The organism is Dolichospermum sp. FACHB-1250, from assembly GCF_014696335.1.
GTDB lineage: Bacteria > Cyanobacteriota > Cyanobacteriia > Cyanobacteriales > Nostocaceae > Dolichospermum > Dolichospermum planctonicum.
In genome coordinates, this window is sequence record NZ_JACJPZ010000018.1 from 1 (window position 1) to 57,671 (window position 57,671).

56 protein-coding genes, 1 tRNA gene and 1 pseudogene (1 of these 58 running past the window's edge) are annotated in these 57,671 nt (G+C 39.6%); 25 read left to right on the top strand and 33 right to left on the bottom strand.

The window, feature by feature from the left end; translation table 11 throughout:
* The 7 genes from H6F39_RS08230 to H6F39_RS08260 all read left to right on the top strand — a co-directional run.
* A partial coding sequence (locus H6F39_RS08230; RefSeq protein ID WP_190396526.1) for a photosystem II D2 protein (photosystem q(a) protein) occupies nt 1–705 on the top strand: 705 nt, incomplete at its 5' end.
* 1,090 nt (nt 706–1,795) lie between these two features.
* Nucleotides 1,796–3,544 carry an iron uptake porin gene (locus H6F39_RS08235; protein ID WP_190396527.1) on the top strand — a complete coding sequence of 583 codons (1,749 nt, stop codon included), beginning with the start codon at nt 1,796–1,798 and terminating at the stop codon, nt 3,542–3,544.
* Between the two features lie 106 nt (nt 3,545–3,650).
* Nucleotides 3,651–3,851, top strand: a complete 201-nt coding sequence (locus H6F39_RS08240) for a hypothetical protein (protein ID WP_137908467.1) — start codon at nt 3,651–3,653, stop codon at nt 3,849–3,851.
* Nucleotides 3,835–4,272 (top strand): Rrf2 family transcriptional regulator, encoded by a 438-nt coding sequence (locus H6F39_RS08245; protein WP_168359254.1) that lies wholly within the window; start codon nt 3,835–3,837, stop codon nt 4,270–4,272. The genes H6F39_RS08240 and H6F39_RS08245 overlap by 17 nt, the downstream gene beginning before the upstream one ends.
* Before the next feature lie 17 nt (nt 4,273–4,289).
* On the top strand, nt 4,290–5,237 hold the full coding sequence (gene cysK, locus H6F39_RS08250) for a cysteine synthase A (RefSeq protein ID WP_137908465.1): 948 nt from the start codon (nt 4,290–4,292) through the stop codon (nt 5,235–5,237).
* Between the two features lie 25 nt (nt 5,238–5,262).
* Nucleotides 5,263–5,952: a J domain-containing protein gene (locus tag H6F39_RS08255; protein WP_028082390.1), complete on the top strand. Its 690-nt coding sequence runs from the start codon at nt 5,263–5,265 to the stop codon at nt 5,950–5,952.
* 158 nt (nt 5,953–6,110) lie between these two features.
* Nucleotides 6,111–8,714, top strand: coding sequence for a COR domain-containing protein (locus H6F39_RS08260; RefSeq protein ID WP_190396528.1), 2,604 nt, complete (start codon nt 6,111–6,113; stop codon nt 8,712–8,714).
* 39 nt (nt 8,715–8,753) lie between these two features.
* Here H6F39_RS08260 and H6F39_RS20975 read toward each other — a convergent pair whose 3' ends face one another.
* Nucleotides 8,754–8,882 carry a hypothetical protein gene (locus tag H6F39_RS20975; RefSeq protein ID WP_255501570.1) on the bottom strand — a complete coding sequence of 43 codons (129 nt, stop codon included), beginning with the start codon at nt 8,880–8,882 and terminating at the stop codon, nt 8,754–8,756.
* A gap of 188 nt (nt 8,883–9,070) precedes the next feature.
* On the opposite strand from H6F39_RS20975, the gene H6F39_RS08270 reads away from it, so the two are divergent.
* The gene (locus H6F39_RS08270; RefSeq protein WP_028082389.1) at nt 9,071–9,271 is read left to right on the top strand and encodes a hypothetical protein; all 201 of its coding nucleotides are present in this window, start codon (nt 9,071–9,073) and stop codon (nt 9,269–9,271) included.
* Nucleotides 9,272–9,409: 138 nt separating this feature from the next.
* Nucleotides 9,410–9,586, top strand: a complete 177-nt coding sequence (locus tag H6F39_RS08275) for an addiction module antidote protein (RefSeq protein ID WP_190396529.1) — start codon at nt 9,410–9,412, stop codon at nt 9,584–9,586.
* On the opposite strand, the gene H6F39_RS08280 is transcribed toward H6F39_RS08275, so the two are convergent.
* Nucleotides 9,583–10,191 carry a hypothetical protein gene (locus H6F39_RS08280; protein ID WP_190396530.1) on the bottom strand — a complete coding sequence of 203 codons (609 nt, stop codon included), beginning with the start codon at nt 10,189–10,191 and terminating at the stop codon, nt 9,583–9,585. The two genes, H6F39_RS08275 and H6F39_RS08280, sit on opposite strands and share 4 nt — an antisense overlap.
* Before the next feature lie 465 nt (nt 10,192–10,656).
* Nucleotides 10,657–13,107 (bottom strand): ATP-dependent Clp protease ATP-binding subunit, encoded by a 2,451-nt coding sequence (locus H6F39_RS08285; RefSeq protein WP_190396551.1) that lies wholly within the window; start codon nt 13,105–13,107, stop codon nt 10,657–10,659.
* Between the two features lie 243 nt (nt 13,108–13,350).
* Here H6F39_RS08285 and H6F39_RS08290 point away from each other — a divergent pair, with 243 nt between their 5' ends.
* On the top strand, nt 13,351–13,647 hold the full coding sequence (locus tag H6F39_RS08290) for a DUF3288 family protein (RefSeq protein WP_190396531.1): 297 nt from the start codon (nt 13,351–13,353) through the stop codon (nt 13,645–13,647).
* A gap of 7 nt (nt 13,648–13,654) precedes the next feature.
* On the opposite strand, the gene H6F39_RS08295 is transcribed toward H6F39_RS08290, so the two are convergent.
* On the bottom strand, nt 13,655–15,073 hold the full coding sequence (locus tag H6F39_RS08295; RefSeq protein ID WP_190396532.1) for an MlaD family protein: 1,419 nt from the start codon (nt 15,071–15,073) through the stop codon (nt 13,655–13,657).
* 51 nt (nt 15,074–15,124) lie between these two features.
* Nucleotides 15,125–15,907, bottom strand: coding sequence for an ABC transporter ATP-binding protein (locus H6F39_RS08300; protein ID WP_137908455.1), 783 nt, complete (start codon nt 15,905–15,907; stop codon nt 15,125–15,127).
* A gap of 360 nt (nt 15,908–16,267) precedes the next feature.
* Here H6F39_RS08300 and H6F39_RS08305 point away from each other — a divergent pair, with 360 nt between their 5' ends.
* Nucleotides 16,268–16,657, top strand: a complete 390-nt coding sequence (locus tag H6F39_RS08305; RefSeq protein ID WP_137908454.1) for an MAPEG family protein — start codon at nt 16,268–16,270, stop codon at nt 16,655–16,657.
* Between the two features lie 232 nt (nt 16,658–16,889).
* Here H6F39_RS08305 and ald read toward each other — a convergent pair whose 3' ends face one another.
* Nucleotides 16,890–17,981 carry an alanine dehydrogenase gene (ald, locus tag H6F39_RS08310; RefSeq protein WP_137908453.1) on the bottom strand — a complete coding sequence of 364 codons (1,092 nt, stop codon included), beginning with the start codon at nt 17,979–17,981 and terminating at the stop codon, nt 16,890–16,892.
* A 242-nt stretch (nt 17,982–18,223) separates the two neighbouring features.
* Here ald and H6F39_RS08315 point away from each other — a divergent pair, with 242 nt between their 5' ends.
* Entirely contained in the window at nt 18,224–18,391 is a 168-nt protein-coding gene (locus tag H6F39_RS08315; RefSeq protein ID WP_137908452.1) for a chlorophyll a/b-binding protein, read from the top strand.
* 247 nt (nt 18,392–18,638) lie between these two features.
* Here H6F39_RS08315 and H6F39_RS08320 read toward each other — a convergent pair whose 3' ends face one another.
* The 11 genes from H6F39_RS08320 to H6F39_RS08370 form a co-directional block, all read right to left on the bottom strand.
* Nucleotides 18,639–19,400, bottom strand: a complete 762-nt coding sequence (locus tag H6F39_RS08320) for a phycobilisome rod-core linker polypeptide (RefSeq protein ID WP_137908451.1) — start codon at nt 19,398–19,400, stop codon at nt 18,639–18,641.
* 121 nt (nt 19,401–19,521) lie between these two features.
* The gene (locus H6F39_RS08325; RefSeq protein WP_137908450.1) at nt 19,522–20,247 is read right to left on the bottom strand and encodes a phycobilisome rod-core linker polypeptide; all 726 of its coding nucleotides are present in this window, start codon (nt 20,245–20,247) and stop codon (nt 19,522–19,524) included.
* Between the two features lie 140 nt (nt 20,248–20,387).
* A complete protein-coding gene (locus tag H6F39_RS08330) occupies nt 20,388–21,131 on the bottom strand; it encodes a phycobilisome rod-core linker polypeptide (RefSeq protein ID WP_137908449.1) in 744 nt (247 codons plus the stop codon).
* An 87-nt stretch (nt 21,132–21,218) separates the two neighbouring features.
* Complete coding sequence (locus tag H6F39_RS08335; protein ID WP_137908448.1) at nt 21,219–22,058, bottom strand: phycobilisome rod-core linker polypeptide; 840 nt, start codon at nt 22,056–22,058, stop codon at nt 21,219–21,221.
* A gap of 37 nt (nt 22,059–22,095) precedes the next feature.
* Complete coding sequence (locus H6F39_RS08340) at nt 22,096–22,692, bottom strand: HEAT repeat domain-containing protein (RefSeq protein WP_190396533.1); 597 nt, start codon at nt 22,690–22,692, stop codon at nt 22,096–22,098.
* Nucleotides 22,693–22,759: 67 nt separating this feature from the next.
* Nucleotides 22,760–23,590, bottom strand: a complete 831-nt coding sequence (locus tag H6F39_RS08345; protein WP_137908446.1) for a HEAT repeat domain-containing protein — start codon at nt 23,588–23,590, stop codon at nt 22,760–22,762.
* A gap of 16 nt (nt 23,591–23,606) precedes the next feature.
* The gene (locus H6F39_RS08350) at nt 23,607–23,846 is read right to left on the bottom strand and encodes a phycobilisome linker polypeptide (RefSeq protein WP_137908445.1); all 240 of its coding nucleotides are present in this window, start codon (nt 23,844–23,846) and stop codon (nt 23,607–23,609) included.
* A gap of 42 nt (nt 23,847–23,888) precedes the next feature.
* Nucleotides 23,889–24,749 carry a phycobilisome linker polypeptide gene (locus tag H6F39_RS08355; RefSeq protein ID WP_028084586.1) on the bottom strand — a complete coding sequence of 287 codons (861 nt, stop codon included), beginning with the start codon at nt 24,747–24,749 and terminating at the stop codon, nt 23,889–23,891.
* A gap of 302 nt (nt 24,750–25,051) precedes the next feature.
* Nucleotides 25,052–25,540: a phycocyanin subunit alpha gene (cpcA, locus tag H6F39_RS08360; protein WP_028084587.1), complete on the bottom strand. Its 489-nt coding sequence runs from the start codon at nt 25,538–25,540 to the stop codon at nt 25,052–25,054.
* 99 nt (nt 25,541–25,639) lie between these two features.
* Complete coding sequence (locus H6F39_RS08365) at nt 25,640–26,161, bottom strand: phycocyanin subunit beta (protein ID WP_028084588.1); 522 nt, start codon at nt 26,159–26,161, stop codon at nt 25,640–25,642.
* A gap of 615 nt (nt 26,162–26,776) precedes the next feature.
* Complete coding sequence (locus tag H6F39_RS08370) at nt 26,777–27,709, bottom strand: RluA family pseudouridine synthase (protein ID WP_190396534.1); 933 nt, start codon at nt 27,707–27,709, stop codon at nt 26,777–26,779.
* A 232-nt stretch (nt 27,710–27,941) separates the two neighbouring features.
* Here H6F39_RS08370 and H6F39_RS08375 point away from each other — a divergent pair, with 232 nt between their 5' ends.
* A complete protein-coding gene (locus tag H6F39_RS08375; RefSeq protein WP_190396552.1) occupies nt 27,942–28,982 on the top strand; it encodes a response regulator in 1,041 nt (346 codons plus the stop codon).
* 213 nt (nt 28,983–29,195) lie between these two features.
* On the opposite strand, the gene H6F39_RS08380 is transcribed toward H6F39_RS08375, so the two are convergent.
* From H6F39_RS08380 to H6F39_RS08390, 3 genes are all read right to left on the bottom strand, one after another.
* On the bottom strand, nt 29,196–29,483 hold the full coding sequence (locus H6F39_RS08380; protein ID WP_190396535.1) for a type II toxin-antitoxin system RelE/ParE family toxin: 288 nt from the start codon (nt 29,481–29,483) through the stop codon (nt 29,196–29,198).
* 3 nt (nt 29,484–29,486) lie between these two features.
* Nucleotides 29,487–29,717: an addiction module protein gene (locus H6F39_RS08385; RefSeq protein ID WP_137908442.1), complete on the bottom strand. Its 231-nt coding sequence runs from the start codon at nt 29,715–29,717 to the stop codon at nt 29,487–29,489.
* 123 nt (nt 29,718–29,840) lie between these two features.
* Nucleotides 29,841–30,119, bottom strand: coding sequence for a hypothetical protein (locus H6F39_RS08390; RefSeq protein WP_137908441.1), 279 nt, complete (start codon nt 30,117–30,119; stop codon nt 29,841–29,843).
* A gap of 76 nt (nt 30,120–30,195) precedes the next feature.
* Between H6F39_RS08390 and H6F39_RS08395 the strand changes: the two genes are divergently transcribed.
* Both H6F39_RS08395 and H6F39_RS08400 read left to right on the top strand, forming a co-directional pair.
* Nucleotides 30,196–30,777 carry a Uma2 family endonuclease gene (locus tag H6F39_RS08395; protein ID WP_137908440.1) on the top strand — a complete coding sequence of 194 codons (582 nt, stop codon included), beginning with the start codon at nt 30,196–30,198 and terminating at the stop codon, nt 30,775–30,777.
* A gap of 287 nt (nt 30,778–31,064) precedes the next feature.
* Nucleotides 31,065–31,869, top strand: a pseudogene (locus tag H6F39_RS08400) (Rpn family recombination-promoting nuclease/putative transposase).
* A 39-nt stretch (nt 31,870–31,908) separates the two neighbouring features.
* Here the strand turns inward: H6F39_RS08400 and cobA are convergent.
* From cobA to H6F39_RS08415, 3 genes are read right to left on the bottom strand one after another with little or no spacing between them, the layout of a single operon-like run.
* On the bottom strand, nt 31,909–32,661 hold the full coding sequence (gene cobA, locus H6F39_RS08405; protein ID WP_190396536.1) for a uroporphyrinogen-III C-methyltransferase: 753 nt from the start codon (nt 32,659–32,661) through the stop codon (nt 31,909–31,911).
* A complete protein-coding gene (locus H6F39_RS08410) occupies nt 32,654–33,388 on the bottom strand; it encodes a sirohydrochlorin chelatase (RefSeq protein ID WP_190396537.1) in 735 nt (244 codons plus the stop codon). The genes cobA and H6F39_RS08410 overlap by 8 nt, the downstream gene beginning before the upstream one ends.
* A 36-nt stretch (nt 33,389–33,424) precedes the next feature.
* A complete protein-coding gene (locus tag H6F39_RS08415; protein ID WP_190372555.1) occupies nt 33,425–33,805 on the bottom strand; it encodes a DUF4359 domain-containing protein in 381 nt (126 codons plus the stop codon).
* A 124-nt stretch (nt 33,806–33,929) separates the two neighbouring features.
* Between H6F39_RS08415 and H6F39_RS08420 the strand changes: the two genes are divergently transcribed.
* The 3 genes from H6F39_RS08420 (at nt 33,930) to H6F39_RS08430 (ending at nt 36,247) form a co-directional block, all read left to right on the top strand.
* Nucleotides 33,930–34,002 (top strand) — tRNA-His (locus H6F39_RS08420).
* A 195-nt stretch (nt 34,003–34,197) separates the two neighbouring features.
* On the top strand, nt 34,198–35,640 hold the full coding sequence (gene gltX / locus H6F39_RS08425; protein WP_190396538.1) for a glutamate--tRNA ligase: 1,443 nt from the start codon (nt 34,198–34,200) through the stop codon (nt 35,638–35,640).
* A 130-nt stretch (nt 35,641–35,770) separates the two neighbouring features.
* Nucleotides 35,771–36,247, top strand: a complete 477-nt coding sequence (locus H6F39_RS08430; RefSeq protein ID WP_190372553.1) for a hypothetical protein — start codon at nt 35,771–35,773, stop codon at nt 36,245–36,247.
* Nucleotides 36,248–36,377: 130 nt separating this feature from the next.
* On the opposite strand, the gene H6F39_RS21140 is transcribed toward H6F39_RS08430, so the two are convergent.
* Complete coding sequence (locus tag H6F39_RS21140) at nt 36,378–36,476, bottom strand: hypothetical protein (RefSeq protein WP_322745923.1); 99 nt, start codon at nt 36,474–36,476, stop codon at nt 36,378–36,380.
* A 77-nt stretch (nt 36,477–36,553) separates the two neighbouring features.
* Nucleotides 36,554–36,772, bottom strand: coding sequence for a type II toxin-antitoxin system HicB family antitoxin (locus H6F39_RS08435; protein WP_137908434.1), 219 nt, complete (start codon nt 36,770–36,772; stop codon nt 36,554–36,556).
* Nucleotides 36,773–37,282: 510 nt separating this feature from the next.
* On the opposite strand from H6F39_RS08435, the gene ftsH2 reads away from it, so the two are divergent.
* A complete protein-coding gene (ftsH2, locus tag H6F39_RS08440; RefSeq protein ID WP_137908433.1) occupies nt 37,283–39,169 on the top strand; it encodes an ATP-dependent zinc metalloprotease FtsH2 in 1,887 nt (628 codons plus the stop codon).
* A gap of 2,270 nt (nt 39,170–41,439) precedes the next feature.
* Here ftsH2 and H6F39_RS08445 read toward each other — a convergent pair.
* A complete protein-coding gene (locus tag H6F39_RS08445) occupies nt 41,440–45,255 on the bottom strand; it encodes a DUF4347 domain-containing protein (protein ID WP_190396539.1) in 3,816 nt (1,271 codons plus the stop codon).
* Nucleotides 45,256–46,013: 758 nt separating this feature from the next.
* On the opposite strand from H6F39_RS08445, the gene H6F39_RS08450 reads away from it, so the two are divergent.
* The 5 genes from H6F39_RS08450 (at nt 46,014) to opcA (ending at nt 51,792) form a co-directional block, all read left to right on the top strand.
* Nucleotides 46,014–46,766 (top strand): class I SAM-dependent methyltransferase, encoded by a 753-nt coding sequence (locus H6F39_RS08450; protein ID WP_190396540.1) that lies wholly within the window; start codon nt 46,014–46,016, stop codon nt 46,764–46,766.
* A gap of 57 nt (nt 46,767–46,823) precedes the next feature.
* Nucleotides 46,824–47,051, top strand: a complete 228-nt coding sequence (locus tag H6F39_RS08455; protein ID WP_137907982.1) for a hypothetical protein — start codon at nt 46,824–46,826, stop codon at nt 47,049–47,051.
* A gap of 187 nt (nt 47,052–47,238) precedes the next feature.
* Nucleotides 47,239–48,276, top strand: coding sequence for a class 1 fructose-bisphosphatase (fbp, locus tag H6F39_RS08460; RefSeq protein ID WP_137907981.1), 1,038 nt, complete (start codon nt 47,239–47,241; stop codon nt 48,274–48,276).
* 526 nt (nt 48,277–48,802) lie between these two features.
* Nucleotides 48,803–50,332 carry a glucose-6-phosphate dehydrogenase gene (gene zwf, locus H6F39_RS08465; RefSeq protein ID WP_137907980.1) on the top strand — a complete coding sequence of 510 codons (1,530 nt, stop codon included), beginning with the start codon at nt 48,803–48,805 and terminating at the stop codon, nt 50,330–50,332.
* 83 nt (nt 50,333–50,415) lie between these two features.
* Complete coding sequence (opcA, locus tag H6F39_RS08470; protein ID WP_190396541.1) at nt 50,416–51,792, top strand: glucose-6-phosphate dehydrogenase assembly protein OpcA; 1,377 nt, start codon at nt 50,416–50,418, stop codon at nt 51,790–51,792.
* 196 nt (nt 51,793–51,988) lie between these two features.
* Here the strand turns inward: opcA and H6F39_RS08475 are convergent, their stop codons facing one another.
* The 6 genes from H6F39_RS08475 to H6F39_RS08500 all read right to left on the bottom strand — a co-directional run bounded on the left by H6F39_RS08475 (nt 51,989) and on the right by H6F39_RS08500 (nt 56,231).
* The gene (locus H6F39_RS08475; protein ID WP_190396542.1) at nt 51,989–52,417 is read right to left on the bottom strand and encodes a hypothetical protein; all 429 of its coding nucleotides are present in this window, start codon (nt 52,415–52,417) and stop codon (nt 51,989–51,991) included.
* 124 nt (nt 52,418–52,541) lie between these two features.
* Complete coding sequence (locus H6F39_RS08480; RefSeq protein ID WP_190396543.1) at nt 52,542–52,916, bottom strand: hypothetical protein; 375 nt, start codon at nt 52,914–52,916, stop codon at nt 52,542–52,544.
* A gap of 35 nt (nt 52,917–52,951) precedes the next feature.
* Nucleotides 52,952–53,329, bottom strand: coding sequence for a hypothetical protein (locus H6F39_RS08485; protein WP_190396544.1), 378 nt, complete (start codon nt 53,327–53,329; stop codon nt 52,952–52,954).
* Nucleotides 53,330–53,434: 105 nt separating this feature from the next.
* Nucleotides 53,435–53,761: a hypothetical protein gene (locus tag H6F39_RS08490; protein ID WP_190396545.1), complete on the bottom strand. Its 327-nt coding sequence runs from the start codon at nt 53,759–53,761 to the stop codon at nt 53,435–53,437.
* Between the two features lie 413 nt (nt 53,762–54,174).
* A complete protein-coding gene (gene mreC, locus H6F39_RS08495) occupies nt 54,175–54,963 on the bottom strand; it encodes a rod shape-determining protein MreC (protein WP_137907973.1) in 789 nt (262 codons plus the stop codon).
* Between the two features lie 260 nt (nt 54,964–55,223).
* Nucleotides 55,224–56,231 carry a rod shape-determining protein gene (locus H6F39_RS08500; protein ID WP_137907972.1) on the bottom strand — a complete coding sequence of 336 codons (1,008 nt, stop codon included), beginning with the start codon at nt 56,229–56,231 and terminating at the stop codon, nt 55,224–55,226.
* Between the two features lie 582 nt (nt 56,232–56,813).
* On the opposite strand from H6F39_RS08500, the gene H6F39_RS08505 reads away from it, so the two are divergent.
* Nucleotides 56,814–57,176: a single-stranded DNA-binding protein gene (locus tag H6F39_RS08505; RefSeq protein WP_137907971.1), complete on the top strand. Its 363-nt coding sequence runs from the start codon at nt 56,814–56,816 to the stop codon at nt 57,174–57,176.
* A 272-nt stretch (nt 57,177–57,448) separates the two neighbouring features.
* Here H6F39_RS08505 and H6F39_RS08510 read toward each other — a convergent pair whose 3' ends face one another.
* Nucleotides 57,449–57,671, bottom strand: partial view of a hypothetical protein gene (locus H6F39_RS08510; RefSeq protein ID WP_190396546.1) — the end only. 593 nt of this gene lie beyond the right edge of the window; only the last 223 of its 816 coding nucleotides appear in the window; its start codon lies off the right edge, out of view; its stop codon occupies nt 57,449–57,451.

Here is a 57,671-nt window from a genome sequence, read left to right on the forward strand (position 1 = left end):
GCTTTTGCTCTCATTGGCTTCATGTTACGTCAATTTGAAATTGCCCGTCTCGTAGGTCTTCGTCCCTATAACGCCCTAGCTTTCTCCGGCCCTATCGCCGTATTCGTCAGCGTGTTCCTGATGTATCCTTTAGGACAATCTAGCTGGTTCTTTGCCCCCAGCTTCGGAGTAGCAGCAATCTTCCGTTTCCTCCTATTTCTCCAAGGTTTCCACAACTGGACCCTCAACCCCTTCCACATGATGGGCGTAGCAGGTATCTTAGGTGGAGCTTTACTTTGTGCCATTCACGGTGCAACAGTAGAAAACACCTTATTTGAAGACGGTGAAGGCTCAAACACCTTCCGCGCCTTTAATCCTACCCAAGCTGAAGAAACCTACTCCATGGTGACAGCAAACCGCTTCTGGTCACAGATTTTCGGGATTGCTTTCTCCAACAAACGTTGGTTACACTTCTTCATGTTGTTTGTACCAGTTACAGGCTTGTGGATGAGTGCTGTTGGTATTGTGGGTTTAGCATTAAACTTGCGGGCTTATGACTTCGTTTCCCAAGAATTACGGGCAGCAGAAGACCCAGAGTTTGAAACTTTCTATACCAAAAATATTTTGTTGAACGAGGGTATCCGGGCTTGGATGGCTCCTCAAGATCAACCCCACGAACAATTTGTATTCCCTGAAGAAGTGCTACCTCGCGGTAACGCTTTATAAAATCCATCTTTAATTAATTGTTTTTCCTTAACCCTGCCTTGAGGTAGGGTTTTTTTATGACATTATTTTTACAATATAATTTTCAGTATTGCAAATTTTTGTAGTTGTGTTATAGTGATTTCAGGTAAAAAACCCAAAGCTTTTTGCTTTGCCTTTTGAGACTAAGACCGTTTAGGCAATAAGGAGGTGATGCCCATGATAGAAAGTAGTATAACCATGGGTCATCAAGTTGCAGTTAGCCGGCTGTGCGCCGGGGCTGTTCTCTAAAAGTTAGCCTTAGTTTTCTTGAGAACTAAGTAAGCTCAACTAGCTAGGCTAAAGGTCGGAGTCCCTTCCGGCAGTCTGGTTGCAACTTGAAGACCCGCTAGACCGCCCTGACTTAGATTTTCTAATCTAAATCAGGGCGGATAGTTTTTCTGGGTAGTTTTTCTTTGCATAAAAATAATTTAGTTCTTGCCGGAAGTAAACAAGAAATAACGTTTATTTTTTTTGTCAGGTTAGGCAATTTTTTCACTTAACTAAATAGTGATTTTTAAGCAACCAGTGATTAGATGTTAATTGGCCGATTCTAACATCGTCGCGGAACATTTGCAGACAATAAACCATCATCCACAGATATAGGCTTCGACAGATAAAACAAAACAATCATCACGAAAAATCAGGGATGATGTAGAAAACTTATGATTAAAAGTACGTTTAAAAACTCATCTACGGTTTTTAGTGCCAGAGCTTATTTAGTGAGGTTTGTTGATAAGAATGCTTTGATGTGAGTGTAAAAAGTGCGAGTTTGATTTTTCAAGGTAACTACACTAGTTTACTAGAAAAATTTACAGTCACTTCATCATAAATTCTTATTTTAATCATTAGGAATAGTTATAATATAACCATATCCTATGATTATAAGTTTTTGTATAAGTTAATTGCATGAAAATTTAACGATTTGTTAATCAATTATTAGTCTTTTGAAAACTAGAATTGTGGTACTGGCAGCCATGCCCAATACACAGGTTTCAACAAGATGTCCCATTTCTAAGCAATTAGCTACAGATAACTTCATTTATTCATGTAAGGTGTGAGGAGAAAAGGAAAGATGTCTAATATCTTGTGGAAATCCCTGGTGGTTAGCCCAGCAGCTTTGGGAGCAGCGTTGTTATTATCTTCAACAGCGATAGCTGCGACCACAACCACCACGGAAACATCATCAATAGAAACTTCCTCTGCAACAGAAGTTTCTCAAAAGCCAGAAGTATTGGTGGAAGAAACCAAAGCAGCCCAATTTTTAGCTCAAGCTAAAGTCAACCCCTTCAGTAACGAAAACAATAATTCCCAGTCTCAGGTAACATCAGTTTCGCAGTTTTCTGACGTACAACCTACAGATTGGGCGTTTCAAGCCTTACAGTCCTTGGTTGAGCGCTACGGTTGTATTGCTGGTTATCCCAGTGGGACATTTCGCGGTAATCGCTCTTTAAGTCGTTATGAATTTGCTGCTGGTTTAAATTCATGTTTGGATCGTGTAAATGAATTAATTGCCACAGCAACGGCTGATCTAGTTACCAAACAGGATTTGGCAACATTACAGCGATTGCAAGAAGAGTTTTCTGCCGAACTAGCAACTTTACGCGGTCGAGTGGACGCTTTAGAAGGACGCACTGCTGAATTAGAAGCAAATCAATTCTCCACTACCACTAAATTAAAAGGTGAAGCTATTTTTGCTTCTACCGATACTTTTGGTAATGAGACGGGTAAAGCAAACCGCGCAGTTTTGCAAAACAGAGTGCGTTTAGGCTTGGAAACCAGCTTTACCGGTAGGGATATGTTAACAACCCGGTTGTCCGCTGGTAATGCTACAGCCTTTGATTTCCGAGATAATGCAAATGCTCCTGTTAGTGGTTCTAAAACTGCTGCTATCAATCCTGGTTCTAATGCAGTCGGCAAGCAAATCTTTGAAGTTGGTAGCACCAATAATAACAGCGTAAAAATTGACAAGCTAACTTATGAAGCTCCTGTAGGTCCAGCGAGGGTTTATCTAGCGGCTAGTGGTGGACAACATAGCGATTATGCGGCTGTTAATAATCCTTACTTCTTTGATAAAACAGATGGTGGTAAGGGTGCTTTAACCACCTTTGCGTCTGAAAATCCGATTTATCGCATTGGTGGTGGTTCGGGTATTGCGTTGAGTGTACCCTTTGGGAAAGGTGATAGTTCCTTAAAACCAAGCTCCTTAACATTAGGTTACTTAGCTTCCAATGCTAATGATCCTACTCCTAGTAATGGCTTGTTTGATGGTAACTATGCGGCCTTAGGTCAGTTAAACTTTAATGTTGGTAATCGTGTTGCGTTGGCTGCTACCTATGTCCATGGTTATCAAAAAGCAGGTAGCACCTTATTTGATTCAGCGCTTGATGGTGGTAAAGCTTTAGTAGGTACTGCACAAGCTAATACTCCAACTGTAGCAGGTTCTAGCTCTAGCAACTCCTATGGTGTTTCTGCTGCTATCAAGCCTAGCCGGAAATTGTCTCTAAGTGGTTTCGTTTCCTACCATGATGTGATTCCCGAAGGTGCTGGTGTTAGTAGAGAAGCTTGGAGTTATGGAGCGGGTTTAGCTTTACCTGATTTTGGTAAGAAGGGTAACGTCTTGGGGATTTTTGGTGGCGCTCAACCTTACTCACTCAGAGCAGGTGCTAGTCAGACACCATACCAAGTTGAAGGCTTTTACAAGTATCAGGTTTCAGACAATATTTCTGTAACTCCTGGTGTGATTTGGGTAACATCTCCGGGACAGGCTACTAATAGCAATGATGCTTTTATCGGTACGCTGAGAACAACTTTCAGTTTCTAGACTGTTAAAAGTCTGCTGATAACTTGAAAAATTAGGCGTTGGTCAACAAAAATATGAATTTGTCTGACGCTAAGGCGCAAAGACGCGAAAAATAAGAGTTTGAGAAATGAAAGTTTTGATTTTCATAGCTCAATATGTCTACGCCCAAATTATTTTACCCTGCCATGAGGCGGGGGTTTTTTTTACGGGCAATAAAAACCCCAGTGGAGAACGGGAGTATACTGGAAAAGAGGGGAACTGTTGGATTTTGTTCATCTTCATGCTTCAACTTTCATCTTGGATTACTGCTTGTGGAACTATCATGTAAATCTGAATACGCAATTTTGGCGTTATTAGAAATGGCTACTCATTACGAAAACGGTGAACCGATGCAAATTCGGCAAATCGCTATGCAACAAAAGATACCTGATCGTTATTTAGAACAACTGTTAGCAAGTTTGCGGCGTGGGGGTATAGTGAAAAGTCAACGGGGTTCAAAGGGCGGTTATTTCTTAGCGCGAGAACCTCGGAAAATTAGTATCTTTGATATTTTAGAATGTTTGGAAGGTTTAGATGTGCAGACAAGTGATCAGGATTCTCACCGCACAAGTTTAGATCATACTGTGGTGACGGAAATTTGGCAAGAAGCACGTCAAGCGGCAAATTCAGTGTTACAAAACTATTCACTTCAGGATCTTTGTGAAAAACGAGATTCCCGAAAGCAGTTGGATATCATGTACTACATTTAAGGACGTAAAAACTTATCATGGCTATTGTCAAAAATATTACGGAATTGGTGGGACGGACACCTTTAGTACAGTTAAACCGGATTCCCCAAGAGTTGGGTTGTGTGGCGAGAATTGTGGTGAAATTGGAAAGTATGAACCCCTCTGCATCAGTAAAAGACCGGATTGGGGTAAGTATGATTGATGCTGCGGAGAAAGAAGGATTAATCGCGCCGGGGAAGACGATTTTAGTAGAGCCAACATCGGGAAATACGGGTATTGCTTTGGCGATGGCGGCGGCAGCTATGGGGTATAAATTAATTTTAACCATGCCGGAAACTATGAGCGCGGAACGGCGAGCAATGTTAAGGGCTTATGGGGCAGAATTGGAACTCACGCCGGGAATTGCGGGGATGAGTGGGGCGATTCGTCGGGCCCAGGAGATAGTGGATAGAACACCCTATTCTTATATGTTACAGCAATTTCGTAACCCGGCTAATGCCCAAATTCACCGGGAAACTACGGCGGAGGAAATTTGGTCAGATACCGATGGTCAGGTAGATATAATTGTGGCGGGAGTGGGGACTGGTGGTACTATTACTGGGGTGTCGGAAGTCATTAAAAAACGGAAGCCGAGTTTTACCAGTGTAGCGGTAGAACCAGCTAATAGCCCTATATTATCTGGTGGTAAACCTGGTCCTCACAAAATTCAAGGGATTGGGGCGGGTTTTATTCCTCAGGTATTAAAAGTAGAATTAATTGATGAGGTGATTACGGTTACTGATGAGGAGGCGATCGCCTATAGTCGTAAATTAGCAAGGGAAGAAGGATTATTATCGGGAATTTCCACTGGTGCGGCCCTTTGTGCAGCCATTCGTGTAGGCCAACGTCCAGAAAATCGAGAGCGGTTAATTGTGATGATTCAGCCTAGTTTCGGTGAGAGATACTTAAGTACACCTTTATTCCAAGATCTAGAAAACAGTAACTAATGTCAATTAACAACCTATTGGATTCATGTCCGATTTTAACCATTACGATACCTTAAAAGTCAGTAATAATGCCAGCCAAGCGGAGATCAAACAAGCCTATCGCCGCTTGGTCAAGATTTTACATCCTGATATTAATCAAGAAATAACAGATAATGAAGGAATTATTCGGGTTAATGCTGCTTATGAAGTTTTAAGTGACAGCAAAAGTCGTCTTAATTATGATCAAGAACTGCGCTATAGTCAGAAAAATTCCCATTATACTCGCCAAAAACGCTCAGAATCTGCCCAAGAGCATTATAAAGCGACTAGAAAAGTTAGAAAAGATGTTGATGAGAACATTGAAGAATGGTTAAAACTAGTTTATAAACCGGTAAACCGGATACTTGGAACAATTCTCAATTCTTTAAAAGAACAAATTGAGGAATTAGCCGCAGATCCCTTTGATGATGTTCTTTTAGACGAATTTCAAGATTATTTAGAATCCTGTAGAGAAGACTTAAAAGACGCTCAAATCAGGTTTCGTTCTTTACCAAATCCTGTTAATTTTGCGGCAGCAGCAGCACACATTTACTACTGTATGAGTCAAATAGGGGAGGGAATTGAAGAGTTAGCTTATTTCCCATTAAGCTATGACGAACGTTATTTACACACAGGCCAGGAATTATTTCGGATCGCTAAAAGATTGTATCGGGAAGCGCAAGAGTCGGTTAGTTGATGAGATGATCGTAAGAGTCATTTAATTACTATATATTAAACCGAAAATAATTAAACGCAGATGGACGCGGATAAACACAGATAATTTTGTAGTTCATTAGACTAGGAAATGCTATATGATTCATACTAGTCTTTTTTCTTCTGAGTTGGTGACTAGCCATGACTGATCAAGAACTGCTGCAAATCATCGAAAAAGCTGCTAGGAACAAAGAAACTACATTAAACCTCAGTAACAATCAACTGACAACATTGCCAGAAGCCATTGCCCAACTCTCCAATCTGACGGTGCTTTACCTCAGTGACAATCAACTGACAAGATTGCCAGAAGCCATTGCCCAACTCTCCAATCTGACGGGGCTTGACCTCAGTAACAATCAACTGACAAGATTGCCAGAAGCCATTGCCCAACTCTCCAATCTGACGGGGCTTTACCTCATTAACAATCAACTGACAAGATTGCCAGAAGCCATTGCCCAACTCTCCAATCTGACGGGGCTTTACCTCAGTAACAATCAACTGACAACATTGCCAGAAGCCATTGCCCAACTCTCCAATCTGACGGGGCTTGACCTCAGTAACAATCAACTGACAACATTGCCAGAAGCCATTGCCCAACTCTCCAATCTGAGGGAGCTTGACCTCAGTTACAATCAACTGACAACATTGCCAGAAGCCATTGCCCAACTCTCCAATCTGACGGGGCTTGGCCTCAGTAACAATCAACTGACAACATTGCCAGAAGCCATTGCCCAACTCTCCAATCTGAAGGGGCTTAACCTCAGAAACAATCAACTGACAAGATTGCCAGAAGCCATTAAACAATTATCTCAACTTGAAAAACTCGATTTACGTGGGAATCAGCTAAATATTCCCGCAGAAATTTTAGGGAGCAGTTGGGATAGCTTAGGTAAACCGTCAGAGATTCTCACCTACTATTTCTCTCTGCAAACTGAGGAGCAACAACCTCTCAATGAAGCTAAGGTATTGCTAGTTGGTCAAGGAACTGTGGGTAAAACTTCCCTAGTTAAACGACTGATTAACAACACATTCGATGCCAACGAAAGCAAAACCAACGGCATCAATATTGAAAATTGGCGTTTAGAAGTTAATCAGCAAACCATTCGACTAAATATATGGGATTTTGGTGGACAGGAAATCATGCACGCTACCCACCAATTTTTTCTCACTAAACGTAGCCTTTACCTGCTGGTAATTAATGCCCGTGAGGATGAACAACAAAATAGATTAGAATATTGGCTAAAAATTATTCAGAGTTTTGGCGGTGATTCCCCGATTATTTTAGTTGGAAATAAAATTGATGAGCATCCTTTGGATCTTGATCAAACTGGCTTACACAAAAAATACAAAAATATTAAAGATATAGTTCCTATTTCTTGTCAAACTGGAGCAGGTATAGAAAAATTATTATCAATTATTAAACGCGAACTTGCTAACTTAGAAGGCATTAACGACCCTTTACCTAAAAGTTGGTTTCAGGTAAAAACCCATTTAGAAAAGATGGAAAAGGACTATATTCTCTACCACGAATATGAGGGTATTTGCCAGAATGAAAAAATTAATGAAAAACTTAAACAATCTACTTTAATGGAATTGCTGCATCAATTGGGTATTGTTCTCAATTTTAGAGATGATTTCGGCTTAAAAGGTGTTCCGGTGCTTAATCCAGAATGGGTAACAAACGGTGTTTATAAAATTCTCAATGACAATTTATTAACGACTGAATTTCGTGGTATGTTGACACTTCAAGAACTAAGAAGAATTTTAGATGATTCTAAATATCCCGACGATAAGCCAGAATTTATTATCAAAATGATGGAGAGGTTTGAACTCTGTTTTCCTTTGGATGATAAAGATAAATATCTCATTCCTGACTTGTTACCAAAAGAAGAACCTGCAACTGGGGAATGGGAGAATGTTCTGGCTTTTGAATATCATTATAATATTTTACCTAGCAGCATTATTTCCCGTTTGATTGTGAGAATGCACCATCTAGCAGATAAAAAAACTTGGTGGCGAAGTGGTATTGTATTAAGATACAATAAAAATCGAGCATTAGTAAAAAGTGATCAAGAAGACCGCAAAATCTTTATTTTTATTAGTGGTAGTGATTTCACCCGCAGAGATTTACTCGCAATGATTCGTTCTCAGTTCGATAGTATTCATCAAACTATTCAAGGTTTAGAAGCGAAAGAAAAAGTACCAATTCCCGGACATCCTGGTATATTTGCAGGTTATAAAAATTTACTGGATTATGCAGATAAAAATTCACCTTTCATTCCCGAAGGACTAACAGAAACATTTAATGCGCTAGAACTGCTAAATGGTATTGAATCAGAAGCAGAAAGACGAAAACGCCAAAATCGTGAGAGAATAGAATCATCACAAACACCCGACGCTGGTATGACACCACCACCACCACAACCACCTATTTCTTCTGCTGAACGGGGTATTGCTTTGGCTATGGCTTTAGCAGTATTAATAACTTTTATCGTCCTGATTCTCAACCCTAGAAGTATGAATGGTAATGCTTTAGCTATTGTGAGATTTTTAGCATCTGCATTTGCTGGTATTGCCGGTTATTTAGTTTCTGGTGATCTTGGTTTACAATCTTCAATACCTTTTATGAAGACAAAAACCCAGGTTAAAGCCACAGGAGCATTTGCAGCATTTGTTTTAGTATTTCTACTTTTTTATATGGGTGTTCCTACTTCCGAAATACCACAACCAACCCCCACACCTTGATGAAAAGTTCAGCAGTAAATTCTTTGATGAAGGATTACCCTACTCATTAGTCTCCATTGCCCAATCTTCAAAATTAGTAATTGTTACTTCCACATCAGGGAATTTTGCCGTTATTTTCAATTCTCCTCCCATAGCTTCAATAACTTCTCGCAGATGACTAACATACATACAGCACTTCCCGGTGTTATGAGGTACATATTTAGCGGGCAAGATGCCGCCGTAAACTCCGCTATATAGAAAACACCCTGGATAAAGCGATTCCTAGGTCGCGCTGTATGCTATCACTGAATCAATTCAGAACTCTAGGACAAAATAAAGCTATAATTTTCTCAAGAATAAAGAGGTAAAAACTATTTATGTCACAGCTAGAACAAATTGAAACTGCAATTCTCTCACTTCCATCTCATGATTTTGAGAAACTGAGACAATGGTTTTTAAACCTAGATTATGAACTTTGGGATGAGCAGATAGAACGTGATATTGCAGATGGTAAGTTGGAAGCATTAGCAGCAGAAGCGATCGCTGAGTTTCAAGCAGGGCATAGCCGCGAAATCTGATGCACTATACAACAGAACGATTCTGGAAATATTATAATGCCCTCCCTGAAAGTGTACAGCAAACGGCTGATCAATGCTAAAAGAAATTAGCAAAGAGCAAGCAACTGACAACGATAATAGAGAGAAGAGGTAGTTATTATGGCACTAACTAGAGACTTTAAAGAAACCGTTAATGCACGAGTGCAAAGAGATTCTGAGTTTGCGATCGCTTTACTTGATGAAGCTATTTCTCTTTTCGTGAATGGTGAACCAGAAACAGCAAGACTGATTTTGAGAGATACGGTTTTACGGTTCATTAGAGAATCCTCATATTAACCAATAGGATAACATCCTGGATTAACTGCATGAATAAATTCACTTCCCGCTAGTGGTCTTCCCCGTTTATAAGCTGCTTCTTGGGGTTGTCCCCAACCTAATTGTAAGATAATTTCTAAAAAGTTCGGGTTTTCCCATTTTAACAAAGTAGCCCATTCTGTTCTTTGGGTAATTCTTTCTACGTCTATTTTGGCAATTTTTTGATGTTGTTTACCATTACTAAAACCTAAATATAAATCCATTTCTGCTGTTGTAATATACCAAAATTCTAAAATTGCATTTTTGGCAAGTTTCAATATTGGTAAATCACTTTCTAAAGCAATTAATTCGGGATCAATTTCTGGATAGTGGAGATTTTTGTTCTTAATAGTGATATCTTTCCAGATAATTCCAGAAACTTGATTTTCTCGTTGATATTGATGAATGGAGGTTTTAAAATCTTGGTAAGCTGCGAATCTTTGTAGTCCTTCGGTTCTGACAAATTGGTCTATTAATGGATTACCAGAAACGGTTAATTCTAACTTTAAACGTTCACCTTTTAAGCAAGCTTGGCGCTCGGCTGCTAAAATGTGAATTAACTCTTGGGTATTGTAAATATTTGACATCAGCACAAAACCTAATTAGTCATTAATTATCAGGGATAACTTATAAATTAGAACTTAAATAGTAGGGTGTGTTAGCGACTAGTAACGCATCTTATCCGTCTGGGCTAATTCTTCATCCAAACTCCCCAATTATTGTATAGCAGTAACATACCTTACTTAATACTTACTTTATAAATAGCCTCCAAAATAAGACTAATTGTTAATTTTGTGTCAGATGGTAATTAAGATCAATTAACTATTTAATTATTATCTATGAATGAAAATAAAAATGCTGTATCAAAACCAACTAAAAATTATAATAGCCTAGTATGATACTGATGGAATTAGTTATGACAAATATATTTGGATGACAAATTATACATTATCTGGCTAGAATTGAAGTTACAGTTTCAAACCCATTAAAAAAGGTGGGTTAACAATCAAGTCACCCACCAAATAAATTACCAATATTGTAGAAATCCCGAATTAACCAACATTAGTTAATAACAACTCACGGGTTTCGGATTTTCTGACTTTTACCTGACCATCATCATCTACATCAACTATAGCCTTATCTCCCTGAGCTATTTCCCCAGATAAAATCGCTTCCACCAGAGAATCTTCTAGCAAACGCACAATAGCGCGGCGTAATGGTCTAGCACCATAACTAGGATCATAGCCTTCTTGTACAACTTTATCTTGGAAAGCTGCTGTCACTTCTAAGGTGATATCCTTATCTTTTAAGCGACTAGCAACATCATCCAGCATAATTTCAGCAATTTGCTTGACTTCATCTTTGTTAAGTTGAGTGAAGACGATAATATCATCAACACGGTTGAGAAATTCTGGACGGAAATAAGCTTTAAGTTCTTCGTTGACTAAGTTACGAATCCGATGATAACTAGCTTCTGCGTGGTTATCAAACTCAAATCCCAAGCTACTACCACCTTTTTCGATTACCTTAGAACCAATATTAGAAGTCAAGATAATTAATGTATTCTTGAAGTCCACTTTCCGGCCTTTCGCATCCGTAAGATGACCGTCATCTAAGATTTGCAGCAGCATATTAAATACATCGGGATGCGCTTTTTCGATTTCGTCGAATAGCAACACTGTATAGGGTTTGCGCCGCACAGCTTCCGTTAGTTGTCCGCCTTCATTGTATCCTACATAACCTGGAGGTGAACCAATCAACTTGGAAACGTTGTGGCTTTCCATGTATTCGGACATATCTAAACGCACCATTGATTCTTCTGAGCCGAAGAAGTAAGCGGCTAATGCTTTAGCTAATTCAGTTTTACCTACACCGGTTGGACCAGAAAAGATAAAGCTGGCAATAGGACGATTAGGACTTTTTAAGCCCACACGAGCGCGACGAATAGCGCGAGAAACGGAGCTAACTGCTTGTTCTTGTCCAATTAGCCGTTTGTGTAAAGTGTCTTCGAGATGTAATAATAATTCAGATTCGGATTCAGTCAGTTTGTTAACGGGAACACCTGTCCAAGCAGCGACAATTTGAGCAATATCTTCTTCATTGACAATGGGAGCGTCAACGCTTTCCTGGTTTTCCTCTAAATCAAGTCTGGCTTGAATTGATAATTCTTGTTGACGTAATTTACCAGCTTTAGTAAAATCCTGGACTCTGATAGCTTCAGATTTGGCTTTAGTGGCGGTGGTTAATTCCCGTTTGAGTTCTTTGTTATTGGTAATGCGGGAGTGACGTAACCGCACCCGAGAACCCGCTTCATCAATCAAGTCGATGGCTTTGTCTGGTAGAAAGCGATCGCTGATATAACGGTCTGCTAATTCAGCGGCTGCTACTATCGCTTCATCAGCAATATGGACTTTATGATGCTGTTCATAAGCACCGCGTAAACCGTAGAGAATATCAATAGTTTCTGTTACGGATGGTTCACCTACCAAAATGGGCTGAAAACGTCTTTCTAATGCTGCATCACGTTCAATATGTTGACGATATTCATCCAAAGTAGTAGCACCAATACACTGAAGTTCACCCCGTGCTAAAGCTGGTTTAAGTATATTAGCCGCATCTAAACCGCCTTCCGTACCACCCGCACCCACCAAGGTATGAATTTCATCAATAACTAAGATGATGTTACCTGCGGTACGAACTTCCTCCATGATTTTTTTCAAGCGTTCCTCAAAGTCACCCCGGAAACGAGTTCCTGCGACTACAGAACCCATATCCAGGCTAATGACCTGCTTATTGAGCAAAATTTCGGGAACATCTTGATTAATAATCCGTTGAGCCAAACCTTCAGCAATTGCTGTTTTTCCCACCCCAGGTTCCCCAATCAAAACCGGGTTATTTTTGGTTCTGCGACCGAGAATTTGCACCGTTCTTTCAATTTCTCGTTGACGACCGACTACCGGGTCTAATCTGCCCTCCTGAGCTAATTTAGTGAGATTTCTACCGAACTCCTCTATGGATAGATTTTGATTGCGCTGGGAATTACTTCTCCCACCCGTGACAACCGCTGTATCTTCACCCAGACGCTTCATTACAGCCGCACGGATAACAGGTAAATCTACTCCTAGATTTTGCAATACTTTGGCCGCGACTCCTTCACCGGCCTCCGTTAAACCTAATAATAAGTGTTCAGTGTTTATGTAATTATGTCCAAGACCGTGAGCTTCTCGGAAAGATTGCTCAAACAGGCTTTTAACTTTGGGGGTAAAAGGAATTTCCGGTGGGACAAACCCAGAACCCCGGCCAATTATTTTTTCTACTTCCCGACGTGCTTCTTTCAGAGTGACACCCAACTCAGCCAGCACTTTCGCAGCAACACCTGTTCCTTCTCCCATTAAACCCAGGAGAATTTGTTCTGTTCCTACAAAGTTGTGTCCCAGTCGTCGTGCTTCTTCCTGAGCTAACATGATTACCCGAATTGCTTCGGAAGTGAAGTGTTCAAACATAGCGGGTTCTTTCCCTCGTGCTGCTTGGATTTTGGGTGAGATTAAGTTCACCCTTATCTAAAGTTTTTTGTATTTTCTTAAAGATAATGTATCTTTATTTAAAGCTCAATGCCAATAGTGAGATCCGTAAGTGACAAGGGGTAGTTGCCGTCATTATTTAGATAATAATAGATAATTAGCAATGATCGAGATTTTTCGCTCTTGAGTTGTTGATTTGTTGTCAACTTTGTACTAGTATTGATTATGACACAAAAGCCCGATAGTAATGATCAACAACATCCACTCTACAACCGCGATCGCCCCCTTATTGATATTCTACTTGCTCAAGACGCAAGCGACTACAATTTATCAGAATTAGCGAGACTAAAAATCCGCTATCAAGGTTTTCCCGGTGCGCGAGACATCCAAAATGACTTAGATCAGGTTTTACAACGTTGGGGGTTGACGGAGGATGAATTATTTATAAAAACCCGTCAAATTCATCATACAGGCGGAATTTACAAAAGTCGTGGCAAAAAGGAGGAGGAGGACTGGAATTAGTGGGTGGTCAATTGTCAGTTGTTATTTTTCCCTGCTCTCGATCATCTCGCAGTTGCTCAAGCAGTTCTTCTGAAGATGAATTGGGTGTTTGTGGGACTGGTTGGGGAATTGTCTCTACTTTCTTTGGTGTTTCCAGTTCGGGACTGATTACCAATACTTGTTTTTCGGGAACAGGTGCGGTAATTACTACCTTTGGGGGGTTAGTAGCGGTTTTAAGAGAGTCTAAAGTTACAGCTACTTTTGTCTGTTCTTGTACATCTTTACTAGAAGAAACTAATTTACTTAAACCATTCACTAATTGTAGTAAATTTTGGCGGAACTTAGGATCACCCGTTAATTCGTCTAAATCAGATGTAATTTTTTGAGTATTTTCAAATGTTACCCTAGCTGCATCTAAAGTTTGTTGTAATAAGACAATGTTTTTTGGATCATTCAGGGTTTTAGAAGCATCTTTTAAATTCGCGGAAGCTTCCGCTGCATTTGCTGAGAGTGTTTCTAAGTTTTTCAGTAATTCTCCTTGGGTTAAGCGATTAATCGTTGGTGATAAACTCATCACTGTCTGACGAAGTTGGTTACTGGTTTCTGTCATACTATTCAAAGTTCCAACTAGAGAAGAACGATTGGTAGTGACAAGACTATCTAAGTTATTAAGTAAACGATTTGCCTGTTTAGATGTTTCACTAAAATCCTTTGCTGTGGTTCTTAATTGATCCGCTGTTGTGATTGTAGTTGCAGTTAGTTGGTTTGTGGAGGTTTTCAATGTTGTTGCAGTATCAGAGAATACAGTTAATTGCCCGCGAACGCTTTTGCTCAAACTTTGCAAATCCTTAGTCAAAGCTGCGATATTGGCCGCAGCATTGGCGGAAGTTTCCAAAGTGCGGTTAACATTATTATAGAATTTGTCGCTACTATACTGAGCCGCAAAGTCAGAAGAGTTCCGTATCATTTCATCAACACTGATACCAATTACACCTTTTAAGCGAGAACCATTACAAACAATCAAACTGGGATTACAGTCTTTATCTAGGGGTTTAGCGGTAATATTTCTAGGTAAATCGCCCTTTGGTGTAATATCAATAATATTTTCGCTAATTAATCCACTTTGATTGGCTTCAATTAGGGAATTACTGGGAATCTTTAAATCAGGTGAATTAATTTGAATTTCGACATCAACAGCATTTGCTCCAGCTTTAACACTGGTAATAGTCCCTACTTTTACACCACGAAAACGCACAGGTGAACCTTTTTGCATTCCGCCGGCGTTAGCAAATTCGACAATTGCTTGATAAGATGTTTGTCCGGGGGTGAGCCTATTCAACCATAGTAAAATTACCCCAAATGCACCTAACCCTAGTAAGAGTAACAATCCTACAGAACCTTCCCTGATCATGCGTGTAGACGTAAAACCGCTCATTAGACCTCGCATTTATTCCTCCACCAAAAAAAGTAAGCTTGGTAATTTTCTTTGACTTGGTACTTAACCCGTGACTTGAATCGGTCCATGTACGCTCCCACTCATAAATTGTCTAATCAAAGGATTTTCTGTATGATCTAAGGCAGCTACTGTACCTTGCCATTGTACTTTCCCCTGATAAAGAAATACTATTTGGTCAGAGGTACGGCGAATGGTACTATCTTGGTGAGTAACAATGGAGTATGTACTACAAACTCCCTGGGTATGCTGTAAACTGCGGATGAGATCCTCAATTACAGTTGAGGCTATGGGGTCGAGTCCAGCGGTAGGTTCATCGTATAATAAAACCTCTGGATTATCTGTAGGACGTTGAGGATTAGACATAATTGCTCTCGCAAAGCTTACCCTTTTTCGCATTCCTCCAGAAAGTTCTGAGGGGTAGAGATGACTAATATCTGCTAAACCCACCAGTTCTAATTTTTCTCGGACTAGTTCACGAATTTGCGATCGCTTTAACTTAGAATTTTGATAAAGTAAAAAGCCGATATTTTCTTCGACTGTCAAGGAGTCAAATAAGGCGGCTTGTTGAAATACCATCCCAATCCCCACAGGATCAGCAGCATCTTCTATTAAACCATTCCTTCGTACTCCTTGAATATAAATTTCTCCCGCATCGGGTTTTAATAAACCTGCTATTACCCGTAAAATTGTTGACTTACCAGTTCCCGATGGTCCAATAATCCCTAATGCTTGGCCTCGGTATATTTTCAGATCAACATCATCTAAAACTTTGTTCTTACCGAAGGATTTAGAAATACCCCTTAATTCAATTAGTGGTTCTGTCATTGGTCATGGTTAATTAAATAAATAAGTTCCTCGCTGATAATATCATTTTCGCTTGATTACTTATAAAATCCACAACTCCAACCCTGACACAGACCGAGGTAGGGATGCTAGAAAATTGTACAGGACGCAACTGGCATCACAGATCAAATCGAAGTTAAGACTTTAGTTCTATCTTCTATAAACTATGGTAACATTCATCAGGGCTAAAGCTCTGACTACAAACAAATGAGATGATCATATAATTTATTGTGACACTTGCGTAAGTCCTATTGGTCTTATTGTAGTTTAATTAATTAACTGAACTTGATATAATCTATAATACTTTGTAGATAAAGCCAATTTCTGATTTTACTAAAGTTTATGTCTCCTTATCCTAGTTTAGTGACTGTTTCCGCACTTATACTATACTTTGTCGTCACAATCAACGTTGGTAGAGCCAGATTTAAGTATCAAGTCCCTGTACCACAGACTACAGGAAACCCCGATTTTGAAAGAGTATTACGGGTACAGCAAAACACCTTAGAACAACTGGCTCTATTTATCCCGGCTTTATGGTTATTTTCTGTTTACGTTAGTCCTATTTGGGGTTCTGGGCTAGGTGCAGCTTGGGTAGTGGGACGTATTGCTTATGCTTGGGGATATTACCAAGCAGCGGAAAAACGTGGTCCAGGTTTTGCAATTAGTTCTTTAAGTAGTATTGCGTTAATTTTAGGTTCACTAGTAGGTATTATTTTATCAATGGTGAAATAAGGTCAAATAGTTTTTGACGCTGTTTCATCTATTAGTTTCCACCCCTATTAATATACTTGTTTGCAGGAACATATAGAGGAATCCGATTTGATGTGATCAAATACCTGGTGATTATAAATCACGGCTACACAGACAAAACCCCCCTGGGCCCGTTGTTTGATCAATATATGGCTAAATCTTGTGGTGCGGGCAGGATGCCCGCTATAATTATACAAATTAAGTGCAGTACAGCTTACCCAACTAAATCAGGGAACACCTCTTTGAGAGCGGGGTGTACAAGATGATGATTTTTAACGTTTAAACCTTTTGCTAAAGCTGGGTTAACCTCTAAAGCTTTAATTCCCAAATTTGCTAACTGGACAGTATAGGGTAAGGTACTGTTGTTAAGAGCTTGTGTTGATGTCCAAGGTACTGCTCCTGGCATATTCGGAACTCCATAATGTACTACCCCCTCATCAATATATACAGGATTTGTATGAGATGTCGGTTGTAGCGTTTCAACACATCCACCTTGATCCACAGCCACATCAACAATCACTGAACCAGGACGCATTTGTTTAACTAATTCACGAGATACTAAAATGGGTGCTTTTTTACCAGGAATTAACACCGCACCAATCAGTAAATCAGCTTCTTTAACTGCTGCTTCAATATGGGCAGAATTGCTGTAAAGTAGTTCTACTCTCGAACCAAACAGGGTTTCTAGGTAGGATAACCGTTCCACATTAACATCTAATATTTGCACCATTGCACCCATACCCACGGCAATTTTTGCGGCTTCTGTACCCACCACACCACCACCTAAAATCACCACTTTACCAGCTTTAACCCCCGGTATACCTCCTAACAGTACCCCTCTTCCCCCTTGTTGACGTTCTAAGAATCTAGCACCAAATTGGACCGCTAACCGACCGGCAACAATACTCATAGGAGTGAGTAAGGGAAGTCTATTTGCTCCCGGTTGTTCTACGGTTTCATAAGCGATCGCACAAATGCCACAATCAATTAAATATTCTGTTAATTGGCGATTTGCTGCTAAATGTAAATAAGTAAATAACAACTGTTCTTTTTGCAAAAACTTATACTCACTTGTCAAAGGCTCTTTCACTTTGACAACTAACTCTCTATCCCAAGCAGCATCGGCTTTATCAACAATTTCAGCCCCAGCATTGCCGTAATCCTCATCAGTAAATCCCGCACCATTCCCAGCTTGACTTTCTACAAATATATTATGGCCATTTTCCCGTAACACCCTGACACTAGAAGGACTTAACCCTACCCGAAATTCTTGATCTTTAGTTTCTTTAGGAACACCAATTTCCATTAATAACCTCTGATATTCTGTTGTTTTACTTTAGCGTGCCAGTACCTATTTAACTATTTCCGTATTCAGCAATTCAAAATCCGAAATTTTTAGTCTTTTTCACCTTGACTAATCGGCCAGTCTTATTACAATAGATAAAGAATAATTAAAAATTGTAAAGCACGGATCACCATACTCTGAAATTTAGTTGAAAAATCCCTGTAAATTTTTGTTTGACAATTACAAGAGAGAAACCACTGATTATGACACAACAACCAACTGTTACCCCTAAATTAGAAGAACCCAAGTTTGGCTTCAATGAATATGCCGAACGATTAAATGGTAGAGCGGCCATGATTGGCTTCATTTTAATGGTAGTGATTGAATACACTACAAATCAAGGTGTACTTTCATGGCTAGGTCTTAAGTAAATTTATCATAGGATTTACGCAAAATACCTCTCAAACCCTTATTCTCCCTATTCCGTGACTCGTGCGTAAGTCCTATAATCTTTGAAAACTAGAAAATTATATCTACATACTTGAATAAACAAATGGTGTTGCCGAATAAAAGTATGAAGCCTCATGCAGAAACGCAAAAACGCAAACAATAAGAGGAGAAATGTAATTTCTGACTTTCATACCCTAATTCAGCAACACCGCCCCAGGCTTAACTTACCTAGCGTCTACCACGATAAGGAACAGCATTGAGGTAGTCAATATCAAAGGAAGATAACTTTTGTGCGTAGTTACCTTTACCAGATACAGAAGCCGCCATAGCTGCGAATTTGCGAGGATCTCCTTCGGCCATGCGCTTTTCTTTCGCTTTGGCGGTGTAGAAATTCTCCAAAGTAAAGCGCCAGTCAGTTTTGACAGTACCTGCTGTTTCTTGGAAGTCAGCACCGTAACGGGGTGTTACCAAATTAAAGGGACGGTCTACAAAACGCTTCCGTTGGTAAGGTACAGTATTTTCGCCAAAATTTTCGGTGTATTCGGCGCTGTCTAATAAAACATCAACAAAACCGCCAAAACCTTTGTTACAAATGACAATTGACCAAGCAATTTCTTCTTTTTTATTGTAAGCACAACGACCCAATAAACGTTTGAGGGTGATATCTACTAAACGGTAGTTGTTATTAACAGAAACGACTAAACGATAGAAAGCTTCAGATTTTGCTAAACCCCGAATAAAGTCACGCACTGACAAAGAACCGTTTTTAAGTTGAGATTCTAAAGTAACTTGACGGTTAAATTTGAGGATTTCATGTTCACTGAAAACTTGACGATAAGCAGCCCAAAGGATGCTTGTTATGTCAGTGTAAGAACTAACATCTTCTAAACGATAGATATAAGGTGTATCTTCATTTTGGTCAGCAGGTCCAAAACTGCTTACCCGGTGATTTTGGGTGCTTGGTTTGTATTCAAGTAATGGCAATGCCATATTGTTTTTTTCCTTTTATGATTAAGTTAAACAAAGATAATGAATTAGGGAATAGGGAATAGGGTGTAAATTCCCCGTATTATTCCCTATTTCTTCTTAATCTTATTTTCCCCTGAAACGGTTAGTAAATAGAACTCATTCCTAACCAATTGAGAATAAATAAGAAGACGATACCTGCGGTTATGACTAGTAATACAGCAGATAGCGCCCCCCAATCAACATTTGGCCCAGAGTTTGGGTAGACAAACCCACGCCATTGATTATACCGACCTCTTTGGACAATACCTGCCCGGTCTCGATAATCAGCACCATAGCGGGGCATAAAGCTGATTGGTCGGTCTGTGGTCATGCGTTTGCGTTGATAGGGTACGGTAGAATCACCAAAAGCTTGTTCATACTCGCTACTATCAATTAAAACATCAACAAATTTTCCCCAACCTAGAGTAGCAATTTGAATTGACCAGGCAATTTTTTCTTGCTCATTGTAAGGAGAACGACCTAAGATCCTTTTCAGGAACATTTCTACCAAGCGATAGTTGTTATTTGGTGTCACAACTAGCTGATAAAATCGCTCTGATTTCACCAAACCGCGAATGAAGTCTTTAACCGTAATTGACCTATTTTTGAGTTGTGTTTCTAAGTTAATTTGGCGGTTAAATTTGAGAATTTCCTGTTCGTTGAAAATTTGGCGATAAGCCGCCCAAATTAGTTGTTGAATTTCGCCGGGAGAGTTAGCATTTTCAATGCGGTAGATGTAAGGACTGTCTTCATTTGTATCTGCTGCGCCGAAACTACTAACTCTTTGGTTTTGAGTTGTAGGTTTGTATTCAAGTAAAGGAATTGCCATTTTAAAAAACCTGCCTTTTGGTAAAGTTGGCATCTCAAAATGTTGTTATACTTAGCAAAGTAACTAAAATTAAAATCCTTAAAAAAATGCAAACTTTTGAACTTTTTTCACCCAGATTACCCAGCTAGATAAAAAACTATTTAGCGCACGGGAAACCCAGCACTAGGACTAACGGAAACAGGAATACCAGTTGATGTTGTTTGTCTTGTGGTGTTAGGGATTTGGATATTAGCAGTGCTAACTGGTGTGTAAGTCACTGTTTTAATCTTAATGGAATTTGCCATATCCAAAAAGTTTTTGATGTCACCCCATTTATAACGAGCATCTTCGAGTTGGTCGCGCCAATAATCGCTGTATCGTGGTGTTACCAAATTAAAGGGTCTATCTTTATAACGCCGTCTTTGATAGGGAACAATATTTTCACCAAAGTTACTTTGATATTCTTCAGAATCTAGCAAAGTATCAACAAAGCCACCCCAGCCTTTAGTAGCAATGACAATTGACCAAGCAATTTCTTCTTCTTTGTTGTATGGTGCGCGACCTAATAACCGTTTTAGTCCAATTTCTACTAATCTGTAATTAGAATTAGTCTGAATTACCAAACTTTGGAAAGCTTCAGATTTAGCTAAACCCCGGATAAAATCACGGACGGTAATTGCCTTGTTTTTTACTTGGGATTCTAAATTAACTTGACGGTAAAATTTGAGGATAACGTGTTCACTGAAAAGTTGCCGATAAGCTGCCCAAATTAATTCTTCTACTTCTTCACCAAAGGAACAGTCTTCGATGCGGTAAATTGTGGGTGTATCTTCGTTAGCAACTTCATAACCAGAAACACGCTGGTTTTGAGAACTGGGTTTGTATTCTAGTAAAGGTATTGTCATGTTTGTCAGTTGTTAGGTAATAGGTAATAGGTAATAGGAAGATATTTATTTTTCTCTTGCCTCTTGCCTCTTGCTTCTTGCGAATTACTAATTTTTGGCGTTAGCGGGGATATACCGGTAAGGTAAGGAAACTGCTACGGGTTTAATAGTGGGTTGTGGTGTACCGATTTCGCGGGAAGTATCGGGTATTTCCAGGCTACTGACGAAAGATTGGGCTGTGGCTAAACTACGTTGGTAGTTGCGTTCGTTGGTAATAATTGACCCTGCCATAGCGAAGAAATTAGCCGGAATTGCCCGTCTGATATCCGCTGTAGTCAGTTGTCCTGATGTCCGGGCTGTGTAGAAGGAACGACCAGTTATACCGCGAATGTTTTGTGTATCACGCCAATAAGCATTGTAACGGGGATTAACTAAATTAAAGGGGCGATCGCCAAAACGACGACGTTGAAAAGGTACAATGTCATCACCAAAGTTGTCTAAATACTCACTGGAATCCAATAAAGCATCTATAAACCCATGTAATCCTTTGGTAGCAATGACAATTGACCAAGCGATTTCTTCGTCTTTATTGTAAGCAGCCCGGCCTAAGAACCGTTTTAAAGTAATGTCAACTAAACGATAATTAGAGTTTGTATCTGCTACTTGAGTGCGGTAAACGTCTGATTTGCCTAAACCCCGGATAAAATCCCGCAGGGTAATAGCCCGATTTCGCAGTTGTGATTCTAAGAAGTTTTGCCGATAACTGTCTAAAATCAGGTGTTCGCTGAAAATTTGCCGATATGCCGCCCAGATGATGCTATCAATATCTTGGTCAGAAGTGGCATAATTTAAGCGATACATCGTTGGTGTATCTTCGTTGGGGACTTCGTAGCCTTCTACTCGCTGATTTTGCGATTTAGGGGGGTATGCTAGTAGTGGTATTGACATTTTTACTTTTACCTTGTTATATGGTATGTAAATTACTTTACTGGCTATAGGCCAACTGAACGCGAGCGCGAACTGCTTTTTCAGTATCTTTAGTCAGCATTGATGCAAATTTAGCAAAAATAGGTGATCTAACTGTAGCTACTTTCGCTAAAGCTTGTAACCCAACAACAGCAGCATAACGAATTGACCAGTCTGTATCTTCACAGATGCACATTAGTGTCTCTAGGGCGCGATTTGTAGCTATTTCACTGGCAACAATGTCTAGCTTATGCCATTGTAAGTTTCCTAGTCCCTTAGCAGCCGCACGGCGGACACTAGGGGCAAAGTCAGTCAATGTAGTATCAATAAGAACATCTAAAGCGCGAGGATCGGCGATCGCTGCCAGAGTGCGAATTGAATAAGCCCGTGCGCCATAGTTATAATCATCAAGGTTTAGCAATTGTGGGACTGCTACCTCTCCCAACTCTGTTAATGCTGCCGCTGCCACTATCGCTGCTTCTGGATTGTTATAACCAAATACAGCGATTAAAGTGGGAATTGCTGATGTATCTTTAATTGCTGCCAAATTCTTCACTGCTGTCACCAGTTGGTAAGGTGTTTCAGCTGTGGCAATAGCCCGAATTAGTTCATCCATTTTTTCTCAGTGGTCAGTGGTCAGTAGTCAGTAGTTTTGCAACTGATAATTGACAACTGACTACTGACTATAAGAGTGAGTCCATCAAATTCATAACTCGGGTAGCTGGTTCAGATATACCAAAAGTATCAGACTGTTCTGGCAGTTGATACTCTAATAATCCTTTCAAAGCAATCAGTTTAAAGCTATTTTCCACTTGTGCTTGAGCAATAGCCTCTGCTGCTGCTAAATACCCAATTGCCCCCAGGTCTCCCAAAACAACGCGACGCATTTTTAAATCACCCGTCACCAAAGTTTTCACTAATAACTCACCATAGATGGGGTCTTGTGTCAGTTGGTACATGGCTCTGGCTGCGGAGCATTGTAATCGGGGAACTGGATGCTGAAGAAAAGGCTGGACAAGAGAAATAGCCTCAGTTGCACCCATAGCTCCCAAGGCTTCTAATATTGCCGTATAGGGCTGGGTAAGATGAGGTAAACCAGGTACTTGTACTGCTTGGTCAACACCCCCATCTAGTAGTTTTATCAATGCTGGTAATGCTGTTTTATCCTTGAGCATGGCCAAAGATTGGGCTGCGGCTTCGCGGACATAAAAATCAGCACATTCCAAGCACTTAATTAAACCTGGTACAGCTTTCAAGTTGCCCAATTTACCAAGTGATCTAGCGGCATTGCGCCGTAAGGGATAACCTCCTAGTTCTGTTCTGTCGGCTTCATCCTCTAACGCGCTGATAAGTGCGTCTATGGCTTGTGGCTGACTGATTCGGAACTTACCCAACCACCAAGCAGCATAATAGCGGAGACTTAGATCTGATGATTGCAGGTTAGCAATAGCTATCTCTGGTGTGAGATTTGGTGCATTTTCCGCAGGATATGCTTCTCCACTGGGTTCTATCATTGCCAGGGCTTGATGCTTATTCCGCCGCTGTCAAAGTTTCAATTTTGACGATTTTGCCACCTAGACGGCTAATCCGCTGCATTTCTTCATTCATGCGGCTGTAGGGTACGGTAATAAATACGCTACCACTGCGGCGAATGTCGAATTTGTTCTTGTCGCTTTCTTGGTTTTGCTTTAAGCCCACAACTTCGTAACGAAATACGCGGCTGGCAGATGAAGAAACGCTACTAGCACCAAGTGTAGTTTGACCGAACATTACTTCTATATCTCCTATGTGAGTTTTGTCCGTGAGCAGCGCTTAGGTTGATGTTATGCTGGCAATTTTGCCGCCAACTCTATGAATTTGCTGCATTTTCTCTAAAAGGCGCTCGTAAGGCACAATAAACACTGTACTGCTACGGCGGACTTTGGGGTATCCTGGATTGCGAATACCTGTAACTTCAATCCGGTAAGTGCGATTGGATTCCCCAACGGCATTACCTAGATTTTGCTTAGGAGCGTCATCTACAGATACGCGGAAACCCCAGTTATTGTTACTACCAGATGGTCCAACAACTGAGGAGGTTTTATTACTAGCTAATTCCCGCGCCAAACGGGATTTAGAACCTTCAACCTGAGCGGTATCGCTGTTAGCATAACCTCTGTATAAACGGAACATCCGCGTAAAACCGGCTGCATTTTGTCCCGTTTGAAAATCGAACCCGCGATAATAAGGAACAACATTTTCCCCAAAGCTATTCTGATACTCTTGGGAATCAATGTAGGAGTCAATTTCCGCGTCGTAACCTTGGTTAATATATAAGTCTAAGTGGTAAGTCACTTCTGACTCATTGTATGGTGCGCGACCCAACAAATGTTTATAGTTGAGTTCAATTAACCGAGTTTGGAAACTGTTGTAGAAGAATTTAGATTTGTAGAGTTCTGATTTAGCGACGCTGCGGACAAACTCTTTCACGCTTAAATTGCCGTCACGTAGCAGTGATTCTGCACTAATTAAGCGATCTGATGCCAGTATATAGTCATTTCCTAAGACTTGACGATAAACGGCACGAATTACAGCTTCTACTTCTTCCCGGCTGGCGCTGGGGCGCAGTTCAACTCTGGGTGCGTCGCTGAAAGGCTCTGTTCCTAGTCTGGAGGCTGCTGTTGTAATTGCCATGTTTTTTCCCTTTATTGTGCCGAATTTTGGCGGAATAAAGCTTGGTATTTAATCCAAGTTGGTCGTTGGTAATTAGGACTTACCTATTCCCTCTTGACTCTTGCCTTATTTGTAGATAAAACTATGCCCGGAGCTAGATCCAATTGCTAGGTGAACCAGGATGATCTTGGAGGTCTTAACGCCACTTAATTTACAGTTGGATATTTTCCAACTAACGCAGTGACTCCATGAGCAATAACTGGCGAACCCCTTGAGGGGTAACTTCATCTAATAATTGTATCCCTCTCCGGGCATGACGCTATCTAGCTAAGAGCGTTGATGGCGTAGTCAATGTAGGTATTAGCTTCGTTAGCAGCTTGACCGCTCAAACCATGATTAGCTTTGATGGATTTTAAAGCTTCTACGTACCAGCTGGGAGACAAATCAAACGCGCCGTTGATTTCAGACAAACCAGCAATCAAGAACTCATCCAAAGGACCTGTACCACCAGCAACTAGGCTATAGGTGATGATGCGTAGGTAGTGACCAACGTCACGAGCGCATTTAGCTTTACCACGAGCATCAGATGCGAATTGAGCGCCTGGGGTAGAGGTGGTATAAGGGAATTTGCTGTAAACAGCGCTGGTAGCACCATCAATCAATTTTTGAGCATTAGCGGTTAAACCACGAGCAGCTTCCATGCTGGCAGCAGCGCGAACGAAACGACCGTTAACAGCTTGTAATTCGGTGTTGCTTAAAAAGCGTCCTTGGGTATCAGCAGATGCAATTGCTTCGGTAATTGGTGTTTTCATTGGTGAAAATCTCCTAGATTGTTTCTTGCTTGTTTTGTATGGCTACGCCATGCAGGTTATGAAAAAAGCTCAATTTAGACGGGAGCTAATTTGTAATTTTTAGGCAACAGCAGCCGCAGCACGATCAAAGTAGCTTGCAACTTCAGAAACCAAAGAACTACAATCACCCTTGGTGATCCCGTTAGGATCGTTGATTTTAGCGATCGCTGCTTCTTTCATTTTGCCAACACCAACTGCTACTGAAGCACCAGGGGTACCCAAAGCTTGGTAGGTTTCCCGTAAGCCATTTAAGCAACGGTCATCTAGAACACTAGCATCACCCGCTAATGCTGCATAGGTTACATAGCGCAAGATAATTTCCATGTCGCGCAAACAAGCAGCCATCCGACGGTTGGTGTAAGCGTTTCCACCAGGAGCGATCAAATTGGGCTGTTCTTCAAACAAAGCACGAGCAGCATCGGTAACGATGTCTTTAGCGTTGCTGGTGATGCGGTTAACAGTGTCTAAACGCTTGCTACCAGCGGCTACTACTGCGGTCAAAGCATCTAGCTGTTCGGTGCTGAGGAATTCACCACGAGCGTCAGCTTGGGAAACAACCTTGGAAAATACATCTAATGTCATGGACTCTAATCTCCTAAATTACTTAGTTGAGAGATCTCTAAATTAAAACTAATTCGGATTGGTTGGCAACGAAGTCAAATCAAAGCCGTTCTCAAGTCTTCTCTCCTCTCTAGTTTACAGTTTACAAACCAGAAATTATGAGAGTCAAGGGTAAATTTATGAGAAACTGGCAAATTCAATGAATCACCTGCTTTATTTAACTTTCTTCTGTTGTTTAACCCCTACAGCTTATGTTTATACAATGCTATAGAACCTTTATTTATTACAAATTATGAATAAATAAGATGTTCGCCTAAGAAAAGCCTCAAATCCTTTACATACAAGGTATACAACTAAGAATATCTAGATATTTCTGTTACATAACTTTATATTTTCTGCAAAAAATCGCAATATTAACTAGCTTAAGCTTGTTTAAATATTCCTGGAAACCCTTGTAATTAAAAGAATATAAGGGTTTTATCCCATTTATAGCTTTCCTAAATTTTGTTAAGGAGTGTTAAATTTACATTTCTAAATATTTTGAAAACTTTCTATTTTTTTCCCCCATGGGGGGATGTGAATGAAAAAAAGTTATATTCACAAATTGAGAGTAAATCGTTATTTACTCATAAATTCTTAACAAACCCCACTGCGGCGACGCAATACTTCTAGTAAAGTGGTAAAACTGCGGGGAAGGGGTGCTGTTACTTGAAGCAACTTTCCAGAAACAGGATGTTGTAACTGGAGTTTCCAAGCGTGTAGGGCTTGTCCTGGCAAATTTACGCCGATAGAATGAGCAGAACTATAAAGAGGGTCACCAACGATAGGATGACCAATTTTGGCACTGTGGACGCGAATTTGATGGGTACGTCCTGTTTCTAGTTGAAAGTGGATTAATGTGTAGTTAGCAAGACGCTCTTGTACTTGCCAGTGAGTTATTGCAGCGCGTCCACCATCTTCTAGAGAAACAATTCCCATTTTTTTGCGGTCTTGGGGATTGCGACCAATGGGTAAGTCTATGCTTCCAGTTTCCGTTTTGGGAACACCGTAAACTAAACCTAAATATTCTCGTCTGGCGGTTTTTGCTTGTAATTGTGCTTGTAAATGCTGATAAGCTAAATCTGTTTTAGCAATAACAATCGCTCCGGTAGTATCTTTATCCAAGCGGTGAACTATTCCAGGACGTTGAATACCGCCAATACCGGGTAAATTAGGACAATGGGCCAATATAGCATTAACTAAAGTTCCGTCAGGATGACCGGGTGCGGGGTGAACAACCAAACCAGCGGGTTTATTGAGAATAATTAACTCCTCATCTTCATAGAGGATATCTAGAGGAATATCCGCTGCTATGAGTTGTAAAGGTTCGATGGCGGGAATTTCTAGAGAAATGCGATCGCCTATTTTGAGATTAACCTTCTTAGATGTGCAAATTTGATCATTAACTTGGACATGACCCTGTTCTATGAGTTGCTGGATGCGAGAACGGGACAAATCTGATAACTTCTGGGATAAATAGCGGTCTAAGCGATCGCTATTTTCTATAACTTGGATATTAATTGTAGACACGATTGGGTATTGGGTAATTTAAGCAACATTGAGATCAAAAATTAGAGTCGTGTCGGTAGAAAATCACCACTTCATTTTTTTATCTTCATCTTATGTTTAACATACTTTTTTATTTCTCTAAAAAATATATAGTAACCTAAAGGGAAGAATTCAAGAATCAGGATTCGGAATATTGATAAAATACAGTGAGTAACTGATAATGAAAAACAACTTTAATGAACCATCCCAGAAAATGAACGCTACTCCTATTACTAGATATAGATTTTTCCAAAGACTACAACCAATTAACATATTAAAGAAGATTACTAATAGTTCTTACACTGGTTGTTTGCAAGTATTTAGCGAATCTGGTGCTTGGTCAATATATATGGATCAGGGTAAACTAATTTACGCTGGTTATTCTGAAGAAATGTTTAAACCTCTTTACCGGAACTTACAGAGATTAAGTCAGCAAATCTCAACTCTCCCCAGAGGAATTAATGAACAAGTGCGGATGATTTTTGAAAAAGATATTGAGAATCATTCAATACCAAGTCCAGATTATTTAGCTATTTGTTGGTTAGTTAATCAAAAATATATTAGTCATTTTCAAGCGGCTTTACTAATTGAGGAGTTAGCACTAGAAGTTTTACAATCCTTGCTGAATTTAAAATATGGCAGTTATGAATTTGTTCCTAATACTTTTTTAGACAATCTGCCTAAATTTTGCCATTTAAATTTAAAAGCCTTAGTAGAACCATGTCAATCAGCAGCAAAAGTTGATGTTCAAGAAAATTTGAATTTTGAACCTTATTATCAGTTAGAAGTACCCAAAACATCCCAGGAAAAATTACCCAAAAGCAATTCTGATCAAGTTAATAATCAGGGAAATATAAATCAGTCAAGTAACTCCTTTATCAGAGAGAAGCAGAAATGCAGTATTTTTTCCATAGATGATAATCAGAAAATTTTAAATGCTGTGTCAGAATTTTTGGATGAACAAATATTCAATGTGATCAAATTTACAGATTCTTCCCAAGCTTTAATGGAAATTCTGCGAGTACAACCAGATATCATTTTACTAAACATAGAAATGCCTAATTTAAACGGCTATGAAATCTGTTCTTTATTACGAAAACACACACATTATCAAGATACTCCTATAATTTTGATGACAGAAAGAATGGGATTAAGGGATAGAGTAAAAGCCAAATTTGTCAAAGCTAATGGTTATTTAGAAAAGCCTTTTTCTCAAGAGGATTTACTGAAAATAATTTTTGAACACATTGTGTAAAAATTCACAAATCAGGTTAATAAACCTCATCATGGCTGCCAATATCTATCAATAAAATAACCATTTCTAATAACTTCTCATCCTCAGAAAAGTTAAAGATAATTCTACAATCATAAGCAACAGAACAAGACCACAAACCCGCTAACTCTCCTTGAATCAACTACTCCAGACAACTTTCATCATCATCTCCTAGTAAAACATCCTCTCAAATCATCAAGGATTCCTCTCTTTGCTGTACCATTCTTTTTGGTGTTTCTGGCGCTGGTTCACTTCTTGCCAATATTTTGGTTTACGACTACAGTGCATAACCGCTACAGTTAAAATGTATTCATCTTCTATGGTATAGAGTATTCCATAGGGAAACTTACGCACTAAACACCGACGAATATATTCATCGCTAACTGGATAGCGTTTAAGTGATTCAATAATTCGGAAAATGGCATCTTCAACAGCATTGATAAAATTTTGTGCTATTTCAATTTCATTTTCTGCATTTTTCATTTTTCATTTTTCTAAAATTTGTCTAATTTGAGCTAAAGCGATTTCTCCAGAAATTGGTTTAACAGTATGATTACGTATTTCATCCCGGCGTTTTTTAGCTTCTGTGTTCCAAATCTTTTGGATATTTTCATCAATATCAGATTCTAGACTTTCAATTAGTTTTTCTACTAAAAATACTCTGCTAGAACTGGGTAAAGACAAGGCTTCTTGAATTAACTCTTCAACTGATAGCATAATTATTTATCTTCTTGTGTAAATTGAATTGAGAATAGGCACAAACAAAGACTTGATTCACAAACTATTTTATCATTGTTTTTGTGGAAATATCTATAATGATGTTGGTATCAAGCAAGATTTTCACAGATTATGTTTCTCCTTTAAATGTTCCCATTTAGCTTGATCTGGATCAAAATCAGGAGGTGCGGGTTGGGTTTTTTCAAACCAGTTTTGCAAAGCCTTGATTTTAGTTCGTCTTTTTGGTGTTTCTGGTGCTGGTTCACTGGTTGTGGTATGATCATGGGTATCTGTAGCTGGCCAGACTATTACTTCCACATTTCCGGGGGGTAAATTCACAAGTTCGGTAATCAGCAAGTTACCAGATTGATCAATTTTTCCTTTGAGTTTGTATGCTTGCATGATATTTTTTATGATAATCTGTTTTTATATGATATCACCTTGAGCAAAATTCAATCTCTAAATTTGGGTTTAAATTATGATAACTACACTCATTGAACGAGAAGCAGAACCAATTTTAATTAGTGACTTAACCTGGAGAGAATTTAAAGCTGTTGAACAGCTAATTGATCGCCCAGGGTTAAGGTTATCTTTTTTAGATGGAGTCTTGGAGATTCGGAAAATGCCAGGGAAAAAACACGAAACTATCAAAAAACGTATTGGTGCTTTACTAGAAATTTATTTAGAATTTTTGGAATTAGATTTTACTCCTACTGGTTCTGTTACCCTAGAAAATGAATTTGAAAAGGTCAAAAAAGAAGCTGATGAATCTTATGAATTGGGAGCAAATAGAAAACGCCCTGATTTAGTGATTGAGGTGGTTGTTAGTAGTGGAGGAATTAATAAACTGGAAGCATACAAACGGTTACAAATTCCTGAAGTTTGGTTTTGGATGAATGATGAATTATTGTTTTATACTTTAGGAAATGATGGCTATGAAGCTGTTAGTAAATCGCAACTCTTACCGAGTTTAGATGTAGATTTATTGATGGGTTGTATTAATATAGAAAATCATGCTCAAGCTCTGCGGGAATTTCGAGGAGGGATAAAAATTACATAACCTTTAAATATTCACATCTAGCTTGATCTGTATCAAAAAGATTTGTATTCTTGTATTTGAGCGATAACTTATCCTACCTAGCTTTTTTGATCAGCATATCAAGTTGTTTTTTAGCTTCTTCAATTGTTTACATAATTTTTTGAGACAGATGAATTATTTTCAAAAAGATTTAATTGATGAAATAGTGGATTTTTAGAGATTTCTTTATAAAAATCCGGGTTTAATACGCTAGAATTTGGGGTAACACTTGATGAAAGCCTGGATATCGCTAAAAACAACTTTTTAAAATGAAAACAGACAGCATATTTTACCGATTGTTTCAAGAAATACCTAGCATATTTTTTGAACTGATTGGTAACTCCCCCCAACTAGCCGAACTTTATCAATTTTCATCAGTTGAAGTCAAACAAACAGCCTTGAGAATAGATGGAGTTTTCTTACCTAACCAAAATACAGATAACCCCATCTACTTTTTAGAAGTACAATTTCAATCAGATAAGGATCTCTACCATACATAGACTTTTTAGCGAAATATTTCTTTACATTCGCCAAAACCACCCCAAAAATCACTGGAGTGCGGTAGTTATCTATCCAACCAGCAGCATAGATACAAGAGATATTCAGCATTATCAAGAATTTTTCACCAGTCAACGAGTCCGAGTTATTTATCTCGATGAATTAGCAGAAACAACATCTTTACCCATTGGGATTGCTACAATAAAACTAATCATCGCTAACCCAGATAATTCCATTACCCAAGCTAGAGAATTAATCACCAGAACTAAAGAAGAGATCAATTCTCAACTTCAACAGCAACAACTATTACAAATCATCGAGACAATTTTAATTTACAAGTTTCCAAGAATGAATAGGGAGGAAATAGAAGCTATGTTTGGATTAAGTGAGTTAAAACAAACCCGATTTTATCAAGAAGCAAAAGAAGAAGGTGAACGCAAAGCCAAGTTAGACGCAGTTCCTGGTTTGATCGCATTGGGTTTAACTAGAGAACAAATCGCACAGGTTTTAAATTTAAGTTTGGCAGAAATTAGCGAGATTATTCAACAACAGAATATCAACACAAAGGACAAATAAAAAGGATTTAATCAGTGTAACCCTAACCAAACTTTTCCTCTATTTTTTCTCCTGTACAGAATCAGATAATATACTGTGCATTTTAACGACTGCACCAATTACGGCTATTGCAGGTGCGAGAAATCCTTTTTCTGTTACTTGTGCTACAATTGTCCCCAATTCACCAATTAATTCTTCCTGTTCTGGCCGAGTTCCCCAGCGAATTAAAGCCATGGGTGTATCTAAACTCAACCCCGCTACAGTTAACTGCTCTACAATGTAGGGTAAATTGTGTATACCCATATAAATTACAATTGTTTCTGAACCATGGGCTATTGCTGGCCAATTTACCTGGGGTTTATATTTACCAGCAGATTCATGTCCAGTCACAAAAGTTACAGAAGAACTATAAAGGCGATGGGTTAAAGGAATACCAGCATAGGCCGCAGCAGCTATTCCTGATGTAATCCCTGGTACAACTTCTACGGGAATCCCTGCGGCTACCAATTCTGCCATTTCTTCCCCACCACGACCGAAAATAAAGGGATCACCACCTTTGAGTCTGACGACAACAGCATGATTTGCCGCCTTTTCTATCAGTAATTCTGTGGTAGCTTCTTGTAATAAAGAATGCCTACCCATCCGTTTACCAGCGTTAATTTGTTCTGCTGCGGGATTAATCATATTTAATACTTCTGGACTTACCAAAGCATCATAAATAACTACATCTGCACAAGCTAATAAATCTTTTCCCTTGATGGTCATGAGTCCAGGATCTCCTGGACCTGCACCAACTAAATAAACTTTACCCAAAAACTTTTTCCCCTTCTTTGATCAAATCCCCGATTAAATCAGCAAATTCTCGACTTGTTCCTAAAGGTGGTGCGAGTTGAAAAGTTACTGATGGAAACTCCAATTTTAGCGTTTCTACTGCCAAAGCGATCGCATCAGTTATGCCACCTGTAAATAAAAAGTAGGGAAAAATCGCAATTTGTTCATAACCAGCGGTAATCAATTCCTTGACTCTTAGTTCTAAACTGGGAGGTACAGACCAATAAGCTGTAAATGCACCCACACTAGCTGCTATATTTTCTACGGGTCTATGAGAACCAGGACGACGACTGCCATGAGCTAGGATAATTGATACATCAGCTTTTACTGTCATCATCATCCTAGAAACAAATTTTTCTAACCCAGGATAACTACCGACATGAGGACATAATTCTATTCTTATTCTTTCATTTATTGCCTGTTGTGCCAGTGCTATTTCTGCGGGAATATCAGTCATGAGATGAAAACCCGGTAACAAAAATAGGGGGATAATTTGCACTATTTTACAGCCAAAAGCCTGAACTTGATCAGCGAAATCTTGAATTTGTTGATGTAAAGGTTGGATATTGGCCTCTAAGGTAGCAATACCTATCAAGTCTTCCCCTTGGGGTAACATCTCACTTAACAGCCTAGCTAATTGCTGCATAGCCAAATGTGGACGAGGATCACGACTTCCGTGAGATACTAAAAGATAAGCTGTATTAGTCATTAGTTGTCATTGGTAAAATTCCCACCTATTCCCTATTTATTTTTCTTCGGCATTGTAAGTATAAAATTGATTCAATGCTCCCACAGTTTCAAACTTGTAACCTGGTATCCACGAATCAAGTTTAATTTCACTTCTATAAATACTAAAGATTATATAGTCTTGTCGGTTGGTTGTACTGGTAATAAGTTCTTTAATTTCTGGTTTAAGCGTTTGAAGCATTTGATGACAATCAACTTTAATTAATCTTTCCAGGAAATTCGGAGTCTTTTGACATACATCAGTTTCTAAGTATGTTGTCAGCTTGTGAACTGCATACTTTTCATACTCAATCTGATTGGGGTTGGTTTTGGCCATAATCACCCCCAATATAGTAACACTTACTGCTCCTATACTGATGAGAGTAGTTAAAAGTTTCATATTTCAACTTGAAGTCGGTAGTTGTTGGTCTTTCAAAGACTACCAAGAAAATTATCTAAATTTCTGATCAAAAAGGCTTGATCATTTTTTTAGTTAGTGTTATTATTGAAAAATAAGTTGAATGGCGAGCGTAGCCAAGTGGTTAAGGCAGTGGTTTGTGGTACCACCATTCGTGGGTTCGAGTCCCATCGTTCGCCCTGGACAATATACCATGTAGGAATAGGAAAAGAAACTTAAATTGGGTTATAATCAAGCCTGTTACCCGTGATTAAGTTTCGGGTTTCCTTATTCCTGTTCAAAAGTGCTGAATGTAAAATGCTGAGATATTCATATATACTCATAGGTTTTATATCAGTAAGTTTAATTGTGCTGTATAAAAGAGAGAATCAACTGTGACCGTCAGAGTCCGTATAGCTCCAAGTCCTACCGGAAATTTACATATTGGTACAGCGAGAACGGCTGTATTTAATTACTTGTTTGCTCGTCACCATCATGGCAAGTTTATTTTAAGAATAGAAGATACAGATTTAGAGCGATCGCGTCCAGAATATACAGATAATATTCTCAATGGACTACGCTGGTTAGGATTGAATTGGGATGAAGGTCCATTTTTCCAATCTCAACGCTTAGAACTTTACAAGGAAGCAGTTGAAAAACTACTAGATCAAGGACTAGCTTACCGCTGTTATACCACATCTGAAGAATTAGACGCTTTACGAGAAGCGCAAAAGGCTAAAGGTGAAGCACCTCGTTATGATAACCGTCATCGGTACTTAACTCCAGAACAAAGGGCTGAGTTTGAGGCTCAAGGACGTTCTTCTGTAATTCGTTTCCAAATTGCCGATGATCGGGAAATTGTTTGGAATGACTTAGTACGGGGTAAAATGAGTTGGCGTGGTAGTGATTTGGGTGGTGATATGGTCATTGCTCGCGCTTCTAGTGATGGTAGTGGTCAACCATTGTATAATTTTGTGGTGGTTGTGGATGATATTGATATGGAAATTACTCATGTGATTCGGGGTGAAGACCATATCGCTAATACAGCTAAACAGATTTTACTATATGAAGCTTTGGGGGCGAAAATTCCCGAATTTGCCCATACACCCTTGATTTTAAACCAAGAAGGGCGAAAACTCTCGAAACGAGATGGAGTAACTTCCATTTGTGACTTTCAGGATCTGGGTTTTACGGCGGAAGCTCTAGTAAATTATATGACTTTACTAGGATGGTCGCCAGGGGATTCCACGCAAGAAATCTTTGATTTGGAATCAGCGGCTCAGGATTTTGGCTTTGAGCGAGTGAATAAGGCTGGTGCTAAATTTGACTGGGATAAATTGGACTGGTTGAATAGCCAATATCTCCATCATAAGCCAGTTGGGGAACTTACAGATTTACTTATGCCCTTCTGGGAAAAAGCTGGTTATCAATTTAACGGTGGTAGAGAACGTCCTTGGTTAGAATCATTAACGGGGTTAATTGCTGCTAGTTTGACTCGGTTGGTAGATGCTGTGGAAATGACCAAGGGATTTTTTACTGATGGTGTAGAATTAACTGAAGAAGGTAGTCAACAACTACAGCAGGAAGGTGTTAAAGCTGTACTACAAGCAATTACTACAGCTTTAGAGAGTCAACCAACTTTATCAGCAGATATAGCCCAAGGTATAATTAAGCAAGTTGTAAAAACAGAAAATGTGAAAAAGGGCTTAGTGATGCGATCGCTCAGAGCAGCTTTAACTGGGGATGTACACGGACCAGATTTAATTCAATCTTGGTTACTATTAAATCAGATTGGTTTAGATAAATCTCGTTTAAATCAGGCAATTAGCAATAATTAATTACTGAGTATTGGGTAAGAATTTTCTGGAATTTTAAATTCTCACAGCGGTACTCAAGTCTTTTCTCTAAAGGAACTTGAGACCGTAAATTTATGTCTTTAAAGGTATTTAGCAAATTTCTATAATTACAATGTCCAAAAAAGTATTGACTACAGGAATGATTATACTCTGGACTACAGGTGGATTTACTCAAGTGGCTAATGCTCAACGAGTTTCCCAGATTTTTGAAAATGTTACTATTCAATATCCATTTTCCCCAGATCCATTGACAGTCAGGGGAATGAGTGGTGGTTCAATACCCGGAAGCCAAATAGCCGAAACAGAAACAACATCAACTGGACCTTGTAAGGGATTTATGGATGAAGCACCCGATCATACGCTGAAACTATTGAGTAAATTTGAATACCTAAAATTAGTAGTTAACAGTCCTGCGGACACGACCATGATTATCAAAGGACCTGGTGGAACTTGGTGTAATGATGACTTTGATGGTAAAAATCCCGGTGTTGTTGGTGAATGGCTACCAGGAACTTACCAAATTTGGATTGGTTCTTACAAGGAAAATGATTCCCTACCTTATACTTTAAAAATTATGGGAGCTAAGTAAATGATTAGACATCTTGTGAGAATTAAATGTGCGTGACTTGAAACCCTTGTAGAGAAGGTTGAACAGAGTGAAGAGGTTTTGGGCGATTTTACTTTTCTTTACACAGATTGGTTTTATTGTGTTCACCTACTTATTCGGCATTTAAGTTTTTAAGAATTTTCTGGGCTAAAAATTCCTTAATTTCTGTATGTCTTGGTACAGCCTCAATGACACCTGTTTGAGGATTAATCCATAAAGAATGAGAACCACCTTCTTGTTTTAAGTAACAACCTGCTTGTTTTCACTTTTTTTCTAATTCTTTACGTTTCATGGAATTAAAATGGTCTCTTCTATCGCATCTTCTGTGATTCCCCTGCGGATATCTGCCATACGATCTTCAATAATCAATTGAATAGCAAGTTCCAAGTTTTCTTTCGCTTCCTCAATGGTTTCACCTTGACCATTAGCACCAGAAATTTCTGGACAAATTGCCCAATATCCTCCTTCCGTTGCTCTCTCAATGATGGCTGTTAACTCTGCTTTCATAAAAATTTCCACAAGAAGTCTACTATATTTTAACCGATGATTAGTTACAAGATCAGCGATGACACTATCACCCATCACGAAAAATCTCTCTAAAACTCTTACCTTCGCTTCTTCGTTTCTTCGTGGTCTATTCTCCGTAATATTTCCGTTGTATTTAGCTTCAAAGCATAGAAGAGATAAACTATATCAATAAACGCAGATAAACACAGATAAAGAAAAATAAATGAATTTGGTAATCCTGTGCAGTCCAGCATAAAATTAGTAATAGAGATAGCAAAATATAAATTAGCCCCAAATCCTTACTGGGTATGACTTTGGGGATATTTAACTTTTAATTTTTAATTTTTAATTGGTATTACTATGAGAATTAGGTTAAATTTAATTAAGATTCTAGACAAACTTCATGAATCTGCCATAAGCAAACCGACGTTTTATGGCTCAAATTACAAAATGGATTTATAAACATCCGTTACAAAAGCAGTCATATTAGTATCTAGAGGCAAATTAAAGATGAAATTCTCTTGGAGAGTCGTAGCACTTTGGTCAGTGCTGGCCTTAGTAATTGGCTTTTTCTTCTGGCAAGGCACTTTTACAGGCACTTCTGCGGATACGGGTAAAAATGCGGCCAATACCCGCATGACCTACGGTCGCTTTCTGGAATATTTGGACGCAGACCGTGTTATTAATGTGGATCTTTACGATGGTGGGAGAACGGCAATTATTGAGGCCAATGACCAAGACATCGAAAATCGCACTCAACGCTGGCGGGTAGATTTGCCCGTGAATGCCCCGGAATTGATTCAAAAGCTGAAACAGAAGGAAGTGAGCTTTGATGCCCACCCCATGCGAAATGACGGGGCAATCTGGGGACTTCTGGGTAATTTGATTTTCCCGGTTTTATTGATTACGGGACTTTTCTTTTTGTTCCGTCGTTCTAATAATCTTCCCGGTGGTCCTGGACAAGCGATGAATTTTGGCAAATCCCGCGCTCGTTTCCAAATGGAAGCGAAAACTGGGGTAAAATTCGATGATGTGGCGGGAATTGAAGAAGCAAAGGAAGAATTACAAGAGGTTGTCACTTTTCTAAAACAACCTGAAAAATTTACCGCTGTTGGCGCTCGGATTCCCAAGGGTGTACTATTAGTTGGACCTCCAGGAACTGGTAAAACTTTACTCGCTAAAGCGATCGCTGGTGAAGCTGGTGTTCCTTTTTTCAGTATTTCCGGTTCGGAATTTGTAGAAATGTTCGTGGGTGTGGGTGCTTCCCGTGTCCGTGATTTGTTTAAGAAAGCGAAAGATAACGCTCCCTGTATTATCTTTATTGATGAAATTGACGCTGTGGGTCGTCAACGGGGCGCTGGTATTGGTGGTGGTAATGATGAACGGGAACAAACCCTTAATCAATTATTAACGGAAATGGACGGTTTTGAAGGCAATACTGGCATTATTATTATTGCTGCTACCAACCGCCCTGATGTGTTAGATGCGGCTTTGTTGCGTCCTGGTCGTTTCGATAGACAAGTAACGGTAGATGCTCCAGACATTAAAGGCCGTTTGGAAGTATTACAGGTTCATGCTAGAAATAAGAAGTTGGATGATAGCGTGTCCTTAGAAGCGATCGCCCGTCGCACTCCAGGGTTTACCGGTGCAGATTTAGCTAATCTGCTCAATGAAGCGGCTATTCTCACTGCTAGAAGACGCAAAGAGGGTATCACTTTAGCGGAAATTGATGATGCTGTAGACCGCGTAGTTGCGGGGATGGAAGGTACTCCCCTGGTAGACAGCAAGAGTAAGCGGTTGATTGCTTATCATGAAATTGGACACGCTTTAGTGGGGACTTTACTTAAAGACCATGACCCCGTCCAAAAGGTGACTTTGATTCCCAGAGGACAAGCCCAGGGTTTAACTTGGTTTATGCCTAATGAAGAACAAGGTCTAATTAGCCGTTCTCAGCTAAAGGCCAGAATTACCGGGGCTTTAGGTGGTCGGGCTGCTGAAGAAGTAATTTTTGGAGCAGCAGAAGTAACAACTGGCGCTGGTGGAGATTTACAGCAGTTATCAGGCATGGCTCGACAAATGGTAACACGGTTCGGAATGTCTGATCTAGGTCCTTTATCTCTGGAAAGCCAACAGGGTGAGGTGTTCCTGGGTCGTGACTGGACAACCCGTTCCGAGTATTCCGAGTCTATCGCTTGTCGCATTGATGCTCAAGTCAGAATGATTGTGGAAGAATGCTATGCTAGCGCTAAGAAGATCATGCGTGATCATCGTAGTCTTGCAGATCGTTTAGTTGATTTGTTGATTGAAAAAGAAACCATTAATGGTGACGAACTTAGACAAATCGTGGCTGAGTATGCGGAAGTACCTGATAAGTCTCAGTTTGTACCCATGCTGTAAGGCTTGATCTTGAACAAAATCCCCAACCTCTCAAAGAAGTCGGGGATTTTGTTGTTTTATTAATTAAATTGTTTATAAATAATTTCAGATAGTTCTTCCTTATCAAGATAAGGATAACATATTTAAAATCCTTTGTCAATACCTAAAAAGCAAATTTTTCGCGGTTTTTTTTGCATTTTGTTGGCTGTTCCCTGTCAACTGATGAAAGGATGTACAGGATGAGGAGGGGGATTTTTTGATGATGTCAATGATTTAAAATGGTGCGTTACGAATAGCTAACACACCCTACTCAAAAAGCTGTTCCCTGTCACCTATCCCCGTGGCGTAGCACCTGTCACCTAATTTATGTCAGAATCAGGATATCCAGGATGAAAGGATGTACAGGATGAAGATGGGGATTTTTTGATGATGTCAATGATTTTAAATGGTGCGTTACTATATAATATAGCGAACTGCTTGCAGCAGCGCTTCGCTATCGCTATCCTACCTCCAAAGCCTTTACCTCAAGTACAGATATTAATAATAAAATAAAACTCTTGTGGTGCAGGCATCTTGCCCGCACAAAATGTACCTCACTCAACCTAAACTTACCCTATTATATAGCGAACTGCTTGCAGCAGCGCTTCGCTATCGCTGTGCTACACCCAAAGTCTTCACCTCAAGTACAGATATTAATAATAAAATAAAACTCTTGTGGTGCGGGCATCTTGCCCGCACAAGGTGTACCTCACTCAAGCTGAACTTGCTGTATTATATAGCGAACTGCTTGCAGCAGCGCTTCGCTATCGCTATGCTACACACAAATTCTTTACCTAATCGCTAACACACCCTACTCAAAAAGCTATTCCCTGTTCCCTGTCAGCTGTCACCTAATTTAAGATAGTTCTTCCTTATCAAGGTAAGCATAACATATTTAAAATCCTTTGTCAATACCTAAAAAGCAAATTTTTCGCGGTTTTTTTTGCGTTAATTGTTGCTTTGTGGGGTGATGTCAGAATCAGGATATCCAGGATGAAAGGATGTACAGGATGAAGATGGGGATTTTTTGATGATGTCAATGATTTTAAATGGTGCGTTACTATATAATATAGCGAACTGCTTGCAGCAGCGCTTCGCTATCGCTATCCTACCTCCAAAGCCTTTACCTCAAGTACAGATATTAATAATAAAATAAAACTCTTGTGGTGCAGGCATCTTGCCCGCACAAAATGTACCTCACTCAACCTAAACTTACCCTATTATATAGCGAACTGCTTGCAGCAGCGCTTCGCTATCGCTGTGCTACACCCAAAGTCTTCACCTCAAGTACAGATATTAATAATAAAATAAAACTCTTGTGGTGCGGGCATCTTGCCCGCACAAGGTGTACCTCACTCAAGCTGAACTTACTATATTATATAGCGAACTGCTTGCAGCAGCGCTTCGCTATCGCTATCCTACTCAAAAAGCTATTCCCTGTTCCCTGTCACCTGTCACCTAATTTCAGATAGTTCTTCCTTATCAAGCTTAGGATAACATATTTAAAATCCTTTGTCAATACCTAAAAAGCAAATTTTTCGCGGTTTTTTTTGCGTTAATTGTTGCTTTGTGGGGTGATGTCAGAATCAGGATATCCAGGATGAAAGGATGTACAGGATGAAGATGGGGATTTTTTGATGATGTCAATGATTTTAAATGGTGCGTTACTATATAATATAGCGAACTGCTTGCAGCAGCGCTTCGCTATCGCTATCCTACCTCCAAAGCCTTTACCTCAAGTACAGATATTAATAATAAAATAAAACTCTTGTGGTGCGGGCATACTTCGACCAATCTCAGTACAAGTCTTGCCTGCACAAAATGTACCTCACTCAACCTAAACTTACCCTATTATATAGCGAACTGCTTGCAGCAGCGCTTCGCTATCGCTATCCTACTCAAAAAGCTATTCCCTGTTCCCTGTTCCCTGTCAACTGTCACCTAATTTCAGATAGTTCTTCCTTATCAAAATTATGATAACATATTTCAAATCCTTTGTCAACACCTAAAAAACAAATTTTTCGCGTCTTGTTGGCTGTTCCCTGTTCTCTGTTCTCTGTTCCCTGTTCTCTGTTCCCTGTTCTCTGTTCCCTGTTCCCTGTTCTCTGTTCCCTGTCACCTGTCCCCGTGGCGTAGCACCTGTCACCTGATTAAAGTGATAATTGTAGGTTGGGTTAAGCGACAACGTAACCCAACAAAGTCCTAACAACAAAGTCCCTAAGTTATTGGGTTGAGAAAACCCAATAAAGCTATTAACTAAATAGGAAAGTACCTCCGAACAGGTTTAAACTCGCATTGGTGCTATTAAATCCAGATGTATCAGATAAAGTCATTAATGATTGACCAGTACCAAAACCAGCATTACCAATAATACCATCTCCAATTCGCACTAATGTAGAATTACCTGATGTAATCACATCAAAATTGGCAATACCTGTAAAGTTCAGTTTATCGCCACTGACACCGCGCACAAATTGGTAAACTATATCTGTACCATGACCAAGAACGTAGTTAACGTTATCTACAGCATTATCGTTTAAACCTAAATACAGGCTATCGCTACCACCACCACCAATTAAAGTATCAGCACCCGCACCACCTGTGAGAACGTTATTACCAGTATTACCTGTAATGTTGTTATTTAGTTCATTACCTGTACCATTAATAGCGGTTGTTCCCTGTAACGTCAGGTTTTCTACATTGGCGCTGAGGGTGTAAGTTGCTGCGGTGCTGAAAACGCTATCTGTTCCTTCATTAGCATTTTCTGTGATGCTATCTGCTGTACTGTCCACATAATAGGAGTCGTTACCAGCGCCACCAATAAGGGTATCAGCACCAGTACCACCGGTGAGAACGTTATCGGCTGCGTTACCTGTAATGATATTATTGAGGGTGTTACCTGTACCATTAATGGCGGTTGTTCCCTGTAACGTTAGGTTTTCTACATTGGCGCTGAGAGTATAAGTTGCTGCGGTGCTGAAAACGCTATCTAGTCCTTGTCCTACTAATTCTGTAATGATATCTGCTGTATTGTCTACATAGTAGGAATCGTTACCACGACCACCAATTAAAGTATCAGCACCCGCATTACCTGTGAGGGTATCATTTCCTAAACCACCGGTGAGAATGTTAGCTGCTGCGTTACCTGTAATGCTGTTATTCAGGTTATTACCTGTACCGTTAATAGCGGTTGTTCCCTGTAACGTTAGGTTTTCTAAGTGGTTTCTTAATGTCCAAGTGATAGAAGATTTAACGGTATCTATTCCACCATTTAAAAATTCAATAATGACATCTCCTACATTATCTACTACATAAGTATCATTTCCTTTACCACCGATTAAAAAGTCTATACCTGCTCCCCCGTTCAGAGTGTCATTACCGTCTCCACTACTTAAATCATCGTTTCCTGTACCTGCTTTAATCCAATCATTACCAGTAGTACCATCAAAACTGACTGTACCCGTAAAGCTAGTTAAATCAAAACGTTCAAATCCGAATACTGTTGTCCCACGAATATCTAATTGATTGGTGGTGTTACTGGTATCTATGGAGATAAGATCATTAGCTGTCCCTCCGCTGATAATTAAGGTGTCTGTGCCATTACCACCTTTGATGGTGTCGTTTTGTTGTAAATTGGCCAATATGCTGGTAATGGTGTCGTCTTCACCTTGAGCGTCTATGATATCTTGTTGGGCTGTGGTGGTTAAGTTGGTAGGAGTTTCGTTAAGGTCAGTTACTCCAATGGTTAATTGTTTCTCGAAGGATAACCCGCTTTGGTCTGTTGTCCTCAGTCGAACGCTATAACTGTTTTTGGTTTCAAAGTCAAAGACAGCGTTGGTGGTAAGTTGATTATTGCTAATGGTAAATAAACTATTATCCGTTGCACCGTTCCCAGTGACTAAACTATAGGTAAAGGTGTTTCCTGTATCTGGGTCTGTGGTGGAAAGATTACCCACTACTGTACCAATAATTTGGTTTTCCGCAACGGTGCTATTGGATAGTGTTAAGTTGGTAGGGGTTTCGTTAACGTTGCTAACTCCAATGGTTAATTGTCTTTCAAAGGATAACCCACCCTGGTCTGTTGTCCTCAGTCGAACGCTGTAACTGTTTTTGGTTTCAAAGTCAAAGACAGCGTTGGTGGTAAGTTGATTTCCGCTAATGGTAAATAAACTATTATCCGTTGCACCGTCTCCGGTGACTAAACTATAAGTAAAGGTGTTTCCTGTATCTGGGTCTGTGGTGGAAAGATTACCAATCACTGTACCAATAATTTGGTTTTCCGCAACGGTGCTGGTGGATAGTGTTAGATTGGTAGGGGTTTCGTTAACGTTATTGACTCCAATGGTTAATTGTGTTTCAAAGAATAACCCACCTTGGTCTGTTGTCCTCAGTCGAACGCTATAACTGTTTTTGGTTTCAAAGTCAAAGACAGCGTTGGTTTTCAGTTGATTTCCAGTAATGGTAAATAAACTATTATCCGTTGCACCGTCTCCGGTGACTAAACTATAGGTAAAGGTGTTTCCTGTATCTGGGTCTGTGGTGGAAAGATTACCAATCACTGTACCAATAATTTGGTTTTCCGCAATTGTGCTATTAGAGAGAGTGAGGTTGGTGGGTGCTTTGTTATTAAACTCACTCACGTCTATGATTTGTAGTCCATCATACCCATCAGCTACGTAAGCATAGTTACCGACTACTTGCACACCAAAAGCCCGGCCAGATGTATCATAATTGCCCTTGAGGGTGGGGGTAGTGGGGTTGCTGATATCAATTATTTGTAGTCCTGAATACTCATCAGCTACGTAAGCATAGTTACCGACTACTTGCACACCATAAGCATAGCTTGATGTATCATAATTGCCCTTGAGGGTGGGGGTAGTGGGGTTGCTGATATCAATTATTTGTAGTCCTGAATACTCATCAGCTACGTAAGCATAGTTACCGACTACTTGCACACGAAAAGCAAAGCCAGGTGTATCATAATTGCCCTTGAGGGTGGGGGTAGTGGGGTTGCTGATATCAATGATTTGTAGTCCTGAATAACCATCAGCTACGTAAGCATAGTTACCGACTACTTGTACACTTAGAGCATAGCTAGATGTATTATAATTCCCCTTGAGGGTGGGGGTAGTGGGGTTGCTTATGTCTATTATTTGTAGTCCTTTATCATAATCAGCTACGTAAGCATAGTTACCCACTACTTGCACACCAAAAGCATAGCCAGATGTATTATAATTGCCCTTGAGGGTGGGGGTAGTGGGGTTGCTGATGTCAATTATTTTTAGTCCATCATACCCATCAGCTACGTAAGCATAGTTACCGACTACTTGCACACCATCAGCAGAGTCAGAAAAATAGTCATCAGATGTATCATAATTGCCCTTGAGGGTGGGGGTAGTGGGGTTGCTTATGTCTATTATTTGTAGTGAATCTCTATCAGCTACATAAGCATAGTTACCCACCACTTGCACACCTCTAGCATTGCCCGTATCATAATTGCCCACTAATGTGGGTGCAAATACTCCCTGGTAGCTGTTGAGGGTGTCTGCATTGAAAACAATATTCGGCAAATAAGGTAGAGACGTTCCATGGAACGTCTCTACATCTGTAACGGGAATGTTCACCTCTAACTGCCAATTTCCCCCTAATGCTGCATTGCCGGTTTTTGTGGTGGAGGCGCTAATGGTGGCGTTGGTAATTTGATGTAATTTGTGAATAAATTCTGTCCCAGCGTCTCCGGCAGCGACGTTACAACCATATAAGAGAATATTCTGGGGTTGCCACTGTTGTAATTGTTGGGTGTAATTATGAATATTAGTTAAATTTAATTGACTATTGCCTAAATATAAGCAGCCGGGCGCACCGTGGGAAAGGATGTGAATGGTGGTGATGTGGGGATGTTGTTGTAAAATTTGGCTAATTTGCTCAATTCCGTCTTGATCTGGGGAAATAATAACTGTTTTTACGCCTTCGATAATTCCTGCTTGGAGGGTCTGATAGTCGGAAAGGGAGGCATCAATAAAAACAATTGTTGTTGCGGTTTGACGGAGGAAAGAGTTGTTAGACATATTTTTCCTTTGCATCTGGTAGGGCTTCTGATTTCGTAGAAAATGAGCAACTTCACGCAAAACCTGGTCTTAATAAGATTTTAATGGATTAAAATCAGAACTACAACCGTATATTTTTAGATTTAATATGTGTTAATTAGTGTCGCATACATAATACTCTGGTAACATTCATGCTTTTACATTTGTCAGAATCAGGATATCCAGGATGAAAGGATGTACAGGATAATGATTTAATATGGTGCGTTACTATATTATATAGTTATGATGTAGCGAACTGCTTGCAGCAGCGCTTCGCTATCGCTATGCTACACCTAAAGTTTTTACCTACTCAAAAAGCTGTTCCCAGTTAAGAGTTCCCAGTTAAGAGTTCCCTGATTTAAAATGGTGCGTTACTATATTATATAGGTAGAATGTAGCGAACTGCTTGCAGCAGCGCTTCGCTATCGCCATCCTACACCCAAAGTCTATACCAATGGTGCGTTACGAATACAGCTAACACACCCTATTATTTAGCTGTCCCCTGTCTCCTGTCCCCGTGGCGTAGCACCTGTCACCTGTCACCTGTTCCCTGTTCCCTGTCACCTGTCCCCTGTCCCCTGTCCCCTGTCCCCTGTTCCCTGTTCCCTGTTCCCTGTCCCCTGTCCCCTGTTCCCTGTTCCCTGTCTATAATATGATATTTGTAGCTCATTTACTGGCGATCTGTTTCCATAGTTCCGTTAAAATCTGTTAAAAAACGTCTTCCCCCAAAACTCACAATTATGACACAGCTAAAAAATGGTGAAAATGAATCCTTGCTAGTAGAAGAGTTTTTTAACAAGCAGTGGAAAATTTATCAAAAGGTACTCAATAATAATTACATGAGTCATAATGAAATTTATGGAATACTACATAAATTTCTTGTTAGTAACTTTCAAAAACCCTTTAAAATGCTTGATTTAGGATGTGGTGATGCCAGTTTCACTAGTCTGGTATTATCAAATACTAATATTACCTCCTATCATGGTGTAGACTTATCCATAGCTGCATTAGAAATTGCCCAAGAGAATTTAAAAAAGATTAATTGTGACATAACTTTAATTCAGGGAGATTTCTCAGAAGTAGTTCCTTTTTTGGCATCAGATCAAGAGCATAGATTTGATGTAATTTTCACCTCCTTCGCGCTGCACCATCTTCAGCTTCAGCAAAAAGAGCATTTTATTAACCAGCTACAAAATCTACTGATTCCGGGAGGTGTTTTCATATTAATTGATATTATTCGTCAAGAAACAGAAGACCGAGATAGTTACATTCTCCGCTACCTAGATAATGTGCAAAAATACTGGTCTTTACTCACCCCAGAAGAGTATTCAATGGTCGAGGAGCATATTTCCACCAGCGATTTTCCCGAAACTCAACAAACTATCCAAGAAATCTGTCAAAAATCGGGTTTTAATCAGTTCAAATGCCTCTACCGTGACCAGTTAAACACTACACAATTATTATGCTTTTCTCAGGAATTGTCATCATCTTAAATAATTAAGTAAAAAATTAAACAATTCAACAAGTAAACAATTCAACAATTAAACGTTATGAACGTGACAATTACTGGTACTATTGAACGTCGAAATATTGGCCTTGGTGTCTGGGCTTTTGTGACAGAAGATGGTGTCACTTACCAAATCCCCAAAAGTGCTGATAAAAATCTACTCAAATCAGGACAAAAAGCCAAAGTCACAGGACAGGTAAGAAATGATCTGATGACAACCGCAATGATTGGTCCTGTTTTAGAAGTTCATTCTTTTCAGGTCATATCATAATATAATCTGTTAAGTTTTTGACACTCTGCGGTCTAAAGACACACAGATTCTTTATTTATCAGAAAATCAAAATTTCAATTCTTTAGTTTATATAAAATCAGTTTTAAGTTATCAATTTCCTTTTCTAAGATAGAAGCAACGACCAAAAATCGCCATAGATAAACACGACCTCATAGCAGCAATTAATATGACTCAAGTATCAGAATCTTTGGATTTGTCCACAGATAAAGCTCTAGATCGTGATTGTACAACATTATCCCGCCACGTTCTCCAACAATTACATAGTTTTGGACCCGATGCTCAGGATTTAAGTGCGCTGATGAATCGCATCGCTTTAGCGGGTAAATTAGTGGCTCGTCGTTTGAGTCGGGCTGGTTTAATGGAGGGGGTGCTAGGATTTACTGGAGAAGTCAACGTCCAGGGAGAATCTGTAAAAAAGATGGATGTTTACGCGAATGAAGTATTTATCTCTGTTTTCAAGCAAAGCGGCTTAGTTTGTCGTCTGGCTTCCGAGGAGATGGAAAAACCCTACTATATCCCGGAAAATTGCCCCATTGGTCGTTATACGCTGCTTTATGACCCCATTGACGGCTCATCAAACACAGATAATAATCTCAGTTTAGGTTCTATCTTTGCCATTCGTCAACAGGAAGGAGCAGATATTGATGGTGAAGCTAAGGATTTGCTTACAAATGGACGTAGACAATTAGCAGCGGGATATATTCTATATGGACCTAGCACTATGCTAGTGTATACCATAGGTACGGGAGTGCATTCCTTTATTCTTGATCCTAGTTTAGGTGAATTTATTCTCTGTGAAGAGAATATTAAAATGCCCAATCATGCCGCGACCTATAGTGTTAATGATGGTAACTTCTGGCAATGGGATGAACCCTTTAGAGAATATATTCGTTATGTTCATCGTACAGAAGGATATAGTTCCCGTTACAGTGGGGCAATGGTGAGCGATATTCACAGAATATTATTACAGGGTGGAGTATTTCTGTACCCAGGAACATTACAAAAACCAGAAGGTAAATTACGTCTGTTGTATGAAACTGCTCCCTTAGCGTTTTTAATTGAACAAGCTGGGGGTAAAGCGACCACAGGAACAATGGATATTTTAGATGTAGTTCCCAGTAAACTGCATCAACGGACACCTTTAATCATTGGTAGTAAAGAGGATGTAGAAAAAGTGATGTCTTTTATGCCAAAAAGTCATTAAAGTTACAGCATTTATCCGTATTCTAAAGTCCAGATCTTCCAGATCTTAATGATAAAACTCTTGTGGTGCGGGCATCTTGCCCGCATAAGGTGTATCTCACTCCAGCTAAAAGTGCTGTAAATTAAGCAAATTATCGGTTAGGTAGAAAGAAGTGAAACCCAACATTCCCGCGAGTTGGGTTTTCTCAACCCATGCAGCCCCGACCAATAGAAGTCCCAGACGGGTAAATCAAGAGTTTAAACCCACACAGATAGATTATTCTTGTAGCACTTTTGCTTAAAAACGGCTGTAACTTAAATTCTAGACTTTATACACCTGCGATCTTTCAAAATCCAAAATCTAAAATCCAAAATCTAAAATCCAAAATCCAAAATCCAAAATCCTATGGTGTCTGCGTCCTTTCTGTGTCACTCATGAACTCTTTAAAAGGTCAAGTCAAGCTATTCTCACCTATAGAGGAGATTGGGGAATTTAGGAACTTGCCCTTTACCTCTTGCAAAATCTAAAATCTAAAATCTAAAATCCTATGGTCAGTTTGCTAGAAAATCCATTGCGCGTTGGTCTACAACAGCAAGGGATGCCCGAACCACAAATTATCGTCATCTTTGGTGCTTCTGGAGATCTAACCTGGCGTAAGTTAGTACCAGCACTGTACAAATTGCGGAGAGAAAGACGTATTCCCGCAGAAACCACCATTGTGGGTGTAGCGCGTCGGGAATGGAGTCATGAATACTTCCGCGAGCAAATGCAAAAAGGCATGGCAGAAGCTCACGCTAATGTAGAACTAGGTGAACTTTGGCAGGACTTTTCCCAAGGTTTATTTTACTGTCCGGGGAATATAGATGACCCCGCAGGATACCAAAAACTGAAAACCCTATTAGCTGAACTAGACGAGAAACGGGGAACAAGGGGAAACCGGATGTTTTACCTCTCTGTTGCCCCTAATTTCTTCCCTGAAGCCATTAAACAGCTAGGGTTAGCGGGAATGCTAGAAGACCCCGACAAACAGCGTTTAGTCATCGAAAAACCCTTTGGTCGTGATTTAGCCTCCGCTCAAAACCTCAACCAAGTAGTACAAAAGGTTTGTAAAGAAAACCAAGTTTATCGTCTTGACCACTACTTAGGGAAAGAAACAGTCCAAAACTTGCTGGTTTTCCGCTTTGCTAATGCCATTTTTGAACCTTTGTGGAATCGGCAATTTGTAGATCATGTGCAAATTACCGTCGCCGAAACCGTGGGAGTAGAAGACCGGGCGGGTTATTATGAAACTGCTGGCGCATTGCGGGATATGCTGCAAAATCACCTCATGCAGCTTTACTGTTTAACCGCTATGGAAGCGCCTAACTCCATGGATGCTGATAGTATCCGCACGGAAAAAGTTAAAGTGTTACAAGCGACTCGTTTGGCTGATGTTAATAATTTGTCAAAATCAGCAATTCGCGGACAATACAGCGCGGGTTGGATGAAAGGTCAACAGGTGGCAGGGTATCGAACTGAACCAGGTGTTAATCCTGAATCTACTACTCCCACCTACGTGGCCATGAAGTTTATGGTGGATAACTGGCGTTGGCAAGGTGTTCCTTTTTACTTACGAACTGGCAAGCGGATGCCGAAAAAAGTCAGTGAAATTGCGATTCATTTCCGCGAAGTTCCTTCAAGAATGTTCCCCTCTGCGGCTCAACAAGCAAACGCCAACGTTTTGGCCATGCGAATACAACCCAATGAAGGTATTTCCCTCCGGTTTGATGTGAAAATGCCCGGTGGTGATTTCCGTACCCGTGCCGTAGATATGGATTTTAGCTACGGTTCTCTAGGTATTTCCGCTACTTCCGATGCCTATGATCGTCTCTTCCTTGATTGTATGATGGGCGACCAAACTTTGTTTACACGGGCAGACGAAGTAGAAGCGGCTTGGCAAGTAGTTACACCTGCCTTGTCTGTATGGGATTTACCAGGTAATCCTGCGAATATTCCCCAATATGAAGCCGGTACTTGGGAACCAGCAGAAGCCGAATTATTAATTAACCAAGACGGCCGCCGCTGGCGCAGACTTTAATTACTCATTGGTCATTGGTCAGTAGTCAGTAGCAAAATAACTGACAACTGACAACTAGTAACTAACAACTAACACTATTAACTATGGTTTCTCAAGCACCTACGATTTTTTCTTTGCAAGCACCCAAGGATGTTTCCCTCACAGAAATTGAGGTAGAACTGAATCAAGTTTGGCAAAGTTACGGTCTTCAAGGGGAAGACGGTACTTTACCCGCTGCTACCCGGGCCACAACATTTACTTTAGTAGTTTACGAACCAGAAGAAACTCAGTATTTGTTAACCGCCACCGGCTTTTATAATGGTCCAGTGGATGGTATTCTCGGACCCCAAACTAAAACAGCTTTGCAGGAAGTCCAGAAAAAGCACCACCTTCCAGAAAGCGGTATTGCTACACCGGAAACTCTGACTGCTTTACGGGCTGAATATTTCCAAAAGCAGCACACAGGACCAAATGGAGATAATCATGGTACGGCCATGGGGTATACTTTCAGTCCTACCAGTCCCACTATTGCTGATGAAATTGCTACCCGTAACCCTTGCCGAATTATTGCTTTATGTCCCATTGCCGGCGATGATGAAGGGGTAAAAGCCCAAGTTTCTGCCTATTGTCCCATTCAAAAGCAATCTTCCAGCACTCTTGTCTGTTGTGAGTACATTACCCTCACTGGTACTGCTACAGCTTTAGAACGCATTGGAGGCATGATTCCGGCTTTGTTAATTGGTGGTTTACCTAAGTTCCTCTGGTGGAAAACTACACCTGATGCTGCCAATCCTTTGTTTAAGCGTTTAGCATCGGTATGCAATAATGTCATTGTTGACTCTTGCAACTTTAATACACCAGAAGATGATTTACTCAGCTTGCAACAATTAGTAGAATCTGGTATACCTGTGGCTGATTTGAATTGGCGACGTTTATCAGCATGGCAAGAATTAGCAGCAGAAGCTTATGACGCGCCTAACCGTCGTGCAGCCCTCAAGGAAATTGATCGTGTTAATATTGACTATGAAAAAGGTAATGCTGCTCAAGCATTATTATACTTAGGTTGGTTAGCTAGTCGCTTGGAATGGCGACCAGTTGCCTATAGACAGGAAAAAGGTGATTATGACATCACATACATTAATTTCCTCTCTCCAGACCAAAGACACATAGAAGCCGAATTAGCAGGAGTTCCCATTGCTGATATTGGGGAAATTGTCGGTGATTTAATTGGTTTACGCTTGAGTTCTACTAATCCTCAAGCCAATTGTGGCACTGTAATTTGCTCAGAAACTGGTGGTTGTATGCGAATGGAAACCCATGGAGGCGCTCAGTCGGCTGGGTTGTTTCAACAGGTAAGTTCTCTTTCCGAACAAAAAGCGGAAGCTTTGTTAAGTCAACAGGTACAACGCTGGGGACGGGAAGCTTTATTTGAGGAAAGTCTCACTCTCATTGGTAACACTATTAAGTTAGGTAATGGGTAATGGGTAATGGGTAATGGGTAATGGGTAATACCATTACCCACCCCACTAAGGTAAATTTCCCTGTTCCCAGTTAAGAGTTCCCTGTTCCCTTGTCATAACGACAATTTTTAACGCCAACCTACTTATGTAACCATGGATTATTCTAATTGAGAATCATGATCAATTCTTTATTTTCATGATCCAAAAATTTGTTGTTTTAAGGTACATAAATAACTAAAATATGCTGGATATCACCACTCCCTCCACTTTCTTGAGAAATCTGTGTGTTTGCTGCTATTAATTCTACTCGCAAAGTAGATCCAATAGACTTGTCAACACCATTAATTTCTATAATATTTTTACCTTTTTTTAAAAGCTTCAAAAGAGAAATTTCTGTACTATTACCTTCTATTTTTTTAATATTCTTGCCATTTAGTTTAATATTTCCAGAGAAATTATTTGCAGTATTAATTTTTAAAAGCAGGTTTTCCTTCAGATCATCCTCATTTAAATTAATGGTCATTTCTTGTTTGCTATCCTTGAGATAATGAGAATTAGCAAAAACTAAATTGGGCATAAAAACAGGCATACTGAGAGTTAAAATAGCAGCACAAAATGTCATGTTAACTATTTGCTTAATATTCATTTTTCCTTTGTCCTATTGTTTGGTAATTCAAATATTTATTTTTTAAACATTGAATTTTTTAGGAAGAGTTTAGCAATACTAAACCCTTCGATAAAAATCATAGAAAACGAAAAGTCCCTAATTTCTAGCGATTAAAATTCTTAGGTGTTCTAACATTTATAGGTACAACTACAGGATTGTTAATAGTTGGTCCATTAACACCTGTAGGATTACTTTTACCACCTCGCATTTGCTGATTTACATTTTGTTGTTGTTCAGCTTGTCTTCGACCGCCAATATTCACTTGTGTTGCACTAGAAGAATTGACATTTCCCGTACAAAGTCCTGTACTTCCCATTTCGATATTAGAACCTTGTCTTGCTGGACGTTCAGAAATATTTACTTGCACACCAACATGAGAATTTACACATTGAGCAAAGGCAGATTCTGTAAACACTGGTGTCAATGTCACAGCTAATAAAGCCGATATACCACTTAGAGATAAAATATTATACTGCATTTATACTCTCCTAAGCACAATTAACTACAAGACAATTAATTACAAGAAACGGATACAGTACTTGTTTGAGTTCTTTGCTGGTTAGAACCTCTAATTTTTGTAGTTTGCTGGCTCACAACTTCATTGTTAGACTCAGTACAATTCCGTTTCAATGTGTTGATATTTCTACTTCTAATTGCAGAATCCAGATTTCTCCGGCTACGGTATATATCGGGTTCATAATTCCTCTGGCTACGGTATATATCCGGTTCAGAATCTAATTGCATTTCCCCGGTATTTACCGTAGTATTTCCTCGATAGTCTCTGTTAATTTTGATTTTTCCTACTTGCAGATTCATTTCACCTGCTTGAGCTACCATAGGGAAAATCAAACCCAATGTAATTAGTAAAAGTTTAAGTTGGCGAAATTGCACGATTGATGTACCTAAACTAAATTTACAGAGAAAAAGTAGAGATAAAGCCAATAATTAATTGTATTACCCCTACATTCAATCTACCAATAAGCAGCAATTACCGACTTAATAACGGTTCCATCTCCGTCCACCTTGAGTGCGGTTTTCTCTGTACTCTTGATTTGACTTCTGTTCAGTTACGTTACCTTCACCAAGAACATCAGAACTTTGACGAGCATCTTGGATATTTGCAGAGTCTCCAGAGTCACGTCTGTTAACTCTTTGGTTTACTTGTCCCCTTTGGTTGACTCTTTGATTAGTGTAGTTACCACTACCTGTAATCACAGAATTTTGGTCGGATGTTTGGACGTTACCAATATCACCAGCATTAGCAGGAACAGCAGCAGTGGCAATAGCGCTAACAGTTAGTAAAGCCAAGATAAACTTATTCATGATTAATCTTATGAGTTTGACACTGTAAGTTTGACTTAATCTAGCCAGATTTCTTTTCCTCGTGAGAATAAAAGCCCAAAGACTCCCCACCCGTCTTTTATTCTCTGTTTTCTATGCCTAAGTCCATGTACTGAATATACAACTTCTGCAACGGTGAGTCAACTGTTTGTTACAAAAACTTACACTAATTCTCAGAAAATTACTAAGCTGTACTGCATTTAATTTGTATGATTATAGCGGGCAAGATGCCCGCGCCACAACATCTAGCCAGGTTAAGATTATTAAATTTAGATGGGTAAGAGCTTATTAAATTCTGCCATGATACCTTTGCTAAGGCTTTACAGTAATTTAACGGTTTCTTTAGTTAGAAGCATGATCTACCTAATGTAGACACGGAAAACAATTATTCCACATTATTTAGTTACGGTTGGGGTTTCCAAATCCTGTTTCTCTGGTTTAGGGTAAACAGTTACCCAGTCCAAATACTGAATTGGCGGAAATAACTCTACCCTTGCTACTGAAGCCGGGAGTTTCTTTAAATCTAGAGATTTAATTCTACCTATGGCTAAACCAGCCGGGAACTTCTGACTATAGGTAGATGTGGACACTAAATCACCTACTCTAGCATTAGGGACTTTTTCGTAAAACTCTAAGACCCCTTCTGCCGAAGAATCACCCTGTAAAATCCCTTTAGCTGAAGTCCGGCTGATAGTCACTCCCACTTGACTTTTCAAATCACTAACTAACAATACCAGACTAGTATTATTAGTCACACTTTCTACCAAGCCTACTAATCCACCATCAGCTTTAACAATAGAACCTTCTTGAATACCCGATGTTGTCCCCCGATTTAAAATCACTTGTTGCCACCAGTTATCAGCACTACGTCCCACCACCCGTGCTATAATTGGCTTTTGCTCCCCGGATTCTTTCTCTGTATAACCCAGTAAATTTTTTAATTTTTGATTTTGGCTTTCCAGATCAACTATGCGGGTTCGTAATTCTAAAAATCTCGCATCTTGGATACTTTGCTCAGGAATTGTTCCCGACTGTAACATCTGTAAAGGGCTAGTTATTCCTTGATAAATTTCACGCAATAAAGCACCTTTTGTTTCTCTGATTGTCCACGCACCACCTAAAACTAGCGCTAATAACCCTATTTGTAATCCTTTGTATTCCCACCAGCGTCTTGCAGTTAACATAAAATACCCGTATATATTTCTATAAATTATGTAAAAGTAAATGATTCAAAAGTTGCAGGAACATGACTAACTCCAGTTTGAGTGTTCCTATGCCAAAATTCCGTTAGTAAAGTTTTTCCCCTGTGGTGCTTGTGATAGTGCTACATGATGTTGTCCATACTCCTGGATACTTTCTATCAAAAATTTATCAAAAAAAGAAGGATTCTATAGTTAGTTGTTCATAAATACAGAATCCAGTATCCTTAACTAACTGATTTTTGTTACATATTGCGAGAACGTCCGCTGAATACTCTCTCCAACTGCTTGAAGTTTTCTAATACACGACCTGTTCCCAAAACTACACAGCATAGAGGATCTGCTGCTATATGGGTAACAATACCTGTCTCATGACTAATTAAAGTATCCAGTCCTTTGAGTAATGCGCCACCGCCCGCTAACATGATCCCGCGATCAATAATGTCTGCTGCCAGTTCTGGCGGTGTGCGTTCTAGTGTGCGTCTCACTGCTTCTATAATTACTGCCAGTGGCTCTACCATACTTTCCCGAATTTCAGGACCTTTGATGGTGACAGTCCTTGGTAAGCCAGAAAGCAAATGCAGTCCACGGACTTCCATTATTTTATCATTATCATCTTCGGTGGGATAGGCCGAACCAATCCTAATTTTAATGTCCTCAGCAGTACGTTCACCAATTACCAGATTATGAATTTTCTTCATATAATGAATAATTGCTTCCGTCAGTTCATCTCCAGCAATGCGTACTGACTCGCTAATTACTGTCCCTTGCAGACTTAATACCGCTACTTCTGTTGTTCCACCTCCGATATCAATAATCATATTACCAGTGGGTTCGGCAACTGGTAGTCCAGCACCAATGGCCGCTGCAACTGGCTCATCAATCAAATATACTTCTCTGGCACCAGCTTGAGTAGCTGCATCCATTACGGCTCGTCTTTCTACTCCTGTGACACCACTAGGAATACCAATCACAATGCGGGGTAACATCAGGGATCTACCTTCATTTACCCGCTGAATAAAGCTTTTTAGCATCAACTCCGCCGTATCGAAGTCAGCGATCACACCGTCACGCAGGGGACGCAGAGCTACTACATTACCTGGTGTCCGACCGAGCATTTTTTTTGCTTCTTCTCCCACTGCCAGCGCCACTTTGAGATTTTGATCAATGGCAACTACGGAAGGTTCTTGCAGGACAATTCCTTTACCTGATACATAAACTAGGGTATTGGCTGTACCGAGGTCGATACCCATATCCCATGATGGACGAAAATTCCTGAAAAGACCCACGCGTCTGTGTTCCCCCTATTTATGCTAATTGTGACTATCAAGATAAGAGTTAATAATGACGGATTAGATGATGTTTATTTGCCTGATTCCAGTAAACTAGACTATTTTTTTATCTAGCTTTTGTCAATCTTGATTTTAGTTCCAAGACTTTTGTGTGGTATTTTTTGAATATCACTCGGTACAACCGGATAACTTTTTTAATGCCAATTATTTTTTGATTTTTTTGATAGACTTAATTGTGAAGATTGTAACAGACTTTTAATAATTTTACAATTAAACCCCATCTAGTTTGAAACCCACAGTTTTTTCTGATAGCAATTCCCATTAAAGCAAGGTACAAAAATTTATAATTAAATGCAGATCAACACCGATGATTTTGTACTTAATTAGACTAGGAAACGGTATAATCGCTATTGATTCCCAAAGCCTCTACTCTTCCCTTTTCCCTGTTCCAGGCTTGAAAAACTCCAGTTCTCAACTCGGACGAGGTTTAGTTATTATATATAATATGAATCATACAATACAAATGTACCAAAAGGAAAAGCTATGAGCATTAATGTTGTTACCCTTGTTGGTCGTGTAGGTGGCGACCCAGATATGAAGTATTTTGAGTCGGGTACAGTTAAATGTAGATTGACTTTAGCAGTAAATAGAAGATCCCGTAACAACGATAAGCCAGACTGGTTTAATCTAGAACTCTGGGGAAAAACTGCGGAAGTTGCCGGTAATTATGTCCGTAAAGGTAGCTTGATTGGGGTTAAAGGTTCTTTGAAATTTGATTCCTGGAGCGATCGCCAAACCGGAGTCAATCGTTCTAGTCCAGTTATTCATGTAGAACAACTAGAGTTACTCGGTTCTAAGCGTGATAGTGAAGGTGGTATGTCTGATATGTCTCCAGATAATTTTTAATCTACAGGACTTTCCGCTGATTCTGTCTATATATTGAGAGTATTTCTGATTATAACAAATCATGGAAAACTCTCATAAGACTATTTCTATAGGAGATGCCACTAAAGAAATTGGAATTTCAGTAGGTGTTTTGGAGACTTTGGTAGAAATGCTCAGTGAAATAATAAACTGGGGAGTCAAACCCAGATGAGCATATTTTTGCTAACCTTGGCAAGAATGCCATTGTCTAGACTACATAAATGATGTTTTTTGTCAATTCCTACTCTCGAATTTCATCGTTGAAAAATTATCATTTCATTACCAACAACTGGACTACGGGCAATTATTTTCTCTTGAGAATCAACAATTTTTAAATGTGTGAAATTAAGCTCTTGGGAACGTTGTAATATGTCCGCAGCTAGTTTATCCTGTTGAGAGTTTTCTAAACTGTACCAAACATCACTAATTTTTAGAGTTAAATCGCTGGTACGGAAATTACCAACTATAGGTTTTATC

Excerpts from the sequence above, each read along its gene's own strand:
- H6F39_RS08260 (WP_190396528.1), top strand. The coding sequence starts at position 6,111 with ATGACTGATCAAGAACTGCTGCAAATCATCGAAAAAGCTGCTAGGAAC.
- ald (WP_137908453.1), bottom strand. The coding sequence starts at position 17,981 with ATGGAAATTGGTGTTCCTAAAGAAACTAAAGATCAAGAATTTCGGGTA.
- H6F39_RS08315 (WP_137908452.1), top strand. The coding sequence starts at position 18,224 with ATGACACAACAACCAACTGTTACCCCTAAATTAGAAGAACCCAAGTTT.
- H6F39_RS08445 (WP_190396539.1), bottom strand. The coding sequence starts at position 45,255 with ATGTCTAACAACTCTTTCCTCCGTCAAACCGCAACAACAATTGTTTTT.
- H6F39_RS08320 (WP_137908451.1), bottom strand. The coding sequence starts at position 19,400 with ATGGCATTGCCATTACTTGAATACAAACCAAGCACCCAAAATCACCGG.
- H6F39_RS08365 (WP_028084588.1), bottom strand. The coding sequence starts at position 26,161 with ATGACATTAGATGTATTTTCCAAGGTTGTTTCCCAAGCTGACGCTCGT.
- H6F39_RS08290 (WP_190396531.1), top strand. The coding sequence starts at position 13,351 with ATGACACAAAAGCCCGATAGTAATGATCAACAACATCCACTCTACAAC.
- H6F39_RS08415 (WP_190372555.1), bottom strand. The coding sequence starts at position 33,805 with ATGAAACTTTTAACTACTCTCATCAGTATAGGAGCAGTAAGTGTTACT.
- H6F39_RS08430 (WP_190372553.1), top strand. The coding sequence starts at position 35,771 with ATGTCCAAAAAAGTATTGACTACAGGAATGATTATACTCTGGACTACA.
- H6F39_RS08270 (WP_028082389.1), top strand. The coding sequence starts at position 9,071 with ATGTCACAGCTAGAACAAATTGAAACTGCAATTCTCTCACTTCCATCT.
- H6F39_RS08275 (WP_190396529.1), top strand. The coding sequence starts at position 9,410 with ATGGCACTAACTAGAGACTTTAAAGAAACCGTTAATGCACGAGTGCAA.
- cysK (WP_137908465.1), top strand. The coding sequence starts at position 4,290 with ATGGCTATTGTCAAAAATATTACGGAATTGGTGGGACGGACACCTTTA.
- H6F39_RS08350 (WP_137908445.1), bottom strand. The coding sequence starts at position 23,846 with ATGTTCGGTCAAACTACACTTGGTGCTAGTAGCGTTTCTTCATCTGCC.
- H6F39_RS08345 (WP_137908446.1), bottom strand. The coding sequence starts at position 23,590 with ATGATAGAACCCAGTGGAGAAGCATATCCTGCGGAAAATGCACCAAAT.
- H6F39_RS08255 (WP_028082390.1), top strand. The coding sequence starts at position 5,263 with ATGTCCGATTTTAACCATTACGATACCTTAAAAGTCAGTAATAATGCC.
- opcA (WP_190396541.1), top strand. The coding sequence starts at position 50,416 with ATGGTTTCTCAAGCACCTACGATTTTTTCTTTGCAAGCACCCAAGGAT.
- H6F39_RS08380 (WP_190396535.1), bottom strand. The coding sequence starts at position 29,483 with ATGAAAAATGCAGAAAATGAAATTGAAATAGCACAAAATTTTATCAAT.
- H6F39_RS08305 (WP_137908454.1), top strand. The coding sequence starts at position 16,268 with ATGTCTCCTTATCCTAGTTTAGTGACTGTTTCCGCACTTATACTATAC.
- mreC (WP_137907973.1), bottom strand. The coding sequence starts at position 54,963 with ATGTTAACTGCAAGACGCTGGTGGGAATACAAAGGATTACAAATAGGG.
- H6F39_RS08455 (WP_137907982.1), top strand. The coding sequence starts at position 46,824 with ATGAACGTGACAATTACTGGTACTATTGAACGTCGAAATATTGGCCTT.
- zwf (WP_137907980.1), top strand. The coding sequence starts at position 48,803 with ATGGTCAGTTTGCTAGAAAATCCATTGCGCGTTGGTCTACAACAGCAA.
- H6F39_RS08325 (WP_137908450.1), bottom strand. The coding sequence starts at position 20,247 with ATGGCAATTCCTTTACTTGAATACAAACCTACAACTCAAAACCAAAGA.
- H6F39_RS08355 (WP_028084586.1), bottom strand. The coding sequence starts at position 24,749 with ATGGCAATTACAACAGCAGCCTCCAGACTAGGAACAGAGCCTTTCAGC.
- H6F39_RS08385 (WP_137908442.1), bottom strand. The coding sequence starts at position 29,717 with ATGCTATCAGTTGAAGAGTTAATTCAAGAAGCCTTGTCTTTACCCAGT.
- H6F39_RS20975 (WP_255501570.1), bottom strand. The coding sequence starts at position 8,882 with ATGTATGTTAGTCATCTGCGAGAAGTTATTGAAGCTATGGGAGGAGAA.
- H6F39_RS08410 (WP_190396537.1), bottom strand. The coding sequence starts at position 33,388 with ATGACTAATACAGCTTATCTTTTAGTATCTCACGGAAGTCGTGATCCT.
- H6F39_RS08240 (WP_137908467.1), top strand. The coding sequence starts at position 3,651 with ATGAAAGTTTTGATTTTCATAGCTCAATATGTCTACGCCCAAATTATT.
- H6F39_RS08395 (WP_137908440.1), top strand. The coding sequence starts at position 30,196 with ATGATAACTACACTCATTGAACGAGAAGCAGAACCAATTTTAATTAGT.
- H6F39_RS08490 (WP_190396545.1), bottom strand. The coding sequence starts at position 53,761 with ATGAATAAGTTTATCTTGGCTTTACTAACTGTTAGCGCTATTGCCACT.
- H6F39_RS08435 (WP_137908434.1), bottom strand. The coding sequence starts at position 36,772 with ATGAAAGCAGAGTTAACAGCCATCATTGAGAGAGCAACGGAAGGAGGA.
- H6F39_RS08335 (WP_137908448.1), bottom strand. The coding sequence starts at position 22,058 with ATGTCAATACCACTACTAGCATACCCCCCTAAATCGCAAAATCAGCGA.
- H6F39_RS08505 (WP_137907971.1), top strand. The coding sequence starts at position 56,814 with ATGAGCATTAATGTTGTTACCCTTGTTGGTCGTGTAGGTGGCGACCCA.
- H6F39_RS08375 (WP_190396552.1), top strand. The coding sequence starts at position 27,942 with ATGAACGCTACTCCTATTACTAGATATAGATTTTTCCAAAGACTACAA.
- H6F39_RS08480 (WP_190396543.1), bottom strand. The coding sequence starts at position 52,916 with ATGCAGTATAATATTTTATCTCTAAGTGGTATATCGGCTTTATTAGCT.
- cpcA (WP_028084587.1), bottom strand. The coding sequence starts at position 25,540 with ATGAAAACACCAATTACCGAAGCAATTGCATCTGCTGATACCCAAGGA.
- H6F39_RS08450 (WP_190396540.1), top strand. The coding sequence starts at position 46,014 with ATGACACAGCTAAAAAATGGTGAAAATGAATCCTTGCTAGTAGAAGAG.
- H6F39_RS08330 (WP_137908449.1), bottom strand. The coding sequence starts at position 21,131 with ATGACAATACCTTTACTAGAATACAAACCCAGTTCTCAAAACCAGCGT.
- H6F39_RS08390 (WP_137908441.1), bottom strand. The coding sequence starts at position 30,119 with ATGCAAGCATACAAACTCAAAGGAAAAATTGATCAATCTGGTAACTTG.
- H6F39_RS08340 (WP_190396533.1), bottom strand. The coding sequence starts at position 22,692 with ATGGATGAACTAATTCGGGCTATTGCCACAGCTGAAACACCTTACCAA.
- H6F39_RS08235 (WP_190396527.1), top strand. The coding sequence starts at position 1,796 with ATGTCTAATATCTTGTGGAAATCCCTGGTGGTTAGCCCAGCAGCTTTG.
- ftsH2 (WP_137908433.1), top strand. The coding sequence starts at position 37,283 with ATGAAATTCTCTTGGAGAGTCGTAGCACTTTGGTCAGTGCTGGCCTTA.
- H6F39_RS08285 (WP_190396551.1), bottom strand. The coding sequence starts at position 13,107 with ATGTTTGAACACTTCACTTCCGAAGCAATTCGGGTAATCATGTTAGCT.
- fbp (WP_137907981.1), top strand. The coding sequence starts at position 47,239 with ATGACTCAAGTATCAGAATCTTTGGATTTGTCCACAGATAAAGCTCTA.
- H6F39_RS08295 (WP_190396532.1), bottom strand. The coding sequence starts at position 15,073 with ATGCGAGGTCTAATGAGCGGTTTTACGTCTACACGCATGATCAGGGAA.
- H6F39_RS08475 (WP_190396542.1), bottom strand. The coding sequence starts at position 52,417 with ATGAATATTAAGCAAATAGTTAACATGACATTTTGTGCTGCTATTTTA.
- H6F39_RS08300 (WP_137908455.1), bottom strand. The coding sequence starts at position 15,907 with ATGACAGAACCACTAATTGAATTAAGGGGTATTTCTAAATCCTTCGGT.
- H6F39_RS08280 (WP_190396530.1), bottom strand. The coding sequence starts at position 10,191 with ATGTCAAATATTTACAATACCCAAGAGTTAATTCACATTTTAGCAGCC.
- H6F39_RS08500 (WP_137907972.1), bottom strand. The coding sequence starts at position 56,231 with ATGGGTATCGACCTCGGTACAGCCAATACCCTAGTTTATGTATCAGGT.